The sequence below is a fragment of the Herbaspirillum rhizosphaerae genome, assembly GCF_001189965.1.
GTDB lineage: Bacteria > Pseudomonadota > Gammaproteobacteria > Burkholderiales > Burkholderiaceae_D > Herbaspirillum > Herbaspirillum rhizosphaerae.
In genome coordinates this window covers 115,344-172,729 of record NZ_LFLU01000010.1, presented here as the reverse complement: position 1 = coordinate 172,729, position 57,386 = coordinate 115,344, and the positions used below count along the sequence as shown (strand labels likewise).

Genomic DNA, 57,386 nt, shown 5'->3' with positions numbered 1-57,386 from the left:
CATCTTCATCCCGGCTTTCAAGGAGAACATCATGGCGACCATTCATCTGCACAACGACGCCGGCTATGCGCAGCGCATCCGCGCCCGCACCCATCAGCTGCAAGCGGATGAACCCGCCAGCAACAACGGCACCGATACCGGCCCTGCACCCTACGAATTGCTGCTGGCGGCGCTGGCAGCGTGCACTTCGCTGACCTTGCGCATGTACGCCGATCGCAAAGGCTGGGATCTCGGCACCATACATATCGATGCGCGTTTCTCGCGAGACGACTGCGGTCTGGAAAACATCGAGCGCACCGTCACCTTCGGCAACGCGCTGACGCCGGAACAGATCACCCGCCTCGGCGAAATCTGCGAAAAGACGCCGGTGACCAAGACGTTGCGCGAAGGCACGCCGATACGTACTGCTTTCGTCTGAAGCCCTCCGGCTCACAGATTTTCGATCCTTATCGAAAACGATGATAAAACACGTGCAAATACCACCTCATCAGCGCACAAAAATCATCTTAAAATTAAAATAAATCCTTATTTATCAAATAGTTAAATTAATCATCGAATAATTCGATGATAGCCCACAAATCTTTCCGTTTTTCTTTTCATTTTGCCCCGCGCATACTCCGTTCTGTCCACTTAATCATGCAAACAAGAAGGCAGTTTTCCAAGGTGGAAAACGCCCTTGCCAGCACTAACCGACGGAGAAAATCATGCTTCAAATTCGCAAAAGCAAGGAACGCGGTGTCGCCGATCACGGTTGGTTGAATTCGCACCATACATTTTCGTTCGGCCATTACTACGATCCGGAACATGTCGGCTTCGGTCCGCTGCAAGTCATCAACGAAGACCGCGTGACACCGGGCATGGGTTTCGGCACGCACGGCCACAGCGACATGGAAATCATCTCCTATGTCCTCGACGGCGCGCTGGAGCACAAGGACAGCATGGGCACAGGCTCGGTCCTGCACTACGGCGACGTCCAGCGCATGAGCGCCGGCAGCGGCGTGCGTCACAGCGAGTTCAACCACTCGAAGACAGAACCGGTGCATTTCCTGCAGATCTGGATCCAGCCGAACGTGAAAGGCATTCCGCCAAGCTACGAAGAGAAGAATTTCACTCCGGAGCAAAAGCAAGGCCAGCTGCGCCTGATCGCTTCGTCTGACGGTCGCGACAACTCGGTGCTGATCCATCAGGATGCCTCGATCTTTGCCTCAATCCTGAACGGCGACGCCAAACTGGAACACGCGCTGGGCGCCAAACGCCTCGGCTACGTGCACCTGATCCGCGGTCAGTTGACCGTCAACGGCAAGCAATTGTCCGGCGGCGATGCGATCAAGGTCAGCGCCGAGAGCCTGATCACCTTCGAAAAGGCGGAAGCGGCTGAATTCCTGCTCTTCGATCTGCCTTACTAAATCCAACTCCCTGTGCCGCTACAACGGCGGTGCAGGCAACAACCTCACAATCACGAACACAAGGAAAAATCATGGCAAACATTCTCTTCATCAACAGCAGCGCACGCAGCACCGGCTCCATCTCGCGCCAGGTCGCCGGCGAGTTCGTCGCTAAATTGCAAGCATCCCAACCAGGTAGCGTCGTCGTTGAACGCGATGTCGCCGCCAACCCGATCCCGCATCTGGACGAGCAAAAGCTGGGCGCATTCTTCACGCCTGCCGACAAGCGCAGCGCCGAACAACAAGCACTGGTGAAAGTTTCCGAAGAACTGATCGCCGAAGTCAACGCGGCCGATATCATCGTCATCGGCGCACCGATGTACAACTTCTCGATCACCTCGACGCTGAAGACCTGGATCGACCACGTGGCGCGTGCCGGTGTGACCTTCAAGTACACCGAAACCGGTCCGGTCGGCCTGATCCAGGGCAAGAAGGTGTATGTGTTCACTTCGCGCGGCGGCGTCTACAGCGAAGGTCCGGCCAAGGTCATGGACTTCCATGAAACCTACCTGCGCGGCGTACTGGGCTTCATCGGCATGACCGACATCACCTTCGTGCACAGCGAAGGCCTGGGCATGGGCGAAGCGGCTGTTGAAAAGGCCATCGCGCAAACCCGCCAAACCATCGGCACATTGGTTGCCGCCTGAGCAATTTGCGACCTGAATTTGCTGCCTGATCGATCCGGCAGGCATCCATGAAAAAAGCGCGACAGCCATAAGCTGTCGCGCTTTTTTTAACACTTGTTAAGTCTACAAACCGCCGTCCGCGATCTGCGACAGCATGCGTTTGAGGACATCGGTTTCGCGCATGCGCTTGAGCCACCAGCTCAAGGCCGCACCGTCTTCACCCACGCGCCAGGCCAGCGAGAAAGTTTCTTCCGCCCGCGGCTCTTCCACTTCCTTGACGATCAGCGTGCCGGAGGCAATCGACTTCTGCACGCACGGCTCCGGCAAGAAGCCAAAACCCACGCCGGCCAGTTGCAAAGCGTATTTGCTGCGCATGTCCGGCACCGTCAAGGTGTCCTGACCGAACAGCAGCCCGACCGTGCGCGGCGGCATCTTGCGCGCCGAATCCGCGACGCTGATGGCGCGATACGGATGCAGGTCGGCCTTGCTCAGCACCTTGTTCATTGTCGCCAGCGGATGATGCGGCGCCACCACGAAGACGAACTTCACCGTGCCGATTTGCTCGGCGACGTAACCGCCGCCGGCCGGCCCCTCTCCCGGCGCAGCAATCAACAGATCGACGCGGCGGTCCAGCAAGGCTTCCCAGGTGCCGGCCAGCGATTCGCGCGCAATGCGCAGACGCGTGCGATCGGCGACCTGATAGAAGGCCACGATGTCGGGTTCCAGCGATGCAGCCGAATACAGTGAGTCGAGACCGATCGTGAATTCGGTTTCCCAGCCCGAGGCGACGCGGCGTACGCGATGTTCCAGATCCTCGGCCGCCTTGAGCAGGTAGCGCCCCTCTTTCAGCAATTCCTCACCGGCCCGCGTGAGCACGACCTTGGGTCCTTGCCGCTCGAACACTTGCACACCGAGGTCTTGCTCCAGCTTCGACACGGTATAGGAAATCGTCGACGGCACGCGATGCAACTCCAGGCCGGCAGCGGAAAACGAACCGCGCCGGTCGATGGCATCAAGGATCAACAAAGCGTCGAGGCTGATTCTGAACATGGGAAGTAATGAAAAAAGGAAGTGGAAAGCTGCTCAGGCTTCGACGGAATAACCGGCCGCGACCCAGGCATCGATGCCGCCGGTCAGCGGCCGCACGCGTTTGTAGCCGCGCCGCATGAGCGCCTTGGCCACCAATGCGGCCGAGGCTTCGTTGGGGCAGGCGCAATAAACGATGACTTCATCTTCCATCGGCGCATCGAAAGCAAAGGTCTGGATCTCCTGATTGGAAATCGTCAGCGCGCCGGGAATGCGCCCGGCCTGCTGCGAAGCCGGTGAACGCACGTCGACGATGGTCGGACGGATGCCGCTCTTGAGCAGGCCGTCCAGTTCGCCGACGGAAATGCGCGCCATCTCCAGCGACTTGCGGAAGCGGCGGCGCTGCCACCACTTGCTGGCGACAAACACGGCGAATGCGATGACGATCAGCATCATGCCGTATTGACCGAGCTGGGCCAGCACGCTGAGCACGTCGTCGATGGCCGTATTGAACAGCGCGCCGAGAAAAATCGCCACGCCGGCCCACAAGGCGGCACCGACGCCGTCGTACAAAATGAACTTGCCGCGCGAGGTGCCGACGGTGCCGGCCAGTGCGCTGGCGATCGAGGCGAAGCCGGGGATGAACTTGGCCACCAGCAGCGAGCGGGCGCCCCAGCGCGAATAGATGGACTCGGTCTGGCGCACGCAGGAATCGGGAGAGAGAGAAATGCGGCACAACGTCGACATGATGCGGCGGCCGTAGCGCCGGCCGGCGAGATACCAGACATAGTCGGCGATCAGTGCAGCCACCACCGCCACCAGCAGGAGCAGCGCAACCGGATACTGACCGCGGTAGGCCAGCGCGCCGGTGATGACCAGCGTCGGGTAGGCAGGAATAGGCGCGCCGAGTTGTTCGGTCAGCACATTCAGAAATACGATGATCAGACCGTACTGTTCAATCAGGTGATACAAATAAGTCATCGCCGCACCGCTACCCTTGTCTGTCGATCTGCAGTATGGCTGCAGATCTCTATTTTTGACGCCCTAATTCAGCCCAGGCGCTCATTATAGGGTTGAAGGCGTTGCCGCTCCCGACTTTCGTCCCGGATATTCCACCCAGATCATTGCCACCAAAATCGCCACCGGCAACAGCAAGGCCAGGAACAAGGCGTAACGGTAGGCAAACGCGCCGCCGATCGCACCCGCGCCGAAGGCGACGATAGGCCAGAAGAACTTGGTGCAGCGCTGGCGCACGCTCTGATCTGCCGCGCCCCGCACGATATCCACGACGTCGATCACCAATTGGGTGACGTTGCCGGTCATGACTGTACTTGGCGCCGACTGCGGCAAAATCAAGCGCGCCGCGGCGTTCTGCACACCCATCGCCGCCGCGCCGAACATGCCCGCCAGCAAGGCTGCCGTCGCTCTCGCATCGGCCACGCCGACCGGCGCAATGCTTTGCCCCAGCCCCATGAACACCAGCAAGAACAGCAGTTGCAGCCCCAACACATATGGCAAGGCCGGTTTGCCGCTGCGCTCCAGCCAGATCACCGCCATCCGCGTCAAAATGACGGAACCGATGAAGGCGGGAAACGCCAGGAACTTGATCAGTACGCCGTGCGAGGGATTGGCCAGCTCGCTGCCGATCAGCACGAAGTTGCCGGTAACGTGCGCCGTGAACAATCCGAACAAGGCGACGAAACCCACGGTATCCACATAACCTGCCAGGAAACTCATGGCGACGCCCTGGCAGGCCGCACGAGGAATGTTGCCGATTGTGCTCATCTCAGTCCTCGGCTTTTTGGCTCAATGCGGCATCGATCGAAAAACGGCCTGCGCCCATCAGTGCAATGCTGCCGAACACGATCATCAGCAACCAGCCGAACTGGCCTTCAGCGATGCTCCAGTCGGCGTGCACCAGGAACATCGATACTCCCAGCAACACCAGCACGGCGACGCTGGCCAGACGCGTCAGGATGCCGGGCACGATCAGCACCGGACACAGGACTTCGGCGAAGATCGCAAAGCCCAGCGTGAAGGCGCGACCGACATGCAGCGGATCGTCGATATGCTGCAGCTCGCCGGCGAAGTTGATGATCTTCGGCAGGCCATGCACGTACAGCAACAGCAAGGCGCCGGAGAGACGCAGGAACAGCAGGCCGAGATGCTGTGCCGGCGCCCACAGCAGGCGCGGCAGCCAGGTTTGTTTGACAGCCTGTGCGGCGGGTACGGTTTGATACGTTTGCATGATGATTCTCCTCAGTGGGAAATCGAAAATCGAAAATTGAAATTACAGATGACCGACCAGGACAAAGCCGGCGACCACATAACCCAGCGTCATTGCCACCACCAGCGAAGCGCCGACCGGTGTCGGCGGCGTCGGCGACGGTACGCCGAACCAGCGACAGACTGCGCCGATCAGTGCGCCCAGTACGGCGCCGGTGAACAGCGCGCTCATGCTTTCACCTCTGCTGCCTTGATAGTGCGCGAGGCCAGGTAGCGATCCACCAGCCAATAACCGCTGCTCATGGTGAACACCAGAAGCGCGCCGCTCAGCACCGGCGGCGACGGCACGGGAATCTGCGCCAGATGGCAGCAGAAGCCGACCACGAAGGAGAGCGCGAGCCCCCAGATCACTTTGGAATAAGTCATTTTTAAACTCCGAATCAGAAAGCGAAGCAGCTGCAACCCAGCGCGCCCCAGAAGCCCGAAAAGTTCGAGGCAGGCACCGACGAGCGGCGGGCGACATCATGCGAGTGGGCGTGCACGTTGCAGGCGCCGGCGCATTGATGCGGCATCGCGGATTGCTTTTGTGGCGCGGCGGCCGACTTGGCCACCGGACGATAGTGACCCGGCACGGTCTTCACCGGCGACCAGTCAGGCAAGACCGGGATCGGCGGCGGCGCCAGCGGATCGAATTCGGCGGCGCCGTAGACGATCTTGCCGCCGACCACGGTCATCACCGATTCAATGGCCTTGATGTCTTCTTCCGGCACGCTGAAGAAATCCGTCGACAGCACCGCGAGGTCGGCCAGTTGGCCTTCCTTGATGCGGCCCTTCTTGCCTTGCTCGCTGGAGAACCAGGCGCTGCCGGCCGTCCACAGTTCGAGCGCGGTTTCACGCGGCAAGCCGGCTTCGGCCAGTTGCAGGCCGCCGACGGTCTTGCCGGACACCAGCCAGTACAACGCAGTCCACGGGTTATAGCTGGCGACGCGGGTGGCGTCGGTGCCGGCGCCGACCGGCACGCCCATGTCGAGCATGCGCTGCACCGGCGGCGTGGCCTTGGCGGCTTCCTTGCCATAACGATCGACGAAATATTCGCCCTGGAAGGCCATGCGATGCTGGATCGCCAGGCCGCCGCCGAGCTCACGCACGCGCTCGATATTGCGCGGCGAAATGGTTTCGGCGTGGTCGAACATCCAATGCAAGCCGTTGAACGGAATCTCGCGGTTCACTTTTTCGAACACGTCCAGCATGCGGCTGATCGATTCGTCATAGGTCGCATGCAGGCGGAACGGCCAGCGGTTCGACACCAGATGGCGCACGACTTTTTCCAGTTCGTCTTCCATGCCGGCGGCCAGTTCGGGACGCGGTTCGAGGAAGTCTTCAAAGTCGGCTGCCGAGAACACCAGCATTTCGCCGGCGCCGTTGTGACGGAAAAAGTCGTCGCCCTGCCCCGGCGTGATCATGTCGGTCCAGCGCTGGAAGTCTTCCAGCTCCTGGTTCTTGCGCTGGGTGAACAGGTTGTAGGCGATGCGGATCGTCAGTTGCTGCTCGCGCGCCAGCTGGTCGATGATGGCGTAGTCTTCCGGATAATTCTGGAAGCCGCCGCCGGCGTCGATGGCGCTGGTGACGCCGAGGCGATTGAGTTCGCGCATGAACTGGCGCGTCGAATTGACTTGCTGGTCCAGCGGCAGCGACGGGCCTTTGGCCAGCGTCGCGTACAGGATCATGGCGTTGGGACGGGCGATCAGCATGCCGGTCGGATTGCCGGCGGCATCGCGCTGGATTTCGCCGCCCGGCGGGTTCGGCGTGTCCTTGGTGTAACCGACGGCGCGCAAGGCGGCGCGGTTGAGCAAGGCGCGATCGTACAGATGCAGGATGAACACCGGGGTGTCAGGCGCTGCAGCGTTGATTTCGTCGAGCGTCGGCATGCGGCGCTCGGCAAATTGGAATTCAGTCCAGCCGCCGACCACGCGCACCCATTGCGGATGCGGCGTGCGCAGCGCTTGTTCGCGCAACATGCGCAGTGCGTCTGCCAGCGAGGGCACGCCTTCCCAGCGCAGTTCGAGGTTGTAGTTCAGGCCGCCGCGGATCAGGTGGATGTGCGAATCGTTCAGTCCCGGCACGACGCTGCGGCCGTTGAGGTCGACCACTTGGGTCTTGGCGCCGCGATGGCGCATGGCGGCTTCGGCATCGCCGACGGCGAGAAACTTGCCGTCCTTGATCGCTACGGCGGAAGCCAGCGCTTGCTCTTTGTCGATGGTGTGGAATTTTCCGTTCAGCAGAATCAGGTCGGCGCTCATGTTCACTCCTGGAGGTAGTCGTTATGTTTTGTCGGGGGATTTCTACACTGCGGGATCCTGTTTTCTCTTGAGACAGGATCCCGGATGAAAGCTCAGTAACGGGTTAATGGCCTTCGGATGCGTTGAACATGGTTTTAGCGTAAATCAAACCCAGACCGTATGCGCCGCCGTTGGCGATGGCGGTTGCCACGGTTTCGTTGTAAGTCTCGGTGCGCGCCCAGTCGCGTTGCAGTTCGAGCAGGTATTGCAGCGATGTCATCGGACGCGCACCCAGCTGGATCATGCGCTCGATGGCACGTTGATGCGCTTCATTCGAGACGTCGCCGCTGGCGTCGGTGATCACATAGACTTCAAAGCCTTGATCCAGCGCCGACAGCGCAGGACCGACGATGCACACCGATGTCCACAGGCCGGCCAGCACGATCTTGTCCTTGCCGATGGCGTTGACGCGGTCGGCGATGCGTGGGTCTTCCCAGGTGTTCATGCTGGTGCGGTCGATCACTTCTTCGTTCGGGAACACCGATTTGATTTCATCGAACATCGGGCCGGAGAAGGATTTTTCGGCGACTGTTGTCAAAATTGTCGATACCTTGAATTCCTTGGCGGCCTTGGCGACCAGGGCGACGTTGTTGCGCAGGGTGACCATGTCGATCGAATGAGTGGCGAAGGACATCTGCGACTGATGGTCAATCATGATCAGTGTGTGGTTGCTTGGGTTCAGCAGTGTCTTGCCTGGTTGTGCTTTTGCGATTGCCATGATGTTCTCCTGAGATATGGTCGATTAATTCGATAAGGGTGGGTGCTTTGTTTGGTGTCCGTCTTTCTCTTTGTCGTTCACCATGGAGCGAAGTATGGGCGAACAAGAAACGAAAGAAAAACGGAAAGATTGACGATCAATTATCGAAATATTCGAAAGTTGATTTCAGCATGCTCAACGTGAAGATCTTTGCTCTTGAGGCAATAAAGTTTTGCCTTCCACCCTATTTTTGCAACAACTATTTAGCTGCATACTTCAGTCCATGCAGGGGAACACAAAAACATTTCCCCTGTCTCCGCCATTGCGCCGGCCCGTGCCCGCGCCCCGTCTCTACAAAGGAAAACCATGAACAACATTCCCGCTTTCGGCCTCGGCACCTTCCGTCTGAAAGACCAGCAAGTCATCGACTCGGTCAGCAACGGCCTCGATCTGGGCTATCGCCACATCGATACCGCCCAGATCTACGGCAATGAAGCCGATGTCGGCAAGGCCATCGCCGCCGCCAAGGTGGCGCGCGACGAACTGTTCGTCACCACCAAGATCTGGACGGAGAATTTGTCCAAAGACAAGCTCATCCCCAGCCTGAAGGAAAGCCTGGCCAAACTGCAGATGGACCAGGTCGACCTGACGCTGATCCACTGGCCGGCGCCGAACGACAGCATCGCCGTCGCGACCTATATGGAAGCGCTGGCCGAAGCTAAGGCGCAAGGGCTGACGAAGCTGATCGGCGTGTCGAACTTCACCATCGCTCATCTGAAGCAAGCCATCGACGCCGTCGGCGCCAGTGAAATCGCGACCCAGCAGATCGAGATCCATCCTTTCCTGCAAAACCGCAAGGTAGTGGATTTCACCCGCAGCCAACACATCCACCTGACTGCCTATATGCCGCTGGCTTACGGCAAGGTGATGACCGATCCGGTGATTGTTGAGATCGCCAAGGCGCATCAGGCCAATCCGGCTCAGATCGCGCTGGCGTGGTCGCTGCAGCAGGGCTTTGCCACCATCCCGTCGTCGACGAAGCGCGCCAACCTGGAAAGCAATCTGGCGGCGAAGGACATCCGCCTGACGGATGCCGAGATGGATGCCATCTCCCGGCTCGATCGCAACGATCGTCTGGCCAATCCCGATTTTGCGCCGCAATGGGATTGAGCCGAAAACTCAGTTGAACCCGCCGCTCTCTCCTCATCGCATCGGGAGAGATGCACGCAAAACCCCACCTGTATCGCCGATGCAGATGGGGTTTTGTCACTGTTGCGCCCCTGCTTCTAGTTCGCCCCGCGTTCCGGAAAATGTCGCGTGTTGTATTTTTATCTTTAAATTGCTTGCAATTTAATTTCCATCAATTTAATATTCAGTCCATGCACTCACCCAACGAACCGGTCGCCAGCGATAGCGCGGCCTACGAAGAGGACAGCGCATGCAGCACGCATTTGAGATACAGAAGCATCAAATATATTGCACACAATTTAATTGCTTGATTCAAAACTACCCCGACCACCGAAAGGAAACATCATGAAATCGATCAAACAACTTCTCGCCCTCAGCACCGTTGCACTGGCTGCAGCCTCTGCCGTGCAAAACGCAACTGCCGCTTCGGTGGAACCGCAAACCCAGGGTTTCCTCGACGTGCTGTCCGCCGCCGGCGGCCCTCCGATCTACACACTGACACCGGAACAAGCCCGCAATCTGCTGGCTGGCGCGCAGTCCGGCAAGGTCGCCAAGCCGGCCGCCGACATCGAAGACCGTGTGATCCCGGTCGGCCCGACCGGCAGCACACGCATCCGCATCCTGCGTCCGCAAGGCAACAAGGAAACGCTGCCGGTGGTGATGTACTTCCACGGCGCGGGCTGGGTGATGGGCGACGTCAATACGCATGACCGCCTGGTGCGCCAGATCGTTGACGGCGCCAAGGTCGCCGTGGTGTTCGTCGATTACGACCGTTCGCCGGAAGCGCGTTATCCGATCGCCATCGAGCAAGACTATGCCGCGACCAAATACGTCGCCGAGCACGCCGCCGAGTTCAACGTCGATGCGAGCCGCCTGGCGATTGCCGGCGACAGCGTGGGCGGCAACATGACTGCCGTGGTGAGCCTGCTGGCGAAGGAGCGCAAAGGTCCGGCGATCAAGTACCAGGTGTTGTTTTACCCGGTAACCGACACCAATTTCGAGAACGGTTCGTACAACCAGTTCGCCAACGGCCCATGGCTGACCAAGGAAGCGATGAAGTGGTTCTGGAACGCCTACCTGCCGGCCGGCGCCAACCGCAAGGATCCGCATATCGCACCGCTGAACGCGACCCTGGAACAGTTGAAGGATCTGCCGCCGGCGCTGGTCATCACTGACGAAAACGATGTGCTGCGCGACGAAGGTGAAGCCTACGCCGCCAAGCTGGCCAAGGCAGGCGTGCCGGTGACACAGGTGCGCTACCTCGGCACCATCCATGACTTCGTGATGCTCAATGCGCTGGGCGATACACCAGCCGCGAAGAGCGCTGTCGATCTGGCGACTTCCAGCCTGCGCAAGGCGCTGGCGAAGTAATCAAGGCAAGGCAATAAAAACCGCCCGCTCCTTTTCGGGACGCGGGCGGCTTTTATCGGATGAAGCGAAATTATGCGGCAACCGCTACCGGCTTGTCATGCTGCTGGCCCTTGATGCGCAACACCATCACCGCGCCGATCAGACAGGCCACGCCCATCAGTATCGATGACGCCGTATAGTCGCCGAGATTGGCGCGCATGAAGCCCGATATCGTGGTGGCGGCAGCGGCGCCGAGTTGGTGACCGGCGACGATCCAGCCGAACACGATCGGCGCGGCCAGACGACCGAACACGTCATTGGCCAGACGCACGGTCGGCGGTACGGTAGCGATCCAGTCGAGTCCGTAGAAGACCGCAAACACGGTCAAGCCGAAATAGTCGAGGCCGAATGCATAAGGCAGGAAGATCAGCGCGATGCCGCGCAGGCCGTAGTACCAGAACAGCAGCACGCGTGGATTGAAGCGATCCGACAACCAGCCGGACAAGGTGGTGCCAACCAGATCAAGCATGCCCATCGCGGCCAGGATGCTGGCGCCGCCGACTTCGGAAATACCGTAGTCGTTGCACATGGCGATGAACTGCGTGCCTATGTAGCCGTTGGTGCTCATGCCACAGACGAAGAAGCTGAAAAACAGCAGCCAGAAGTCGCGCACCTTCATCGCCTGGCGCAGCGCATCGAAGGCGATCGCCAACGGATTGCGCTGTGCCACGGCGGCGTCAGCCGGCGCATCGGCCGCCTGGCCGTAACGGCGCAGACCGACGTCGGATGGACGCTCCGGCAGGAACAACGCCACCAGCGGCACCGCCACGGCAGCCACGATGGCGACCAGGAACGCCACCGAACGCCAGCCGTAATGTTCCACCATCGACGCCATCAGCGGCAGGAACACCATCTGGCCCGTTGCTGCGCTTGCCGTGAGCAAACCCATGGCAAGGCCGCGGCGCATTTCAAACCAACGGCTGACAATCGTCGCGCCCAGCGTGTTGGCGGCAACGCCGGTGCCCGAGCCAACCAGCAAGCCCCAAGTCATGACCATGTGCCACGGCATTTGCATCAGCGTGCTCAGGGCGGTGCCGACTGACAGCAGCACCAGCGCGCCCATTACCACCGGACGGATGCCGAAACGCTGCATGGCTGCCGCCGCGAACGGACCGATCAGGCCGTACAAGGCGATGTTGAAGGAAATCGCCAGCGAAATGGTGGAACGATTCCAGCCGAACTCATGCTCCAGCGGCAGGATCATGACCGACGGCGTGGCGCGGATGCCGGCCGAGGTCAGCAACACGAGGAAGATGACGGCGACCACCACCCAGGCGTAACTGAACCGGTGTGAGGTGCGCGTGGCGATGGCTTGCGTGACTTTATTCATGACGCTCAATCAGAGAAGGATAAAAAGAAGAATAAAAAACCATCAATGCCTGGCGTACTGATGTACTGATGACACTGATGGTGCTCATGATGCTGCTAACTGACTTGCTGACCGGGTTACCCGTTGCCGATACTGAAGATCCTGGCGCTGCCGGATCAGGCTTCCTGCAAGCGTTCGTAGGCGTCGTCGATCATGCCCGACAAGGCCGCATGCATGTCTTCGCCCAGCAAGCCGTCGATTTCCAGCTGCGCTTCCACCCAGTTGTGGCGCGCGGCATCCAGCTTGGCCTTGCCTGCCGTACTCAGGGTCAGCCCGAAGGAGCGCTTGTCGACGTGCTCATCCGGCGGCATGTCGACGGTGGCGATCCAGCCGGCGGTCATTAGCGGCTTGATGTTGCGGCTCAGCGTGCTACGATCCATGCCCATCTCCGCCGCCAGGCGAAGATTGGCGATGGAGCCGTGCTTGCCCACCCGGCTCAGCAGCGAATACTGGCTGATGGTCAGCTCGTCCGGCAATAAATGCCGGTCATAAATCGACGTGATGCGACGGGTAAGCCGACGCAAACGGGTGCAAGTACACTGGTTAAACATGCTCAATTACCTTCCGGATCGATCTGTCCAGTTATCTGCTGGATAAATCGATGCATATGCATTAATGTATATGCATACTAATGAATGTGAAGAAGCCTGTCAAGCGACCTTGAATGCGAGCCCCAAAAAAATGGCGCCGTAACAACGGCGCCATTTCCGGACAAAAAAGAATAGTGAATCGCTCAGGCGCTTTTCTTCGCGGCCTTCTTGCGCGGCGTCTTGGCCAGTGCCGCAGGCTCATCCATCTCCGGTTGCCCGACAGAATTGTCGCCGCCATCGTTGGCTGCAGCCGCACGTTCGCGCGCAAAGTTGATGCGACGGATCATGCTCTCATTGGCTTGCGGACCGGGGGTAAAGACAAACTCAGGAGAACTCAGCGGCTTGCCGGTCTTGCGGTCGACCATGATCGGATCGGCCACTTCGCCGGAAGTCGAATCGACCAGCAGCACGCTCGGACCTTCGGGCGCGAAATGCTTGTTGCCCCAGCTGTTGAGCGCGACCAGAATGGAGCGGAAATCGCGTCCCAGGTCGGTCAGGATATATTCATAACGCGGCGGACGCTCGCTGTACTGGCGGCGCTCCAGCAGGCCGGATTCGACCAGTGAATTGAGGCGGCGCGTCAGCATGTTGGGCGCAATGTCCAGGCTCTTCTGGAACTGGTCGAAACGCGTCAGCCCGTGCATCGCATCGCGCAGGATCAGAATGCTCCACCACTCGCCCACGCGTTCGAGCGTACGGGCGACCGGGCATTGCATGTTGCCAAAGCTTTTACGTTCCATAGACAAGTCCCATCAAGCTGATTATCATTCGATTGAACAACTTACTATCATTTTGATACTGACATTATAAAACAACTCGAGGGAGACTGCCATGCCTGATATTTCCAACGCGCCGATGTATCTGGAAGACTTCACCGCCGGCCAGAAATTCAGTGTCGCCGCCACCGAAACACTGAGCGCCGACGACATCAAAGCCTTCGCCGCGAGCTACGACCCGCAGCCCTTCCATCTGGATGAAGCCGCAGCGGCGCAGAGTTTTTTTGGCGGCCTGGCGGCCAGCGGCTGGCATACGGCGGCGCTGACCATGCGCCTGCTGGTGAAGACGCTGCCGATCAGGGGCGGCGTCATCGGCGCGGGTTTTGAAGAATTCCGCTGGCCGCGCCCTACCCGTCCGGGCGACGTGCTGCGCGTTGAAGTCGAGGTGCTGGAACTGAAATTCTCGCAGTCGAAACCGCAGCAGGGCTTCCTCAAGCACCGCGTCACCACCTTCAATCAGAATAACGAGCCGGTGCTGGTCATGACCGGTAACCTCCTGGTCCCGCGCCGGCCGCAAGCTTGATCTGTCGATCATTTAATTTTCAAAGATGAACTGCGTCGCCTTGTCGGCCGATAAGGGACGGCCGTAGAAATAGCCCTGGATCTCGTCGCAACCCCAGGCGCGCAGCAACTCGCGCTGGCTGGCGGTTTCGACGCCTTCGGCGATGACCGACAGGCCGAGATGGTGGCCGAGGTTGATGACCGCCTGCACGATCGCCGCGTCTTCGCTGTTGGGGCGCAGATGGCGGATGAAGGACTGGTCGATCTTGAGCTTGTCGATGGAAAAACGCTTGAGGTAGGCCAGCGACGAATACCCCGTCCCGAAGTCATCGATCGCCAGCGTCAGGCCGCGCTTGCGCAGGTCTTCCAGCAACTCGATGGTGCGTTCGACATCGCGCATGACGATGCCTTCGGTGATTTCCAGCTCGATGAAGGAGGGATCGATCTGGCTTTCGCTCAAGGTTTCGGTGACGCGGCGCAGGAAGGACGGATGGTGGAACTGGCGCGGCGAAATGTTGACCGCGATGACGAACTTGCGCGGCGTCTCCAGGCTCCAGATCTTGGCCTGGCGGCAGGCTTCCGCCAGCACCCAGTCGCCGATCGGCACGATCAGGCCGGACTCTTCGGCCAGCGGGATGAAGTCGGCCGGCGAGATCAGCTCGCCGTTGCGGCGCCAGCGCACCAGCGCCTCGAAGCCGACCAGCCGGTCGTCGGTCAAGCCTTGCTGCGGCTGAAAGTGCAATTCCAGTTCGTTGCGCTCGATGGCGTGACGCAGTTGCGCTTCCAGCGCCAGACGCTCCTGCGCGCGCGTGTTGAGCGCATTCGAATACTGCACGAAACAATCGCCGCCGGCGTCGCGCGCCGCCTGCAAGGCAGCATCGGCATTCTGCAGCAGATGCGCAGGCTCGGCGCCGTCGCGCGGATATTCGGCGCCGCCCATGCTCATGCTGGAAAAAATCTCATGCTGGCCGAATTCAAACGGCTGGCGCATGTATTCCTGCAGGCTAGACAGGGCTTCCTGAAAATTCACATGATCGCCCTTGGACTTATAGAGGATCGCGACATTGGCGCCGTTGAGACGGAACACCTCGCCGCCGTGGCGCTCCGCCGCGCGCTTGATGCGGCCCGCCATCTCTTGCATCAGGCGATCGCCGAAGGCATGGCCAAGGCCGCCGACAACGCGCTCAAAACGGTCGATCATGCCCAACACCACGGTGTGCGGCTGGTCTTCCATGGTCTTGAGACGGCGCTCGAACGAGCCGCGGTGCGCCAGCCCGGTCAGAGGATCGTGAGCCGCAGCAAAGGCCAGCGCATTCTCCGAGCGGAAGCGCGCCCACACGTGATACATCATGAACAAGGCCACCAGCAACATACCGACGCTGTACACATGCACCAGCCACGAAATGTGATCGACACCGGTGTTGGCCATCTCGCCAACGCGGTATACCGAACCCTCGACGTCCAGCTTGGCTTTGTCGAGCAGATTGCGGATCGTATTGGTTTTGACGTTGAGGTCGCCCAGCAACGCGCGCGCCTGATCGCGATTGGCGGTCTGCGTCTGCAACAGTTTTTCCAGGGCCGGGCCCATTGCCAGCACCGCATCGTAGTTACTGACCAGTGCCGACATCTGCGCCGTCTGCCGCAGGTCGCGACGAACAAAATCGAAATTGGCGCGCATCTGTTCGGCGGCGACGGATTCAATATGATCGAAGCGATCGCGGCCGACGGAAGCCACGTAGTATTTGTTCAGCGCCAACTGATAGCGCAGCAAGGCGCTTTCAAAATCCGAAAGATGACGCAGGGTTGGGATGTTTTCCTTCAACAGCGGGGTGGTTGACGAACGAATATCATTGGCCGTGCGCGCCATGGCAAAGAACAGCGCGATGCCGGCGGCAATCACGACCACCAGCAAACCGTAAATCGCCCAGCGATAACGTCGGCTGACTACTTGCATAAAAAGAACCCCAGCGAAGAGACCTACCCCCGGAAGCTGCGTCGCCGTCGACAGGACAAGGGCGCAAACCACCTCCGGATCGCGCCGCGCCAACATTGATTGCCGCCCGACGATACCTCAGCGGCGGCTCATTGTTCGGCGGGACGATGACGGCAGCGTTCCCTGCTCCCCGTTTACGGCGAAACTGTATTTCCCTGAGTCAGACTTGATCATTATAGGCAGGCGCCTCAGCAGCCCCTGCATCATTGCTTTTATCCACAGCGCTTGTCTGAGCGTCTTGTTATTTTGATTCGGTAGTTTAGCGAAGAAAATTATACCGGCAATACAGTTATCAACCGTATTTCCGGCGGACCGCTGTAGCAATAGAGAAAGATATTTGGCAAATTTCCAACAAGAATGCCTGGATTCTTTTCCGTCGCGCTGAAAGATGCCCGTTTTTGGGGCAAGCCGACCATGGGAATAGCGTACCGCTGGAAAGGTCTTACCGGCTGGATGGGCAGGAACCGGGAGCGGATGCCCGGCTTGCCTTGCCCTGCGCCATCCATGAATGAGGAAGGAGTGAAACGACGGGTGAACGGACCTCAGGCTGCGTCGGGCTGTGCCGACGGCTGCGCCAATTGGAACGCTTCGAGCTGACTACAGGCTTCATCAATGGCCGCCAGCGTCGGATAAGGCGTCATGTCGACCTCGAAGCGACGCGCATTGAAGATCTGCGGAATCAGGCAGCAATCGGCCATCGTCGGCGTGTCGCCGAAACAGAAACGCCCGCGCTGCGGACTTGCCGCCAGTTGCTGTTCCAGTGCGGCGAAGCCGAGCTTGACCCAATGCTGTATCCACTGCTGCTTGACCTCGTCGCTCACGCCCAGCTCCTGCTTGAGCATGCGCAGCACCCGCAGGTTATTCAGCGGATGGATATCGCAGGCGATCGCCAGCGATATCTCGCGCACATGGGCGCGATCGAGCAAACCCGGCGGCAGCAGCGCCGGCGTGGGAAAGCGTTCTTCCAGATACTCCAGCATCGCCAGCGATTGCGTGATGTGACGCCCCTCTTCTTCCATCACCGGCACCAGCGATTGCGGATTCAGGGCGCTGAATGCCGGCGCGAATTGTTCGCCGCCGTTGTTGACCAGATGCACCGGCACGGTATCGTAGGACTGGCCTTTCAGGTTCAGGGCGATGCGCACCCGATAGGACGCCGAACTGCGGAAGTAGCTGTAGAGATGAATCGTCATGCCGGGGTCTCCTTAAGGCTTGTTTTATCTGAATGATTACAGCGAACGCGCCGGCAGCACCGTGCCCGCCACCTCGCCGAAACCGATGCGCGGCAAGCCCTCGCGCCCGGCCCAGCCGCGCATGACGACGGTGTCGCCGTCTTCGATGAAGATGCGCGTCTCGCCGTTGGCCAGGCTGATCGACTGCTTGCCGCCGGCGGTCAGTTCCAGCAGAGAGCCGGCCGACTCCGGCGCCGGTCCCGACAAGGTACCTGAACCCAGCAAATCGCCGGCGCGCAGGTTGCAGCCGCCGACGGTGTGATGCGCCACCAGTTGCGATACGGTCCAGTAAGCATCCTTGAAATTTCCCAGCGACAGACGCTGCGGCGGCGTGCCCGCTTCGCGCATGGCTTTGGTCTGCAACAGCACTTCCAGCTGCACGTCGAAAGCGCCGTGCGCGCGCAGATCGGCGGAATCCAGATACGCCATCGGCTGCGGGTCATCGGCGTCGCGCGTCCATGCGGCGCGATACGGCGCCAGTGCTTCGATCGTGACGATCCACGGCGAAATGGTCGAGGCGAAATTCTTCGCCAGGAAAGGGCCGAGCGGCTGGTATTCCCACGCCTGCACATCGCGCGCCGACCAGTCGTTCAACAGGCACAGGCCGAACACATGCGACTCCGCCCGGCCGATGTCGATGGCGTCGCCGATGGCGTTGCCCTGTCCCATGAAGACGCCGACTTCCATTTCATAATCGAGGCGCTTGCACGGACCGAACACCGGCGTGTCCGACGTCGGCGGCTTGGTCTGCCCGACCGGGCGGTGGAATTGCTGGCCCGACACAGCGATCGACGAAGAGCGGCCGTGATAACCGATCGGCACCCATTTGTAATTGGGCAGCAGAGGATTGTCGGGACGGAATAATTTGCCGACGGCGGTCGCGTGATGGATGGAAGTGTAGAAATCGGTGTAATCGCCGATCTGCGCCGGCAAGGCGTGCTCCGCTTCAGCCTGCGGCACCAGCGTCGGCTCCAGCTGCGACTGGTGCACCGAGCCTTCGCGCAGCAAGGTCGACAGCGCCAGGCGCAGCGCCGACCAGCTTGCGGCGTCGAGTTCCATCAAGAGATTGAGATTGCTGCCGGTCGTCGCAGCAAGGATGGCCTGATGCGTGACTTCGCCAAAACCGCCGAACGCGCCGCTCTCAAATGCCGCGCGCAAATCGAGGATCCGGTCGCCGATGGCGACGCCGACGCGGAAGCTTTCTCCACTGCCCTTGCGGCGAAACACGCCATACGGCAGGTTCTGAATCGGAAAATCGTTACCGGCGCGATTGGCCGAGGCAACCCAGCTGCGCAGGGCGACGTCGTGTGTTTCGTTCAAATTCAAAGAGGGGCTCATTGTTGCTCCGGAGCTTGTTGCGGGTTGAAGTGCTTCCTGATGTCCATCCAGCACTGATAATAATTTTTCTGCAGCGTCGGCGACGTCAATGCGTGACGCGTCGGCTTGATGACGTTGCGCGTCTCGAACATGAAGGCCATCGTATCGGCCACCTTGTTCGGCTTGCTGGTATCGCTGCGGCTGGCTTTTTCGAAAGTCGCGCCGTCGGGGCCGTGGCCGGTCATGCAATTGTGCAGGCTGGCGCCGCCGGGACGGAAGCCCTCGGCCTTGGCGTCGTACTCGCCGTGGATCAGCCCCATGAACTCGCTCGCGACATTGCGATGGAACCAGGGCGGACGGAAGGTATGTTCGGCCGCCAGCCAGCGCGGCGGAAAGATCACGAAATCCAGCGTATCCACGCCCGGCGTATCGCTCTGCGCCTGCAGCACCAGGAAGATCGATGGATCGGGATGGTCGTAGCTGATCGAACCGATGGTGTTGAAATGGCGCAGGTCGTATTTGTACGGCGCGTAGTTGCCGTGCCAGGCCACCACGTCCAGCGGCGAATGGCCGATCTTCGCCTGCCACAGGTTGCCGCCGAATTTGGCGATCAGGCGAAAGTCGCCTTCGCGATCTTCATACCAGGCCTGCGGCGTGAGGAAGTCGCGCGGATTGGCGAGGCCGTTGGAACCGAGCGGACCCAGATCCGGCAGGCGCAGCAGCGCCCCGAAGTTTTCGCAGACATAACCTTGCGCCTGGCCGTCCGGCAGCTTCACCTGAAAGCGCACGCCGCGCGGAATCACTGCGATCTCCTGCGGCTCGATCTCGATCACGCCCAGTTCGGTCAGCAATTGCAGGCGCCCGGCTTGCGGCACGATCAGCAACTCGCCGTCGGCCGAGTAGAAGAAGCTGTCCGTCATCGACTGATTGGCCGCATACAAATGAATCGCGCAACCGGTCTGGGCATCGGGCGAACCGTTGCCGGCCATGGTGATCAAGCCGGCGACGAAGTCCGTCGGCGCGGCCGGCATGGCCTGCGGATCCCAACGGAACTGGTTCGGCGGCGTCTCGACATCGTCGAAGCGCGCGATCAGGCCGTTGTCGATGCGCACGAACGGCTCATGCATCGCCGCCGGACGAATCCGGTATAGCCAGGAGCGGCGATTATGGCTGCGCGGCGCCGTGAAGGCGGTGCCGGAAACCTGCTCGGCGTACAGACCGTAGGCGACTTGCTGCGGCGAATTCTGATTCGCCGGCAAGGCGCCCGGCAGCGCTTCCGTTGCGAACTCGTTGCCGAAGCCGGATTGATAACTGGCAGTCTGCATCGCCGCTTTGGCGAGAGAAGATTCTGCAAGCGTATTCATGATCGTCCTTCTTGAAATAGCAAAGTCTTATTGCGGCCGGTACCAATGCAGGCGCGCCACCATCAGCGCCGAGATGATCGCTGGCACGGCAGCTGCGACGAACAGCGAACTGTTGGCCCATTGCATGGCGATCAGCTGGCCGCCGATGACCGGCCCAAGCACGGAGCCGATACGGCCGATGCCGAGCGCCCAGCCGATACCGGTCGAGCGCAACTGCGTCGGATAGAAAGTCCCGGCCAGCGCATTCACCGCCGGCTGGCCACCCACCACGCAGAAACCCGCCACCACCACGCTGATGAACAGCAGCACCGGCATCGTCGCCACATGGCCGATCAGGGCGATGAACACGCAGGCGACCACAAAGCAGCTGCCCAGCACTTTGGTGAAACCGAAGCGATTGATGAACCAGCCCAGCGTCAGCGTGCCGACGATGCCGCCGACTTGCAGCGAAGTGCCGATCAGCACCGCCGTGCCGGTCGAATAGCCGGCATCCTTGATCAGCGTCGGCAGCCAGTTGGAGAGGAAATACAGATTGATCAGATTCATGAAACTGATCAGCCACAGCAGCAGCGTCACGCCGGCGCGACCTTCGCGGAACAGCTCGGCCACCGGCATGCCGTCGTTCTTGGCCTCCTTGACCACGACGGTGCTGCCCTCATGGACTTGCAAACCCGGCTGCACCTTGTTGAGCCAGCGCGCCACCTGTTTCATCGGGCGCTTGCGCAGCACCAGAAACTGTATCGATTCCGGCAGCCAGACCAGCATCGCGACACCCAGCGCCGCCGGGATCAGACCGCCGACCAGGAACACCGAGCGCCAGCCGAAAGCCGGAATCAGCGCTGCACTGACGAAGCCGCCCACCGCCGCACCGACCGTGAAGCCGCACGAGACCAGCATCATGCGCGTCACGCGCTTGCTGTTGGGGCTGAATTCGCCGACCAGCGCCATTGCGTTCGGCATGATGCTGCCGAGACCGAAGCCGGTGATGAAGCGCAGCACCAGCAACTCGTCGATGGTTTGCACGCGCGTGGTCAGCAGCATGCAGACGGCAAAGAAAAACGTGGAAACGATCAATACCGGACGACGCCCGTACTTGTCGCCCACCGGCGTGAGCACCAGCGAACCCAGCAGCATGCCGAACAGACCGGCGCCGAACACGGGACCGAGGCTGGCCTTGTTGACATGCCAGTCGCCGATGATGGCCGGCGCGACATAGCCCATGGCCTGGATATCGAAACCGTCGATGATCAGACACAGGCCGCACAGCAGCAACAGGCCGAATTGAAACGCGCCGAAACGGCTCTGCTCGACGACATGGTCGACATTGATCACATCAGATTGCATCTGTGCTCCTCCAGATTGGTTGTGGATGTGCGCCGCTTGTCTTATTGATAATTTTCTAGACAGTACAGCTATTTTTTATTGATATAAGACTGTAATGCAACGATGCGACTTTTACGATATAAATGGATCAATGTAGTTCATTGATATTATGAATAGTAATCAAAGCATCAATACCTAACGAATATTGCAAACATGATCGAACCCAAGGATATCGACCTTAATTTGCTGGTGGTGTTTCAGGAAGTCTTCCAGGACCGCCAGATCTCTTCCGTGGCGCGACGCCTGAACCTGTCGCAGCCGGCGGTCAGCAATGCGCTCGCGCGCCTGCGCCGCACCTTCGGCGATGCCCTCTTCGTGCGCACGGCGCAAGGCATGCAGCCGACGCCGTTCGCGCAGCAACTGGCCGAGCCGGTAGCGTCGGCGCTGCTCCATGTATCCAAGGCGCTGAACCGGCAAGAGGCTTTTTCCCCTGCCACCAGCGAGCGCCATTTCACCATCGCCATGACCGACGTCGGCGAGGTGTATTTCATGCCGGTGCTGATCGAGCAATGCAGCCGGCTGGCGCCGGGCATCCAGATCAGCACGGTGCGCGCCGGCACGATAGACCTGAAGACCGAGATGGAATCGGGTCGCGTCGACCTCGCCATCGGCGCTTTCGACAATGTGTCCGGTGCCCTGTATCAGCGCCGGCTGTTCCGCCAGAACTACGTCAGCATGTTTCGCCAGGGCCATCCGCTGGCAGACAAGAAGGTCACCATCAAGGACTTCCTGGCGGCGCGGCACCTGGTGGTGTCTTCGCTGGAAAGCCCTTACGACCGCATCAACCAGAATCTGGAAAAGGCCGGCATCCGGCCCAACGTGCATTTCCGCGTGCCGCACTTCACTGCCGTGCCCTACATCGTCAGCACCACCGACCTGATTGTGACGGTCCCGCAAAAACTGGCCGAGAGCGCGGCGCAGCCGTTCAACCTACAATACATTCGTCCGCCGCTGCGCCTGCCGTCTTTACAAACGAACATCTTCTGGCACCGCCGCTTCAATCAGGACGAAGGCAATGTGTGGCTGCGCGGATTCATCTCGGAGCACTTTGCCGAATAACAGGCTGAGGAGACAGCAATGCACTACCTGCACTACGACCGCGAACAGCTCGACCGTCAATACAACGTGCGCGCCGGCATCCCCCGTTTCCAGGATATCTTTGACCGCTGGAATCAGCAGGCGGCGGACTACCGCAATCAACCGAGCCTGCAGATGCGCAGCAATCTCCATTACGGCACGCATCGCCTGCAAACCCTGGACTACTTCCCGGTTGCCGACGCCGAAGCGCCGTTGCTGGTCTTCGTGCATGGCGGCTACTGGCGCTCGCTCGACAAGAACGACTTCAGCCATCTGGCCGAGCCTTACCGGCAGGCCGGCATCGCCGTGGCCATGATCAACTATCGCCTGGCGCCGGAAGTCGACATCCCCGAGATCGTCGCCGACGTGCGTGCGGCGTTCGCCTGGCTGTACCGGCAGGCATCGTCGTTCGGCTTCAATGCCGAACGCATTCATGTCATGGGGCATTCGGCCGGCGGTCATCTGGCGGCAATGCTGGCGAACAACGACTGGCGCAGCGCGGGTCTTCCGACCGATGCAATCAAGGGGCTATGCAGCGTCAGCGGCCTCTACGACCTGGAGCCGATACGGCTGTGCTATCTCAACGAGACCTTGCAGCTCGACACGATGCAGGTCGGGCAATACAGTCCGCTGCATCACCTGCCGGCAAGGCCGATGCCGGTGATCCTGACGGCGGGCGGCGCCGAGTCGGCAGAGTTCCACCGGCAGAAAAGCGCTTATGCGCTGGCCCTGCATACGGCAGGTTTTCCTGTGCAGCAAGTCAAACTGGCGGACGGCCATCATCTGGACGTCATCGACAAACTGGCCGACGGCAACGGTGAACTGGCGCACGCCATCATCGCCATGGCCGGCAAGTGACTGAGAAAACAAGTGCGGAAATGAGTGCGGAAGTGCACCAGGCCGAACTGCAAGAGTGAAAAACGGCGGGTGGTATCATCCTCGTTCTCCGTGCCGCGTCTCCGCCGGTCTTCGCCTGTCATGGCAAGCCCGTGCATGATCAGAGACTGCGCTCCGCCTTTTTCACATTGTTATGCGCTCTGCATGTCGCCATGCGCCAGAGCCTGATCGAGTTGCATTGATGTCCCGTCCTCCTCTGCTGCAAATCATCCCCCTGGCCGCACTGACCGGCGTCGGCATGCTGGCCACCGATCTTTACCTGCCCGCCTTGCCGCATCTCGCGCATGATCTCGGCACCGACGTGCCGACCGTGCAGGCGACGATTTCCTCTTTCATGATTGCGCTGGCGCTGTCGCAGCTGTTCTGGGGCGCGGTGGCCGACAAACTCGGCATGCGCAATACCCTGCTGGCGGGAATCGCGCTGCTGGCGGCGACCGGCGTCGCCTGCGCACTGGCTTCGGACGTCGACGCGCTGATCGTCTATCGCACCATCCAAGGCATCGGTGCGGGCGCCGCGACGGTGGTGGTGCCGGTGTTGCTGCGACGGCGCTTCACCGACGCCGATGCCGTGCGCGCCATCTCGTGGGTCAGCATCGCCGAATCGATCATCCCGGCGATTGCCCCTGTGATCGGCACCGGCATCCTGCTGGTGTCGGGCTGGCGCAGCAACTTCTGGCTGGTGGCGGTGCTGGCGCTGATCCTGTTGCCCTTCATCCTGGCGCTGGTGCCGGGACGACAGGTATTGCACTCGCCCGATGAAACCGTCAGCTATCCTGCACTGCTGCAAAACCGCGCCTTCCTGCGCGACGCCACGGTCTACGGCCTGACCTTCGGCGCACTGGTGACCTTCGTCGCCAGTGCGCCGCACCTGATCGAACAATGGAGCGCACGCGGCCCCGGCGCCTTTGCATTGATGCAAGTCTGCGGCGTCTCGTCCTTCATCGTCGCCGCCTCACGCGCGGGCGCCATGGCGCATCGCTGCGGGACCTACAAACTGATGAAGGCCGGCGCCATCGTCCAGCTGTTCTCCGTGGCCGGATTGATCGCGCTGGGCCTGCTGGACGTACACCACGTCGCGCCGCTGATCCTGTGCTGGATGCTGTTCTGCGGCGGCCTCGGCCTGCGCGGCCCGTCTACCGTGACGCGCGCATTGTCGGTGCCGAAGTCGCTGACCAGCCTGGCCTCGGGCTTCCTGATGTTCCTGGCATTGACGCTGTCGGGCATCGGCACCCAGATTGCCGGCTTCCTGTTGCACTACGGACTGTTGCCGGTAGCTTTGCTGGTCGCCGCCATGATTCTGGCCAGCATGGTGTTGCAAAAAGACACGGAGAACGCCTGAAACGGCCATTTGCAACATACCGGATACATTCAGGAATAATTCTCATTCTCTTGATCATCTATAATAGAGCGCTTTAGCAAAACGCCTTCCGCTCGCTGGCTACCTCCTTGTCGGCCGGCCAATAAGAGAAAAAAATGTTCAAGAAAATCTGGTTCCAGATCCACTGGTTCATCGGCATTACCGCCGGTACGGTGCTGATGTTCATCGGCGTGACCGGCGCCATCCTGTCTTTCCGCGAAGAAATTACCGACTGGCTCAATCCCGGCATCGTGCATGTCGCCGTGCGCCAGCAAGCCCCACTGACGCCGCCGCAAATCCTGGAACGCCTGCGCGCAGAAGTGCCGCATGAACGCGTTGCCGTACTCATCGCATCAATCGAACCGGGTGCTTCCGTACGCATCAATTTCGCGCCGCCGCCGGGTGTGCGCCGCGGTGAAATGCGCTACGCCGATCCTTATACCGGTGCGCTGCTGCCGCCGCTGGCAGGCAACGAATTCTTCGAGTTCACCGAACGCTTCCACCGCTGGCTGCTGCTGCCGATCGACGCCGGCAAGATCGTCGCCGGCAGCCTGTCGATGTGCCTGCTGGTCCTCGCATTATCGGGTCTGTACATGCGCTGGCCGCGCCGCGCGCTGAACTGGCGCGCCTGGTTCAAACTGGACTTCGGCCTGTCCGGCCGCTCTTTCCTGTGGAACCTGCACTCGGTGATCGGCACCTGGGCGCTGGTGATGTATGTGATCTTCACCACCACCGGCATGTTCTGGGCCTTCGACTGGTTCAGGGCTGGCGTCAATACGCTGGCAGGTCAGGAAACGCCGGTGCGCGCGCCGCAAGCCAAGGACGCCAAACGCGACAAGCCCAAAGGCATGGGCATGAACATGGAGAAGGACAAGGAAAAAGACAAGTCCGACAAGACCGAAGCAGCGCCGCTTGATCTCACCCTGGCCTGGAACACCTTCGTGCGCGAAGCCGGTCCGTACACGCTGGTCAACATCCGCATTGCCGAAAAAACCTCGCAGCCGGTCCAGTTCAATTACCTCTTGCCTGACGCCTCGCATGAACGCGCTCGCAACCGCCTGAACGTGCTGCCGCAAACCGGCGAGATCAAGCTCAACGAACGCTTCGCCGACAAGAACACCGGCGGCCTCTTCATCGGCGCGATCTATCCGCTGCACATGGGCACCTACTGGGGTCTGCCGGGCCGCATCATCATGACGATTGCCGCGCTGATCATGCCGCTGTTCGGCATCACCGGCTGGATGCTGTATCTGGATCGCCGCCGCAAAAAACGCGCCGTCCGCACCGAGCGCGCACTGCTCGATCAGAACAAGACTGCGGCTGCCACCGCTGCGCCGACCGACAGCAAGGAAGCCGTCCTGCTGGCCTACGCCACGCAAGCCGGCCAGGCCGAACGCGTCGCCCTGCATACGGCGGCGGCATTGCAAAAGGCCGGCGTCGCCGTCAGCGTGCAATCGCTGGCGGCGCTGGATCCGGAACGCCTGCGCCATTTCCACCGCGTGCTGTTCGTGGTGAGCACCTTCGGCGAAGGCGAACCGCCCGACAGCGCGCGCCGTTTTGCCAAACAACTGGCGCGTCAGCAAGGCAGCACGCTGGGCCATGTGAAGTACGGCATGCTGGCGCTGGGCGACCGCCATTACGAAAAATTCTGCGGCTTCGGCCATACGCTCGATCACTGGCTGCGCAGCCAGGGCGCGGAAGCTTTCTTCCCGATGATCGAAGTCGACAACAACGCCCCGGCAAGCCTGGCCAAATGGCAGCACGAACTGAGCGTGCTGACCGGCGGCGCACCGCTGGAAGCGGAAGTTTCCGCACCTGTCGCGCAGGAAGCCGCCTACGGCGCCTGGACGCTGCGCACACGCACGCTGCTCAACGCCGGCAGCTGCGGCTCGGGCATCTATCATCTAGAATTCGACGCCCCCTCGGCCAACGCACTGAACTGGCAGTCGGGCGCGCTCGCAGAAATCCTGCCGCGCCATGCCGACGACCGCGTCGCGCTGTTCCTCTCGCGCACGTCGCTCGACGGCAAGACGCCGATACAGCATCAAGGAGCGACCCGCACCCTGGCGGACGCACTGGCGCGCAGCGTCTTGCCTGCGACCGGCAGCCTCCCTTCCGGCATCACCGCGCAAGCATTAGCGGACGGCTTGCAGGCGCTGGCTTCGCGCAAGTACTCCGTCGCCTCAATCCCGCTGGACGGCCGCGTGCACTTGCTGGTGCGCCAGGCGGTGCATGAAGACGGCCTCGGCATCGCCTCCGGCTGGCTGACCGAATACGCATCGCCGGGCAGCGCCATCGAGATGCGCCTGCTGGAAAACAGCAGCTTCTCGCTGGCGCCGGAACCGGTCCCGACCATCTTCATCGGCAACGGCTCCGGCCTCGCCGGCCTGCGCAGCCATCTGCGCGCACGCGTGCAACTCGGCCTGCGCCGCAACTGGCTGCTGTTCGGCGAACGCAAGCGCGAACACGATTTCCTCTATCGCGCCGAGATTGAACAATGGATGCAGACCGACATGCTCAGCCGCGTCGACCTCGCCTTCTCGCGCGACCAGGCCGAGCGCGTCTACGTGCAGGACAAGCTGCGCCAGGCTGCCGACATGCTGAAGGCATGGATAGAAGAAGGCGCCGTGCTGTATGTTTGCGGCAGCCTGGACGGCATGGCGGCCGGCGTTGACGCTGCGCTGGCCGACATCCTCGGCGAAGCGGCGCTGGACGATCTGATCGCGCAAGGCCGCTATCGCCGCGACGTGTATTAAACGTCAGAGCTTCTTTAGTGCGCCTTCCCCTGCCGCAGGCTGAACTCCGCCTGCGGCAGCGCCCACATCACGGCATCCATCACCATGGGCACAGCCTCCGCCTGTACGCACAGGCAGAGCTCCATACGCGTCGCATGATCCAGCGGCGACATGCGCATGAAGCACACGCAATGGCCGCAGCTCTGCATCACCACCTGGCGCAGGTGCGTGACTTCCGCTCTTTCCACGGTGATATGCATCATGCGTTCACGCTGTTTCGGCAGCGTCGGCCGGCTACCAGACTGGTACACTGCGGACGGAATCTCCCGCCCCAGACCGGCGCTGGCAGACCCCGCCGCCAACGACGGCAAGACTTCCGGAAACAACAGCTTGCTCACGAGAGAAGAACGCTTGCGCCATACCATCGGATTCATATCGGCCCCATTCCTTATTGTGTCGGGATTGTGTGCGGACTGTGATCGGATTGCGATCACAGTGACCATGCAGCAAGCTTAGCCACGGCAGCGTAAAGACGATCTAAAAAGAATGCCTGCCCAGGTAAACAGGCCGTAAAAATACGCTGCGCCGCCGCAAGCCGCCCCGGACTTGTCAGCACTCGCCGCCTTTTGCTGTAGGACTCCGCCGATTCATGGCCGTAACGTCGTCCGGCGGCCTCAGGCACGCAAAAACTGGGCATATACTCGACCTGTCATTGTTTTCCTGCACGCTTTCCACCCCGACCAGGCCGGTCACCATGTACTGCCGGATAGTGAAGATGAAACAAAAAAACCTCAGAGACCTCATCGAACGTTGCGCCATCCCCCTGCGCCGGCTGCTGTTCGCCGCGCCCCTGCTGCTGGCCGGCTGCGGCTCGCTGCCGCACATCGTGCCCGACATGGACAGCCAGTCGGCCAAGGTGATCCAGATCAAGGGCGGACGCGGCATCCTCACGCCGGAGCAAAGCCAGGCCGCGCTCGACAAACTCAAGAACGGCAAGCAAGACAATCAGGACAACCTGATCCTGGAAAAACACCTGGCAGTCGAAGAAGCCATCACCGGCTCGCCGCTGGTGGCCGGCAACAAGGTGACTTTGCTGATCGATGGCCCCGCCACCTATGCCTCCATGTTTGCCGCGATCCGCGAGGCGCGCGATCACATCAACATGGAAACCTACATCTTTGAAAGCGACGATACCGGCAAGCAATTCGCCGACCTGTTGATCGACCGGCAAAAGCATGGCGTCCAGGTCAATCTGATGTATGACAGCGTCGGCACCCTGAGCACGCCGCGCGAATTCTTTCAACCGCTGATCGATGCCGGCATCCAGGTGCTGGAGTTCAATCCGGTCAATCCGGCGCAGGCGCGCAAAGGCTGGGAAGTCAATCAGCGCGATCACCGCAAGCTGCTGATCGTCGACGGCAAGACCGCCTTCGTCGGCGGCATCAACATCAGCAGCGTGTACTCCAGCGGCTCCTTCCGCAAACGCAAGCCCAAGGAAGACGACGACGCCAGCAAGGTACCGTGGCGCGATACCCAGGTACGCATGGACGGGCCGGTGGTTGCCGAATTCCAGAAGCTGTTCATCGACACCTGGGAAAAACAGCACGGTCCGCAGCTCGCTGCAAAAAATTATTACCCCAGGATCGCCAACCAGGGCAACGACATCGTGCGCGGCATCGGCAGCTCGCCGGACGATCCCTACAGCGTGATTTATGCGACCTTCATCTCGGCCATCCAGCATGCCGAGTCCAGGGTTTACCTGACCAACGCCTACTTCATTCCCGATCCGCAACTGCGTGAGGCACTGAAAGACGCCGTCAAGCGCGGCGTCGATGTCCGTCTCGTATTGCCAAGCAAGAGCGACTCGTCGCTGGTGCTGTATGCCTCGCGCTCGTTCTACACCGAACTGCTGGAAGGCGGCATCAAGATCTATGAACGGCAGGACGCGCTGCTGCATTCCAAGACCGCGATGATCGATGGCGTCTGGTCGACCATCGGCTCCACCAACCTCGACTGGCGCAGCTTCATCTACAATCAGGAAATCAACGCCGTCATTCTCGGTCCGCAATTCAGCGCACAGATGCAGGCCATGTTCGACCGCGACATCGCGGCCTCCAAAGAGATCACCCTCGACGCCTGGAAAGACCGCCCCATCAGCGACCGCATGAAAGAATTCGGCGCCGGACTATGGGCGCGCTGGCTGTAACTCACCCGCAGGTGCACCTGAACATGCACCTGCGGATGCAACAAGGATTTCGTATGCACCACGCTCAATACCCCTCATCGCCGACATTGGTCTCACGTATTTTCACCGCGCTGATTGCAGTATGGCTGGCCTTGTCCGGCGCACACGCAATGGCTGCGGACACGCCGTCCGGCGCGACTGCCCTGCAAGAAAAATATCAGTCGCTGCAAGCGCAACTCACGCACAATCAGTTCGCCCGCCCGGTGTATCTGAATTCCTCCGAGAGTTCGTCCGCCATCAAAGGCGACATCTACGCGGTGGTCGACTATCCGTTCGCGCAGGTGCACGGCGCATTGACCGCACCCGGCAACTGGTGCGACGTACTGATCCTGCATCTCAACACCAAGTATTGCCGTGCCAGCGCCGGCAAGGCCCCGGCGACGCTCAGCATGCGCGTCGGCAAGAAGTACGATCAGGCGCTGGATGATGCCTACCGACTGGACTTCGCCTACCGCGTGAATGCCGACAGCGACGACTATTTCGACATCCGTCTCAATGCCGACAAAGGCCCGCTGGACACCCGAGATTATCGTATCCAGCTGGAAGCCGTCCCGGTCGCCGACGGCCGCAGCTTTCTGCATCTGACGTACTCCTACAGCTACGGCTTCGCCAGCCGCATGGCCATCGGCGCCTACCTGGCGACGGCGGGCAGCAGCAAGGTCGGCTTCACACAACTGGAGAAATCGGACGGCGGCAAGCCGGCCTATGTCGGCGGCATGCGCGGCACCGTGGAGCGCAACACCATGCGCTACTACCTTGCCATCGACGCCTATCTGAGCGGCCTGGCGACGCCGCCGGCGCAACAGCTGGAGCAACGCCTGCAAACCTGGTACAACGCCACCGAGCGTTATCCGCGCCAGTTGCATGAAGTCGACAAGGCTGAATATCTGGCGATGAAGCGCAAGGAGTACGCGCGTCAGAATACGGATTAGCGGCGAGGATCAGGGCGACCGTATTGAGCTGCGCGTTCCTCGGCGTAAAAAAAACCGGCCTCCAGGGGCCGGTTTTTTATGTCCTTGCATCGAAGCCGCAAATTCAGTCGAAGTACAAATCGGCAAAACTCCCGCGCAGGCCTTCCGCCGTCGGCGCGTAGTTCTTCACCTTCTTCGCGGCAATCGTGATGCTGGGATTGGCGCCGAATTCGATCGACGGAATATCGTCATGCACGACCTTCTGGAAATCCAGGAACAGTTGGCGACGCTTGCTTTCATCCACCTCCACCGAGGCGGCTTCCAGCAAGCGATCGGCTTCCGGATTCACATAGTGGGCCGCGTTCGAAAATGGCAAACCGACCTTGAAGTTCTTGGACCAGAACACGCGCTGCACTCCGACGGTCGGATCGAAGACATTGGCCAGCGCTTCCAGCGTCAGGTCGAAGGCGCGCTCCGTGTAGGCTTTGGTGACATAGGTGCCGAAGTCATAGTTCTCGATATTCGCATCGATGCCGATGCGGCTGAGCGACTGCCGCACGAAATCGGCGGCGCGACGTTCCTGGAACGGGTTGTACAGCAGACGCAGGCGAAAGCGTACGCCGTCCGCGCCGCGCTTCAGGCCGGCTGCATCCAATGCAGCTTCCGCCTCTTTCGGGTTGTACGGGAAGTATCTGATATCCGCATTGTGGTACTTGCTGTTGAGCGTCCCGATCACGGCGGCCGAGACCTTGCCGTAGCCGTACCAGACCACTTTGTTCAGCGCATTGACGTCGATCGCCTGCGAAATCGCGCGGCGCACTTCCAGCTTTTGCAAAACCGGCGTATCGAGATTGAAGTACAACTGCTGCTGCAAACCGATGTAAGCCCAGTTGGTGGTGTCGACATTGATCTTCGGCAGTTTGCTGAAACGGGCGACATCCGACAGCGGGATCGCCTGTCCGGCCAGATCGGCAGCGCCCGACTCCAGCGCTGCAGCACGCGCCAGCGCATCGGGGATGAAGCGCACGATCACCTTGTCGAGATAAGGCTTGGGCTTGTCCCAGTAGTTGGGATTGCGCTCGAGCACGATGTGGCTGCCCTTGACGAATTCCTTGAAGATGAACGGACCGGTGCCGACCGGCGCGCTGTTGTACTTGCTGTTGAGGATGTCGGTCTTGTCGTAGAGATGCTTGGGCACGATGGGCGACTCTGCGCCTGCCAGCGCAGTCAACAAGGTCGGCGACGGTTTCGACAACACGATGATGGCGGTAAACAGATCCGGCGTCTGCACTTCCGTTACATTGGCAAAGGTGGCGCGGCCGCGCGGATGCACCGTTTTCAGCGTGAGGATGGAAAAGGCCACGTCGGCCGAAGTAAAGTCTTTGCCGTCATGCCATTTGACGCCGCGCCGCAGGTTGAAGCGATATTGCAAGCCATCCTTGCTGATGCTCCATGACGTCGCCAGCAGCGGCTTGGGATTGAGATTGAAATCATAGGTCAGCAAACCCTCGACGATCTTGGGACCGAGTTCGGTATTGCCGCCTGCGGTGGTCGTCAGCGGCAGGATCGACGACGGTTCCGGCGTAACGATCCAGGTCAGCGTGCCGCCCGGCTTTGGCTCTGCCGCATTGGCGAGCTGGCCGAGTCCCGACAGCGCCGCCATAGCGCCCGCCGTAACTACGGCTGCAGCAGCGATCACGCGGCGTGCAAATATTCTTCTTCCCCACTTCTTCATGCTATCCCCGAGACGTTGAAAACACGCCATCTTAGTAAGCAGGGAAAAGCATGGTCAACGAACAAGAACGTATTTGCTTAGTCGCTTTATTTGTTCTTCGCGCCGATGCAAACGCATGCAGGCACAAGCCCGGCCTCAGGTCTCGGCTTGCGCACCGCCCAGATACCAGCGCGCTTCAATCTCGCCGGCCGACAAGGGTGTCGAATGCAGATAACCTTGCACGATGTCGCAGCCGGCGGCCCGCAAAAAGTCGTGCTGCTCTTGCGACTCCACGCCCTCCGCGACCACTTGCAGATGCAGCTTGTGGGCAATCGCGATGATCGCTTCGGTGATGGCGACATCGTCGGCGTCGCCGGGGATGCCCTTGACGAAACTGCGGTCGATCTTGAGCGTGTCCAGCGGATATTGCTTGAGACTGGCCAGCGACGAATAACCGGTGCCGAAATCGTCCACTGAAATCGTCACGCCCAGCTGACGCATGCGCTTGAGCAGCACCACTGCTTCCTGCGGATTCTGCATGATCGCGCCTTCGGTGATTTCCAGCTCCAGCATGGCCGACGGCAGGCCGCTGTGCGCCAGCGCATTGTCGATGGTCATCAGCAGGTCGTCGGACGAAAACTGGCGCGGCGACAGGTTCACCGCAATGCGGCCGAACTGGTAGCCGCGATCGAGCCAGGCCTTGCCCTGGCGGCAGGCTTCGCGCAGCACCCAGGCGCCCAGCGGCACGATCAGGCCGGTCTGTTCCGCCAGCGTGATGAAGCTGCCCGGCGCCACCAGTCCGCGGGTCGGATGACGCCAGCGGATCAGCGCCTCTGCACCGCAGATGGCGCCATCGACCGCCGAGAATTGCGGCTGGTAATAGAGTTCGAATTCCTTGCGCTCGATCGCGTGACGCAGGCTGTTTTCCAGCAGCATCTGCTCCAGCGCATGATTGCTCATTTCCTTGTTGAACAGCTGGAAGGCATTCTTGCCGCGTTCCTTGGCGTGGTACATGGCGATGTCGGCGTTCTTCAGAATCGCAATCGCATCTTCGCCGTGTTCCGGATAGGCGGCGCTGCCGATGCTGGCGCTGATGAACATCTCGTGGCCGTTGATCACGAACGGCCGCAGGATGCTGTTGATCAGGCGCTGCGCAATTGCCGCAATCATCTCCTGCGGCGGTGAACCGCCGAGGATCACCACGAATTCGTCGCCGCCGAAACGCGCCAGCACGTCGTCCGGGCGCAGTTGCTCGCGCAGCCGTTCCGCCGCGGCCACCAGCAACTGATCGCCGGCGTGATGGCCGAGCGTGTCATTGACGGTCTTGAAGCGGTCGAGGTCGATGAAGAACAGCACCAGCGTTTCGCCCGAGCTCTGTGCGGCATCGATCTGCTGCGAAAAAATGCGCATCAGGCTGTTGCGATTGAGCAGGCCGGTCAGGCTGTCGTGGTCGGCGAGGAAGGCCAGCTTGTTCTCCGCTTCCTTGCGGATGGTGTTGTCGGTGAATACGCCGACGTAATTGGTGATGCCGCCCTGGTTGTCGCGGATCGCCGAAATCGACAGCCAAGCCGGATACCAGCTGCCGTCCTTGCGACGGTCTTTCATTTCGCCTTGCCAGTGGCCGTCGGAAGCTAGGCGCTGCAGCATGCCGCGATTGATTTCAGCCTGCGCGCCGGGACCGGTCATCATGCGCGAGCGCTTGTCCATCGCCTCTTCCGGGTGATAGCCCGTGATGCGCGTGAACGCCGGATTGACGGCCAGGATGCGAAACTCGGCGTCGGTGATCAGGATGCCTTCGCTGGTCGATTCGAACACGCGGTCAGCCAGACGCGACTGCCATTCGGACTGCACCTTCTGGTTGACGTCGAGCGCCATCTCCACCAGTGCGATGCCTCCTTCGTACTGGCAGACGCTGCCGTGCACCTCGACCCAGCGGTGCGTGCCGTCGCGGCTGAGGATGCGATGCGTATAGCGCACATGCTCTGCCGCGCCGCTCAGGCGCGCCTGCAGGTTTTCTTCCAGCAAGGCGAGATCTTCGGGTGCGGTCAGCTCGCCGATGTGCAGGCCGATCAGATCGACGGCGCACTCGTAGCCGAGCATATTGGCCATCTTGTCGTTGGCGTGCAGGATGCAGCCGTCGCTGCGCAGCATGTACACGCCCACCAGCGACTGATCGGCGAAATAGCGGAAGCTGCGCGCCAGGTCGGCCGACGGCGAACGCACCTGCTGATGAAGGTGGCAGGCATAGGCGTGCGCGCGTGCATGCGCGCCGCGGGCGCGCGCCGAACGGCCGTAGCGTGCCTGAATGGCGACGAACGCATTCGATAATCGTCTCTGCAATGCTCTCAAGCTTTTTCCTGTAGCAGGCCCGGCCGCGAACCTGTTGCCGGTTGCGTGCCATCGCCTGTGTCTCCGATGATTTTTTTATGCGTCTTCCGTTTTGGAAGACGGCCGGCCTGTCTTCAGTGCCGGTGCGGCGCCGCTGCACGGTATCGCCATGATAAGGCTTGCCGTGCACCATGCTTTATCGTGCATTTTGCGCGCAGGCGCTAGAGTAGCACGCCCGCTGCGCCTGTCTCACGATTCCACGCCAAAATACCAGCGCCAGCTTACGCCGGGCTTGCGGAGTTTCCCTGCATCACTATTCGTACTATCGGAGGCGGCTTACTGGAGATCTTCCAGGCTGAGAGAAATGTACTGGCGCAGCACCGGTTCGGCCAGCTTCTTCTTGACTGCGTCGGCGATGCGCGCGCGGTGTTCGGTATACAGCGCAACGATATTGTTGCTGGTGAGGCCGCCGATGGAAATCAGCGTGGCGCGTGCCACGAAACCCGGCAGCACCGTGCCGTTGTTGCGGATGATGAAGGTCACGCGGTCGTCGCCGGTGTCCTTGGGGCTTTCAAGCAAAAACTGTTGTTTCGACATGCAACGGCATCAACTGAATCATGAACGGGCCGCATCGTAACATACCGCCGACAAGATCGCACTAAGGAAAATATACCGCCAGCCAACACCCGCTCAGCGTTTTCATATCGGCAAAAATATAGCCGGTAATCGGTCGGTAACACCCCGCCATGGCGCAATGTGGTTATGATCTGTACGGCCAAATCTGCGCTATATATTCTCGCCCTCATCAAGACAAAGGACATCCCATGCTCACCAGCGCCCGCAATGAATTCTCCGGAAAAGTCACCGCCATCCACGACGGCGCGGTGAATGACGAAATCGAAATCACCCTCGGCGGCGGCGACCGTCTGGTGGCCGTCATCACGCGCACCAGCACCAAATCGCTGGGCCTGCAGGTCGGCAGCGACGCCATCGCATTGATCAAGGCGCCATGGATCATCCTGTCGGTGCCGGACAACGGCATCCGACTGTCGACCCGCAATCGCCTCGAAGGCACCGTCAAGTCGGTCAAGCCCGGCGCGGTCAACACCGAAGTCGAAGTCAGCCTCAAGGGCGGCCAGACGCTAGCGGCGATCATCACCCAGGAAAGCGCCGAGTCGCTGGGCCTGGCGACCGGCAAGCCTGTCGTCGCCTTCTTCAAGGCTTCGCATGTGATCGTCGGCGTGAAGGCCTGATTCCGATAGCAAACTGACAATCTCACTGCGCGAGCAGGGCCGCAACCGAACGGTTGCAGCACGCTCCGCATTTCAGCCAGGCCTGCGCCTGGCTTTTTTATTGCCGGCCTACCTGCTTGCTTGCCATGACCCATCGTTGTATACGTTAAAATATAGCGAAACATTTCCCCGCGCTGCGGCCCGGAAGATCGTCACTGCAACAGGAAGAAGATATGAAGAAAGCGCTGGCGCTACGCCATGTCTCGTTTGAGAACCTTGGACAACTGGAACCCCTGCTGAAGAAGCGCGGCTTCGAGGTCGGCTATTTCGAAGTGGGCGTGGATTCCTTCTCCGCCATCTCGCCGCTGGACGCCGATCTGGTGGTGGTGCTGGGCGGCCCGATTGCGGTCTACGACATGGACGCCTATCCTTATCTGCGCGCAGAGATCGCCTGGCTGCGCGCACGCCTGCTGGACGACCTGCCGACGCTGGGCATCTGCCTCGGCGCTCAGCTGATGGCAGCGGCGCTGCATGCGCGCGTCTATCCGGGAACATCGGGCAAGGAGATCGGCTGGGGCACATTGCAAGCGGGCGAGCACGCCGCTGACATCCCCTGCATGGAAGAACTGATCGGCAACGATACCCACGTGCTGCACTGGCACGGCGACACCTTCGATCTGCCGGCGGGCGCGAAACATCTGGCCTCGACCGACCGCTATCGCAACCAGGCCTTCTCGTGGGGACGCAATTGCCTGGCGCTGCAATTCCATCCGGAATTCGACGTGCGCATGGTGGAGCAATGGCTGATCGGCCACGCCCATGAAATCGCCCATACCGCGGAAGTCAGCCTGGCCGGCCTGCGTTCGGGAGCGCTGCAATACGGTCGCAGCTTCCAGAACGCTTCGCACGCTTTCTGGAACGGCTGGCTGGCCAGCATCGGCACTCCGATTGCGGCAAAAAGAAAGACCGCCGAACAGGCCGGCTAAGCGCCCGCAACGGCCTCAGTCCGCAGCGCCGGCCTGCTGCTGCAAAACCTGCTTCACCAGATCCGCCAGTTCATCAAGATAGTCCTGCGTCTTCGGCAGCACATGCGCAATGCCGCAGCGCAGCGCTTCGCTGACATGCGCATCGTCGGAAAATCCGCTGCACATCACCGCGGGAATATCCACGCCTTGATCGCGCAACTCGTTGTAAAAATCCAGACCGCTCATGTTGTCGTCAAGCTGGTAATCGATCACCAGCAAATCGAATCCGCCATCGCGCAACAGACTGCGCGCCTGCGCGATGCTGCCGGCGCTGCCGACCGTATAGCCGCGCTTTTCCAGGCGACGCCGGGCCAGCATGCGCAGGCCTTCGTCATCTTCAATAATCAAAATGGCAGGGTCGGATACAGTCATGTGCCACCACGTCCTGTCGCCGGCACCTTGATGATTTGCAGGAAGAAGCCGAGGCGGCGCACCGCTTCGATGAAGGCCTCGTACTCCACCGGTTTGGTGATGTACAGGTTGCAGCCGTAGTCGTAGCAACGCTCGATCTCGCGCGGATCGTCGGTGGTGGTCAGCATGATGATGGGAATCGTCGCGGTGGTTTCGTTTTCCTTCAGGCGCTTGAGCACGTCGACGCCGCTCACGCGCGGCATGTTGACGTCCAGCAGCACCACGATGGAATCAAAGCCAGGTTTGTTGGGCGCACCGTCGCTGTTGAAGAAATAATCGAGCGCTTCCTGCCCGTCCTTCAAGCGCAGAAAGCCGTTGGACAAGCCGGCGCGGCGCAGGTTTTTTTCCACCAGCAAGGCATGGCCGTCGTCGTCTTCGACCAGCAGGATGCCTACTTCTTCGCTATCAGCCATGAGTCTGTTCTCCTTGAGCAAGTTGGCTTGCAGGATTGTCTGCCGGCGAAACCGGCAGCGAGGTATAAAAGGTGGTGCCGACGCCTTCGGTGGATTCGACCCAGATCTTGCCGCCGTGACGCATCACGATACGCTTGATCAGCGCCAGACCGACGCCCTCCCCTTGAGCCACGTCTGCATGCAGGCGGTTAAAAGCGGAAAACATTTTGCCGAGATAATCGGCCGGAATGCCGAGGCCGTTGTCCTTGACGTAATAGGTGCGGAAATCCGGCTGACCTGGATCCGAAGGCAGCACGCCGATCTCTACCGTACCCGGTCGCGCGGGATCGAGATAATTGACGGCGTTGCCGATAAGATTGCCGAAGATCTGTTCCACTGCAGTCGGGTCGCCGTAACACGGCGGCAGCGGCTGCGACAGCACCACCGCCTCGCGCTGGCGGATGGTAGAGCTCATGGCGTCGATCACCCGGCCGACCACTTCGTTGACGTCGGTCAGTTGCGACTGATATTCGACCCGCCCCACGCGCGACAGGCGCAGCATGGAATCGATGATCGATGCCGAGCGCGACACCGCCGTGCGGATGAACTTGAGCGACACTTCCACGTCGTCTTCAATCAGATCATGGATGTGCTGCTTGTCCTTGTCGTTGAGGTTGCTGCCGGAAATGGTGTCGTGCATTTCCTTGATGGAGTGATGCAGTTCCTTGCTGAAACCCTGCAGGTTCACCAGCGGCGAACGCAAGTCATGCGACACGCTGTAGATGAACATTTCGTTGTCCTGCGTCTGCCGTTGCAGGTCGTCGTTGACCAGCGCCAGTTCGCGCGCGTGGCGCTCCAGCTGTTCCCGATACGCGCGGGCGTCCTCTTCCGCCTGTTTGAGCCGTCCATGGGTTTCATGCAAAACCTTGTCCAGCTCCGTGATCTCGTCGTTGCCGCCCACTGCCGTCGCCAGCGCGCCGCCTTCGCTAAGCTGCCTGGCGTTGCCGGTCAGTACCTCAAGCCGGCCGCCGACGTCCTTGCTGAAGACTTTCGCGGCAACCGCCGCCGCCAGAACGGAACCGATCAAGGCAATCCACAACGCAATATTTTGTAATTTCCGCGCTTCGATGACGCGCTGTTGACGGACATCGTCGAGCGCTTCTTCTACCTTGATGAACTCCACCAGCTGACGCTGGATGACCTGTATCAGGCGCAAGGCATTGGGATCGCGCAGAGCCGCCACCAGTTCGTCGCGACGGCCGCTCTTGAGCAGCTCGGTTTGCAGGTCGGTCCAGGCGTGATATTCCCTGATCGATTCCCGGATCTGCTCGGTTGCGCGCAACTGCGAGGGATTGTCAACGACAAAATCGCGCAACTCATTGACTTCTCTGTCGATACTTTCCCACAGATCGTTTTTTTCGAGACCGCTGGGGTCATTGAGAATGATGGCCGCACGCAAACGCGCCGACTGCAGCAGCACCGGCTCGCGCACCTCCGCCGCCTGGATGATGACGTCCTTGGTATGCAAGGCCCACACCTCGGCTTGCGTGGCGTTCTCCTGGCTCTTGTACAACACCCCCAGCAAACCCAATTCAAACAGGCCAGGAATTGCGACGAGCAACAGACCTTTTTTGAACAGTTTCATAAACGGCTTCTCTCTTCGGAAAAACACGTCAATAAATGAATCGGAGCATCCCCCGGTGCACACCTGCTGTCCCGGACAATTTGTAATTTATTATTTTAAGGAGACATCCGGATTCGTTCGAATTAATCCCTACGTCTTGCATTTACGTTACTGAAAGTTACGCTGATGCCAACAAAGTTATTTAATGGCATCGTCTCACAAACGATTTCAAACCGCTATTGATTTTTGTGTCGGAGAGGAGACAAAAAGACAATGCGCGACGCCGCTGCAAACGACTTGCACGAACGACAATAATTATTGATTTAACAATGAATGGATGGCGATCGGCACCTCCGCGCGGCCACCTTCTCCGTCGTATGAATACACAGGAAAGAGAGATGGCGTCAGCCTGTTTCATGGCTGCTGCATGGTCTTGCGTTCGGCGTAGTTCACATGCCAGGACAAGGCCTCCGCCAGCACATGCGGCGTCTGGCCGCCGGCGACGGCACAGGCGCGTGAAAAATATTCACGCAAGGCCGGGCGATAGTCGGGATGCACGCAATGCTCGATGATCAGCGGTGCGCGTTCGCGCGGCGCCAGCCCGCGCAGATCGGCCAGACCGTATTCGGTGACCAGCACGTCGACATCGTGTTCGGTGTGATCGACATGCGACACCATCGGCACCACGCTGGAAATGTCGCCGCCGCGGGCAATCGATTTGGTGACGAAGATCGACACCTGCGCATTGCGCGCGAAATCGCCCGAACCGCCGATGCCGTTCATCATGTGGGTGCCGCCGACATGGGTCGAATTGACGTTACCGTAAATGTCGAACTCCAGCGCCGTATTGAGCGCGATGAGACCGAGGCGGCGCACCAGCTCCGGATGATTGCTGATCTCTTGCGGACGCAGCACGATGCGCGAGCGATAGCGATCCAGCTCGCGCATGAATTTGGCATTCATCGCCGACGACAAGGTGATCGACGACGCCGATGCGAACGCCAGCTGGCCGGAATCGAGCAATTCAATCGCGCTGTCTTGCAGCACTTCCGAAAACATGGTCAGGTTGCGGAACGACGATTGCGTCAGCCCATGCAGCACGGCATTGGCGATGGTGCCGATACCGGCCTGCAACGGCGCCAGCTCGGGGCCCATGCGACCGGCGGCCACTTCGCCTTCGAGGAAGCTGATGACGTGGCGCGCGATGGCGTTGGTTTCGGCGTCGGGCGGCAACACGCTGGACGGACTGTCGGGCGTCTCGGTGATGACGATGGCGGCGATGCGCGAGGGGTCGACCGGAATGGCGCGCGTGCCGATGCGCTGCGCCGGATCAGTCAGCGGAATCGGCTGGCGCGACGGACGCGCGGCCGGCAGATAGATATCGTGCAAGCCTGCCAGCGCCAGCGGCACGCTTTTGTTGAGTTCGATGATGACCAGGGGCGCCTGCTCGACGAAGCTGGCCGAGTTGCCGACCGACATGGTCGGGACGATGCCCTCGGCCGTGATGGCGACGGCTTCGATGACGGCGATGTCAATCTTGCCCGGCATGCCGGCGCGCAACTGCTCGACGGTTTCGGACAGATGCTGGTCGATGAACATCACCTCGCCGGCGTTGATTTTCTTGCGCAAGACTGTATCGACCTGGAACGGCAGTCGGCGCGCCAGCAGCCCCGCTTGCGCCATCAGGCCATCGCTGTCGTTGCCCAGCGAAGCGCCGGTGACCACGGTAAAGCGCAGCTCTTCGGTTTCGGCGCGCGCGGCCAGGGCGCGTGGAATGGCCTTGGCGTCGCCGGCTCGGGTGAAGCCGCTCATGCCGATGGTCATGCCGGTGTGGAACAGGCTGGCTGCCTCGGCGGCGGACATGACTTTGTCGACCAGCGATGGCGGAATACGCTCGCAATGCATGTGGTTCTCCAACTCGATTTAGACAGGATAAAGATGGTTCTCCGCCATCCTTTCAAACGAGTATAGAATCGGGAATACATGCACGGCATGATTTAAATTCCGCGCATTCAGTCGTTTTTTGAATACTTTATTTTTCCAACGTCATGGACATTCGCGCACTGCGTTACTTTTCGGAAACCGTCAGGCTCAACAGTTTCAGCCGCGCCGCCGATGCGCTGCATGTGACGCAGTCGACCGTCAGCAAGATGGTGCGCCAGCTGGAAGATGAAATGGATGCCCCGCTGCTGATCCGCTCGGGGCGCAGCCTGCAACTCACCGATACCGGCCGCATCGTCTATGAACAGGCGCAGCAGATCCTCGCCAACGTGCAGCGCCTCCATACGGAAGTCCACAACACCCGCAACCTGCGCCAGGGACATCTGGAAATCGGCATCCCGCCGATGGTCAATATCCTGTGCACGCCGGTGCTCAAGGCGTTTCGCGATCGCCATCCGGACATCGCCATCACCTTGGTGGAAGACACCGGTCCGCGCATTGAACAGCGCGTCGCCGCCGGCACGCTGGAAATCGGCATGACCGTGCTGCCCATCGACCCCGAACTGGAACTGAGTCTCACGCCGGTCGCACGCTACCCGATCTGGGCGGTGGCGCAAGCCGGGCGTTTCCAGAAACAGCGCAGCACGCTGACCTGCAAATCGCTCAGGGACATGCCCCTGCTGCTGCTGAACAACGAGTTCGGCCTCACCCGCACCTTGCGCAGCATGTTCCGCGACACCGGCATCGAACCCGGCATCGCCGCCCAGAGCGGCCAGTGGGACTGGCTGGTCGGCATGGCGCTGGCCGGCATGGGCGTGGCGCTGTTGCCGGAACCCTTCGTACACCGCATCGCCACCGATCAGTTGCAATCGGTGCGGCTGACCGAGCCCGAGGTGCAATGGCAAGTTGCCTATGTCACCCGCGGCGGCTATCTGTCGCATGCCGCGCGCGCCTGGCTGGCGCTGAGCGAAGAACTGTTTGCCGGCGGCAAGACGGCCTGAACACGCCGCCATGCAAACATGAAAATTCCGACTGGATCATGCGAATTTAAGTCATACCGGCAATAGCTGCCGTTTCTATACTGCGAAGACAGCCATCTCCCTTTGGCTCCTTTACGGCTACCGCCCTTCGCCAGCATGCCGCGTCTTCTTCGCCATTTCGCTTCCCACGCCAGCTTCCTGCCCCTGCGCCGCTGGGCCGCCGCTTTTCCTTTGCGCAACGCCAGCCTGCCTGAGGGACTGCGCGCCGCGTTCGGCGCCGGCACCATGCTGATGCTGGGCGAATGGCTGCACAACCCATTGTTTTCCTGGGCCGCCATCGGCGCCTTCCTGACCTGCCTGGCCGACAGCGCCGGATCGAATCGCGCCCGCCTGGCCTCCATGGGCGGCTTTGCCGTCGCCTCCACAGTGGGCGGCGTGTTTGCCGCGACCTTGTCCGGCATGGGCATGCCGGTCGGCTTGCTGGCCATCATGTGTTGCGCGGGCATCGCAGGTTTCGCCCGCATCTACGGCGCGGCGACCGGCCTTGTGCTGATGCTGGCGGCCGGCGTATCGGCCATCCTTGCGGATTTCCCTATCGTGCTGTGGCCGATGCAACACAGCCACATCCTGATCTATTTTGCCGGCTGCGCCTGGGCCGCCTGCCTGGGTCTGACGGTCTGGCGCATCCATCCGTTTGCACCGGCGCGCCACGCGGTCGGCCGCGTCTACGGTTCGCTGGCCGAGCTGGCCCGCGTCGCCGGCCGTCACGCCGCCGATCCGGGATTTCAGGAAGAAAACGCTGCCCAGACACGCCGCCATACGCGCGCCGACATCGCAGCGGCAAAGACGAGCTTGATGGCGATTGCCGCCGAGCGCGCCGACGTCCGACCGCTCTATGAAAACCTGCTGATCAAACTGGCGCGCGCCGATGCGCTGCTCGACTGCATCACGATGCTCGGCGACCTGCACCTGTCGGCTTATGCGACGCCGGCCTCACGCTTGCGCCTGGGCCGCGTGCTGCAGGCAATGGCCTTGCTGCTGGCAGAAATCCAGCGCAGCCTTGTCGTATCCCGCCACGCCATCGGCAGCGCCGACGATGCGCGCGCCGTGCTGCGGCTGCGCCAGCTGATCGGACGCATGCCCTCGAAGGCGGCGCGGATGCTGCAGCTGCCGGATCTGCACGACGCCGCCGGCCTGGCCGCGCTGGCCGACTGGAAACGCGCGGCACGCGAAGCGCCTGCGACGCCGGCCTGGCGCGACAACGCCGTAGACATGCTGCGCGTCGCCACTTCGCATCTGCAGACCGGTTCGGCCGAAGTACGACACGCGCTGCGCTGCGCCGTGGCGGCCGGGGCCACCTACCTGATCGTGCATCTGCTGGCGCTGCCGTTCGGCTACTGGGCGACGATGGCGACCATGCTGGTCATGCAGCCGTCCATCGCCGACAGTTGGTCGCGCAGCATGGAACGCGCAGTCGGCAGCATTGTCGGCGGGGTATTGGCGGTGCTGTTGTGCCTCGTGATCCATTCGCCGCTGGCGCTGGCCTTGCTGGTGTTTCCGCTGTCGCTGCTGGCGATGGGATTGCGCCCTGTCAGTTACGGCCTGTATGCGACCTTCCTGACGCCGGTTTTCGTGCTGGTGGCCGATGTCGCCGGCGACCCGCAACAGCAGCTGAGCAACGCGCTGCTGCGCGCCGGCAACAACGTCATCGGCGCTGTCGTGGCGATTGTCGCGACCTACCTGCTGTGGCCGCGCCGGCAGGAAGCCAACCTGCATCGCAGCCTGTCGCAGATGATAGGCATCAACCTCGCCTATCTGCGCAGCGCACTGGATGCGTCCCACCATGCGACCCACGATACGGCGCAGATGCACGCACATCGCCGCGCCGCCTGCGTCGTCAACATCGAAAACGGATTGCTGTTGCAGCGTCTGCTGCGCGAACAGGACATGGATAGCAAGAAGACCCATCAGGCACGCATCAGCGTGGCCTTGTCGCGCCGCCTGGCGAGCGCCGCGACGCACATCTGGCTGCATGGAGGAAAAGAGGAGGAAAAGAACCTGCCGCACGGCGGACTCGATCGATGGCTGGACAACATGGCCGGCCTGTTCGCGCGCGAGCTGACCGTCAATGCGTCCTGCGCGCGGCTCCTGCATCAGCGCCCGGTGATACACGACATGGCGCAAGCCGATGCGGTGGAAACCTTATGCCTGCTGGCGCTGGCCATGTATCCGGAACTGCAGCGCACAGGCGAGCAATAAAGGCATAGTGCCGCGCTTACTCCGGCGGCTGTTCCAGCAACTGCTGCATGACGTCGCGCGTGGGCGGCATCGGATGCGTGGCGATCTTGACCATCGAGCCCCACTCGATCCAGTCGCGGACGGTGCGGTCGCAGATCGCGATGACGTGATCGACCTCGCCGGCCAGGGGCAATCCCGCATCCAGCAAAGCCTGCAGCGCGGCCAGACGATTCGGCTCGGCGGCCACGCAGTAGTCGGCCACCGCGCCCGCCACGTGCAGCATCTGGGCCAGCCGCAGTTGGCGCGACTCGTCGTGCAAGCCTGACTGCTCCGGCACTTCGTGATGCAACACCGCCTCGCAAAACAGGCGCGGGATATCCCAATCCTGCATCATTGCCGCAGCCAGTTCCAGATGGTCGTAGCCGAAGCGTGCTTTTTCCGCAGCCCGGAATTGTTCAGGGCCGACATCTTCGCCCAGCAGCGCCGAATAGGCATCCGGACGCGCCGATGCCAGGCCGAGCCGGCCGATGTTGGCCAACAGCCCGCTGGCGAACATTTCGCTCGGCGGCGCATCGCCGTAGTAATCGGCCAGCGCCTGCGAGGCACAGGCCATCGCCACCGTACGCGCCCAGAATGCGGCGTAATCGAAGCCGGGACAACCGTCATCGCGCCGCTCGGTGGTCAGAGAAATTGCCAGCGCCAGCTGGCGCACGGCATGCAAGCCGATCATCAGCAAGACATCCTTGCTGATCGCCACAATCGGCCGCCCCTTGTTGATGGAGGCGCCGTTGCCGATCTTGATGATGCGCCCGGCCAGCACCGGATCCGTCTGGATCTGGGTCACCAGTTCCGGCAGGGAGACATCCTCCTGGCGGCACATGCGCATGATGTTGAGGCGCACGCCGCTGGGCGACGGCAGCGTGTCGTCTTGTTTCAGAGCTTCGAAATCGATGGGATCAATGAAGTTAGCCATAGGGGTCCGTTTTCAATCGGCGCCGGACATTTATGGGCGCAATCCACCGATGTTATCAGTTACCGCAGGCGCAAGGGAGTCCAAAAAAACGCACGATGCGTCCGCGCCTCACCACTATTGCAAAAAAGAAAACATCTGCGCGCTATGCCTGTGCCGCTGTCGCCGCCGGCTCCCGGTGCAGCGACGCGCACCACAGCACCCCGCCGACCAGGCAGACGATCGCCAGCAGTTCCAGCCGGGTCGGCAGGCGCTGTTCCCACAGAAACCCGTAGAGCAAGGCGAACAGCGTTTCAAAGATGATCATCTGGCCGCTCAGCGTCAGCGGCAGCAGGCGGCTGGCGCGGTTCCAGAAGGCGTTGCCGACCACCGACGCGAAGATCGCCACGGTCGCCGCCACACCCCAGAAGCGCAGCCAGTCGGCGCCGTCATGCCCTTCCATGCCGTGCGAAAACGCCGGGATCACCAGCATCAGCGCCAGCGCGCCGGTGACGATGCCGGTCAGCAGCGACCAGTCGTGCGAGGAAATATCAGGGCGGCGCGCCAGCCAGCGGCTGTTGCGCACCGAATAGGCCGACCACGACGCCAGCGCGCCGAAACCGCACAGCAAACCCGCAGCGCGCGTGGCGACATCGCCTCCGGCGCTTTCCGCCGACAGGGCTTCGATACCGACCAGGCCGACGCCGAACAGGCAGAGCGCCATCGGCGGCAGCAAGGCGCTCAGTTTCAGCGCGCCCTCATCGCGCGCGCCGATCACGCTCACCACCACCGGCAGCAGGCCGATGATCAGCGAGGTCGAGGCGCCGCCCGCCCATTGCACGGCGCTGGCGAGGAAGAGGTAATACAGAATGTTGCCGAGCAAGCTCAGGTAGACCAGTGCGATCCATTCGTCGCGACCGAGACGCGCCGTCAGCGTGCGCCAACGCGGCAGCAGCAGCAAGACCGCGACCAGGCCGTAAGCCAGATAGCGCGCCGCCGACAATTGCAGTGCGCTGAAATTGCCCAGCACCTGCGGCGCCAGGAACACCAGCCCCCAGAACGCACCGGCGGCGACGCCGTTGCCGACGCCAAGAAAAATCCTGCCCTGCGTTTTGATCTTGTTTTGCATGCTGCACCTCGTTTCACTATTGCCATGCAGGATAGTGAAACGGCGCGACGATGTATTGACCGCCCCTCGCCAAAAATAGGCCGAGGCTACTGGCGATGCTGTTTTCGATATGCAGCGGGCGTCAGGCCGGTGGTGCGGCGCATGGCGCGCGTCAGGGCGCTCTGATCGGAATAGCCGGCGCGCAAGGCCAGCTCGGCCAGCGGCACGTCGGATTCGACCAGCGCTTCCTGCACCAGACGCAGGCGCAGATCGGACAACCACTCTTGCGGCGTCTGTTGCAGCTCGGCCTTGAACAAGGCATGCAGGCGGCTGACGCTGAGATTGGCGACACGCGCCATCGCCGCCGCCGTCCAGAGGCGTCCCGGCGCCGCTTCGATCCGGCGCAACAAGGCTTGCAGACGCGACGCGCGTTGCGGCATGGCGGTCAATGCAGCGAGCAGCAGCGGCGTGCAATGACGCGCCACCGTATCCGGCAATTGACCGACGGGCCGATCCGCGCCGATGCTGAGATCAATGAAATCGAGCAGGCGCCGCACCGCTGCCGGGATCGGCAAGAAAGTCTGCCGTCGCAAGCGCTCGGCATCGTCGTCGCCGATGTCAGCGAGATCGCAATCGAGAATCAGGAAACGATTCTTGCCGCTGGCCGATTGCACATGGCTGGTATCAGGCGCCACGAAAGCAGCGCGTGCAACGTCGAGCCTGTCGCCGCGGCCGTCGACTTCGATTTCCATCTCCCCTTGCATGGGCAAGACGATCTGGACGTGCTCGTGCCGATGCAGGACGCCGTCGCCGCCATAGGTGCGAAAAGTCAGGGGATGAGAGATTGCCATGCGGGTATTGTAGAACGCATTTTTTAAACAGGCGGGGGATGCGTTCCGGCAACGCGCCGACCGGGGGAGGTTTTTGCCGGCGCGCAGTTAAGGAAATTCCTGATACCGTTGTCAATTCGATCACCCTACACTTCAGTCCATCCCCCAACGACATCCTCAACGGAGCCAACGATGAACGCCACCAGCAACGAGACCAGCAACGATATTTCGCTCAGCTATTGCATCGCCAACTATGCAGTAACGCTCGACATCCTGGCATTGCTGGTAAGGAAGAATTACCTGACGCGCGAAGATGCGCTGGAATCGGTACGCCGCGCCCGCAAACTGGCAAGCCTGTCCAACGGCACACCCGGCGAATACGACTACCTTGCCGCCGCGAAAGAATGCATGGAAGTGATCGATCAGGTCTTCAAGGCCGACACCTCACAGCTGTCGCCGGCGATAGCAACCACAGCAACAACGGAAACAAGCGTCCGCGACATGGAAGCTCAGGCCTCCTGAGCCTTTTCCGCGCGGGTCTGCCGCTTCGCCCGCGAACCGAAATTGTTGGCGTAGATCCAGGTAAATTCTGCGCCCAGCAAGAATATCTGCGACGAGTAATAAATCCAGGCCAGCAGCAAGGCAAATGAGCCGACGGCGCCGAAGCCGGAACTCATGCCGGTGCGCCCCAGGTACAAACCGATCAGCGACTTGCCGATCAGGAACAGGACGGTGGTGGCTACCGCACCGATCCGCACGTCGTGCCACGACAAATTGGCGCGCGGCATGAATTTGTAGATTGCCGAAAACAGCGCGGTAAACACCCCGAAGGAAATCAGCAGATTCAGCACCTGCATGAAGATTTCCCAGCCCTCGATCCACCCGCCCCACCACTTGCTCAGCGCCGCCAGCGCAGCGCTGACCACCAGCGATACCATCAGCATGAAACCGAGGCCGAGTATCAGGCCGAACGACAACAGCCGCGTGCGGATCAACAGCCAGACGCCGTTGCTCCGCACGACCGCCGGCGTACGCCAGATGCGGTCGAGCGCATTTTGCAGCTCGGCAAACACCGCCGTGGAGCCGATCACCAATGTAATGACGCTCAGCGTGGTGGCGATGACGCTGTCGGACGACACGCTGACCGAGCGCAGCAAACCCTGCACGGCAATGGCGCCCTCTTCTCCCACGATGCTGCGAATCTGCCAGACGATTTCTCCCTGCGCTGCATCCTTGCCGAAAATCATACCGGCAATGGCGATCGCGATGATCAGCACCGGCGCGATCGAAAACGCCGTGTAGTAGGCAATCGCCGCGCCCATGCTCGGCGCGAAATCGTCCAGCCACGCATTGACGGCGGCGCGGCACAATTGCCATGCCACCTGCACGCGGTTGCCGGGCATGATCCTGACCACGTCGGCGTCCAGCAGCTTGTCTTGCTTTGCGGGCAGCTGTGCGGCCTTGGCTTCGATCTCGGTCGCCAGCGTCACTGCTTTTCTGGCATGCTCCTGCGCGTCTTGCTGCTGACGTTTGGCGCGCCATGATGCGAGCATCGACAAGGCGCTGGTCAGCACCGGCAGCAAATCGTGCATGAGCCTGGCGTCGGGCTGCAAGAAGGAATGCCGGGGCGGCGGAGCTTGCACTGCCGGCGGCACGACTGCTGCCGCGGTTCCGGTCTTGCTCCTGTCGCGATTCCTGCTCCGGCGACGACGCCCCAGCAACACGCCCAGCACCGTGACGGCAGCGGCGCCGATCAGGATATGTTTTTCCGTCGCCGACATCGGCATCGCCGCTTGCCGGGAGGATGCTTGTTGCGGATGATCGCGGCCTTCCATCGCTACTCCTGTTTTTTCTCTTGCTGCGACTTTTGCACTTCGCCTTGCGTGACCGGTTTGGCGGGTGCGGCGGTCGGTTCCGATTTGGGATCGGCGCGCGTCTGCGTTGCCCTGGCCAGCGCGCCGGCGCAGTCGGCGTCCTTGACATTACCCATGTTGACCAGCGGCAGCAACGCCGCCAGCGGGGAAGCGACAGCCAGGGCAGCAGCGGCGCCGGCCTTCAGCGCCAGCGGACCTTTATAGGGACCGACGTCGGGATGCTTGAAGCTGCCCCTGGCGTACAGCGGCGTACGCAGCGAGAAGATGCGCACGCCCTTGGTCTTGGGCCGCACGTCGAGGTTGAGCAATTCCCTGGCGAGGTCAATATCGCCGGTCACGTCGACCCGCGCATCGTCGGTGTCCACCAGGAACTGGCGAATGCCGGCGCGGCCGTCTTTCACCTCGAAATCGCTGGCCATGCAGTTGAGATGCACCTGCTTGTCGCCGAACACTTTGGCGAACACGGCATTGGCGACGTTCAGCCCCGCCGCTTCGAGTATGAATTTGCTGACCGAGCCTTCGCTGACCACCGCGCCCAGCTCGCCGTTGGACGAGCCCAGCATCGCCGAGACGGAATTGCCGTGGCCGGTGAGCGCAGCGTCGGCGTTGACTTCACCGAAGCTCGCGCTCATGGATTGCAGCGCAGGAAACAGTTCCCGCACCTGCAGCCGGCGCGCCGCCAGCTTGACTTGCGCGCTGATGTTTTTTTCGCGGCCGTCGAGCGAGATGTTGGAAGTGACGTTGCCGCCGGCCATACCGAAGTTGAGCGGCGTCAGGCTCAACACTTTGTCCTTCATGTGGATCTCGGCGACGATGTCGTGCAAGGGAATGTTTTCACTGCGCACCAGCTTCTTGCCTTTGAAGGTGACGTCAGCGTCGAGCGCGCCCCATTTTTCGGTATTGAATTGTTCGACCGGCAGCGCCTTGTCGTCCGGCTGCACCGCGGCTTTTCCGCGCGCCTGTTTTTGCGCGTTGCTGTCGGCGCCCACGGCGGGGCCGAGATCCTGCAGACGCAATTGCTGCGACGTCACTTCGCCGCGCAGCAAAGGCCGCGGCTGACGCGGCAGGTATTGCACCGTTCCGGCCAGATCGCTGCTGCCGACGGTGCCGGTGAAGTTCTGATAGGTCCAGTTCCAGATGTCGCCGTCCTTCTTGCCGAGCAGGCGGCCGCGGGTGGCGTAAGGAGGGGTCTCCGGCAACAGCACGCCGGTCAGCGGATACAGGTTGGCCATGCTGGAGCCGCCCAGCGTCAATTGCAGATCGATGCCCGACAAGGACCGCGGATCGGTGAGCGTTCCTTCGACGCCGATCTCGTTTTCACCGAGCTGTGCCTGGACCTGGATCGGATAGACAGTGTGATCCCGCTCCAGCGTCATGACGGCGCCGGCCTTGCCGGATCCGCTGACTTTGGCCTTGCGATAGGTGCCGCCCAACTCGAACTGCAGGCCGAATTTTTGCACTGCCCCGGAGGGCGCAGCGGCCTGTACTTCGGCTTTTACTGCGGCAGCGGCTTGCCGCGCCTGCGCATCGTCGACCTTGTCGGCAATCGACGATATCTTCGCCTGCAAATCGAGCGCGATCACGCCGTCGACGTAGCGCACGGTGCCGCCGGAAAACGCCAGGCGCTGCACTTCGACACTCCAGGCCGACGGTCCTGACGAATCCTGCCTGAAGGTCCAGCTATTGCTGCCGTCGGCGCGGCGTTCCAGCGCGACGGCGGGCGCGTCCAGCACGACATCGGTCAGCACCACGGTCTTGCGCAACAGGTCGAGCGGATGCAGTGCGATATCGACGCGGTGCGCGACAAACATCTGCGGCCCGGCGCTGCTCCATGATGGATTGGAAAGATGCACGTCGCCGGCGCTGATCAGCGGCCGCGGCACGTAGCGCCGCCAGCCGTGTTCGGTGCGCAGGCCCTGGCGAAAGCGGACCTTGAGGTCGCCCTGGATAGCAAAGTCGCGGCCGGTGAGCGACGACACCTCGCGATTGATGAAGGGCCGCGCCAGGTTCCAGTCGAAGACCGCAACAAAGAGGAGGAGGGCCGCGGCGAGTATCAGTATCGCCAGCAAGCCGGTCAGGATGTACCGTGCTATCGGGTGTCTCATTCGCGAGCCTATGAAGAATGTTTTTTGACTTCTCGCTACTGGGTGGAAATGCAAAGCATGCAAAGCGGCGCAAAACCCGCGCCTCGACCATAGCGTACGGACAACCTGCGGCCGGCGGCATAAGAAGACGCCTTGTTTGCTTGTAAGACTTGGGGAAGAGTGCCTGCGGAAACGCAGACTGCAGACGAAAAAATGGCCGGCCCTGATCAGGGCCGGCCACGCAGGTTTGCTATTGCAGCGGCTTGCGATCAGCCGCGCGCGGGAATCGCCAGTCCCTTGATCACGGCCGGACGCGCCACAAACGCCGCCAGTGCGCGCGCCACATGAGGGAAATCCTTGAAGCCGACCAGCTCGCCCGCTTCATAGAAACCCACCAGATTGCGCACCCACGGGAAGATTGCGATGTCGGCGATGCTGTAGTCGCCCATCACCCATTCGCGATCGGCCAGACGCTGATCGAGCACGCCGACCAGACGGCGGGATTCGGCGACGTAACGGTCGCGCGGACGCTTGTCTTCGAATTCCTTGCCGGCGAAACGGTGGAAGAAACCGAGCTGGCCGAACATCGGGCCGATGCCGCCCATCTGGAACATCAGCCACTGGATTGTCTGATAACGCTCAGCCGGATCCTGCGACAGGAACTTGCCGCTCTTCTCCGCCAGGTACAGCAGGATCGCGCCCGATTCGAACAGGCTCAGCGGCTTGCCGCCGGGGCCGTCCGGATCGATGATCGCGGGGATTTTGTTGTTGGGGTTGAGCGAGAGGAATTCCGGCGAGAACTGGTCGTTGGTTTCAAAGCTGACCAGATGCGGCTCGTAAGCGAGACCGGTTTCTTCCAGCATGATGGAGACCTTGACGCCGTTGGGCGTCGGCAGCGAATACAGCTGGATGCGCTCAGGATGCTGCGCCGGCCATTTGGCGTCAATAGGGAATGCAGACAATGCGGACATAAAAAATTACTCCAGTATGGGATCGACTTCCTGGACGAATTTTTCAAAATCTTCCAGGGGCAACGGCCGGCAGAAGAAGTAGCCTTGATAGGCGTGGCACCCTGCATCGGCCAGGAAACTGCGTTGCGCATCGGTCTCGACGCCCTCGGCGATGACTCCCAGTCCCAGACTTTGCGCGAGTGCAACAATGGTCTTGGCGATGGAGGCATCGTTAGGGTCGACGAGAACATCGCGCACAAACGACTGGTCGATTTTAAGCTGGTTCAGCGGCAAGCGCTTGAGGTAGGACAAAGACGAGTAACCGATACCGAAGTCGTCCAGCGAGAACTCGACGCCCTTGGCCTTGAGCGCGTACATCTTCTGGATGATGTCTTCAACGTTGTCGACCAGCAGGCTCTCGGTCAGCTCCAGCTTGAGGCGCTTGGGATTGGCGCCGGTCCTGGCGATGATGCCGGAAACCGTCTCGACGAAATCGCTTTCGCGGAACTGCTGCGCGCTGACGTTGACCGCGATCGTCAGATGCGCGGTCTCGACCCGTTTAGCCCACAGCGCCAGCTGGACGCAGGCGGTTTCCATGACCCAGTTGCCGAGCGAGAGGATGAGCCCGGTCTCTTCGGCCAGCGGGATGAAATCGCCCGGCGGCACCGTGCCGCGTTGCGGATGCTGCCAGCGCACCAGCACTTCGGCGCCGGTCACGCGGCCGCCTTCGACCACCTGCGCCTGGTAGTGCAGCACCAGTTGCCCGCCTTCGATGGCCTTGCGCAAACCGGCTTCCAGCGCGGCGCGTTCCAGCACCACGGTCTGCATGGCGGGATCGAAGAAACTCATGGCGTTGCGGCCGGTTTCCTTGGACTTGTACATGGCCAGGTCGGCCTGCTTGAGCAGTTCGTCGATGGATGCCTGGCGACCGCTGAAGATGGTCGCACCGACGCTGGCGGTGGCGCGGTATTCAACGTCTTCCAATTGATACGGCTCATCCAGCACGCTGAGGATTTTTTCACCGATGGCCTTGGTCTGGCTGGCGGCTTCCTGCGGACTCTTGTGCAGGCTTTCCAGCACCACCACGAATTCGTCGCCGCCCACGCGCGCCACGGTATCGTTGGTGCGCACGCTCAATGCCAGGCGCTGCGCCACCTGCTTGAGCAGCAGGTCGCCCTTGTCGTGGCCGAGGGTGTCGTTGAGGGTCTTGAAGTGATCGAGGTCAATGAACAGCAAGGCGCTGCAGGTCTTGTTGCGTGCACTCACGGCGATGGCCTGCTTGAGGCGGTCCAGCAGCAGCGTGCGGTTCGGCAGGCGCGTCAGCGCGTCGAAGAAGGCCAGCTCCTTGATGCGCTCTTCGGCGATCTTGCGCTCGGTGATGTCGTGATGCGTGCCGACGTAATGCGTGGTGCTGCCATGGTCGCTCTTGACTGCCGAGATGGTCAGCCATTCCGGATAGACCTTGCCGTTCTTGCGACGGGTCCAGACTTCGCCCTGCCAACCGCCGAAGCGTTGCACGGTTTCCCAGATCTCGTCGTAGAACTGCGGACTGTGGCGATCCGAACGCAGCACGTCGGGCGTCTGGCCGATGATCTCTGCGGCGGAATAACCGGTCATCTTGGCGAAGGCGTTGTTGACGCGCAGGATGCGGCTTTCGGCATCCGTGACCATGATGCCTTCGAGGGAATCGAAAGCCACGGCGGCGATGCGCAACTCGGCTTCGACCTGCTTGCGCTCGGTAATGTCGCGGCCGCTGGTGCGACAGCCTGCCAGCGCGCCATTGGCATCGGTGATGGGAATCCAGGAGGCCGACACCCAGAACAGCGTGCCGTCCTTGCGCACGCAGCGGAATTCAAGATCGTCGCCGCGTTCGCCGCGCAAGCCCTTGTCCAGCTCGGGTGCCACGCGCGGCAGATCTTCGGCGTAGATGATCTGCGAGCGGAAATCGTCCATCGCCATGCACTCGTCGACCGTGTAACCGGTGTATTCCTTGACCGAGGGATTGACCCAGCGCGGCTTGCCGTCCATGCCCCACCAGACTTCCCAGTTGACGGTGCAGTCGGCGATGGCGCGGAACTGTTCTTCGCTGATGCGCAATTCCTGCGTCATCTTGCCCGCCAGGCGAATCGCACGGCGGCGGCTGGACATCAGCGCCCACGCCAGCAACGCCAGCAGCAAGGTCAGCCCGATGCCGGTGACGGCCGTCTGCGCCTCGGCATTGCGGCCGAAACGGGCATTGAAGTCGTCCAGCGTATTCATGGTGAGGGTCCAGTTGTGACCGGCCACGACCAGGTACTCGGTGGCAGAAATCATGTCCTTGCCGCTCGCCGCCGCGTCGGAACCGACGGAGCGATACAGCAACGCCTCCGGCGCCGGCTCCACGCCGTCGTAAATGGAAAACGCCACGGCCATCGGCTGCTCGCCGTACAGGCTGGCGATCACGTCGCTCATGCGGAACGAGGCGTGCACCCAGCCGATCAGATTGGCGCGGCGCTCGGCAATGGTCGATTGCGGCATGCCGCGCGCAAAGAGCGGCAGGTACATGAGGAAACTCGGTTGCGCCCTGGCGCCATTGTCGATATCCAGATTGACCTTGCCGGAAATGGCGGCCATACCCGAGTCGCGCGCTTTCTCCATCGCACGCCGCCGTTTGCTCTCGGACCAGGGGTCGAAGCCGAACGGCGCGCGGTTGTAGCCGACATAGGGCTCGCGCATGATGATGGGCGCGTAGTCCGAGCGCTCGCCTTCCGGACGGATGGCATAGTCGGCATAGCCGAGTTGATGCATGCGCGCGATGTGAGCGGTCTTGTCGCTGCCCGGCAACCACTCTTCGGCGCCGATGGCCTGGATGCCGGAAAAGTTGGCGTCCAGATTCAAGGAATTGACGTAGTCGTGAAAAGCCGTGCGATCGAAATTGCCGGAGGCGACGATCAGCCCTTGCACGCCATGCAGCATCTGCTCGTAACTGGCGATGCGCTGCTCGACGCGGCTGACGGCATCGCGCAGGGAAAAATCAAACTGCGCGCGCAGCTCTTTCTGCGACGCCTGGCGCTCGTGATCCCAGGCCAGCCACGTCACACTGAAGCCGGCGATCATGATCGCCAGCGGCAGCAAGATTTGCCGGATCCAGTTCACGGCTCCGCCTGGAATTCGACCATCGTCGCGGCCAGCGACGGCGAGAAATATTTTTCAAAAATGCGACGGATGGTGCCGTCGGCGCGCATCTCGTTGACCAGCGCGCGCCACTTGTCGCGCTCCGGCTCCGACAAGGCTTTTTTGGACATGATGAGACCGTGCGGCACCGAGGGATCGTTGAATTCAATGATCGACGTCACGTCGCGGATATGTTTCTCTTCCACCACCGGATAGTCGAAGGGTTCCATGATCATGCCCTGGATGCGATTGGCCAGCAGCGCCTTGTACAGCGGATCGAGACCGCCGGCCTGCGTGACGCGATTGGCCGCCGTCAGCGTGTCGACCAGGCGATTGGCCGAGTCGCTGTAGCGGAAACTGCGGATCACGCCGAGGCGGAATTTTTCGCTGCGTTCGAATTCCGCCAGTTGGCGCATGTTGGCATCCTTGCGCACCAGCAGGTAGTACTTGTTGCTGAAGTACCAGGCGAATGAGGCAAAGCGGCGGCGCTCCGGATTGGCGATGCCCGACAGGCTGAAGTCGAGCGCGCCCGATTCGATCAGTTGCCAGATGCGCGCACGCGACATCAGGCTCACGCCGACCTTGCAGCCGCTGCGGCGAATCAGTTCGTCGGCGAAGTCCTTGTCGATGCCGGTATCGGTATCGGCGGAGTACAACAGGCCGTGATCATGCAGGGCGAGGGTATAAGGACGGGAACAATCGGGACCGCCGGCGCTGGCCGCACCCGGCATCAACGCCGCAAGCAACAGACTGCAGGCGCAAGCAATACGGACAAAGCGGCGGCGGATCACCGCCCCCCCGGCGATAACAATGACAGAAATACGGCCCCCTTCGCGTGCATCAGTGTGCATCCGTGTACATCCGTTTTATGGCTTGCTGATGACTTGCTGGCTATCGGCATTCGTTGTTCGTTGATTCGTTTGCCTGAGGATTATTTTTTATTGCCTCAGACCAACCTCGTGTCATCATGAAAATGACGCATCGCGGCGGATCATTCTATTGAAATCACCAGCGCGCTAGTCGGCTGATGTTACCCGACGACCCATTAAACTGCAACCGAGGAAATAGGCCGGTAAACAGGCTGTTTACGCCGGATACGGAGCCGATGGGCAGGAGCAGAAAGTTCAGCGAAATGTCAGCCTCGCGATGAGGCGGAATGCGACAATGCGCCTCTTGCCCCACTGCCACAAACTTGCGCGTAGCGAGGAGAAAGGAAAATGCATGCTGCTCATCCGCAGGCTTCATATGCTGATACCAAGGATGATGTTCTGCGTATCGCTCCTGCACGCCGCCGACGCGGCGGAAATCGACGTCGTCAACAGCCCGGTGCCGATGGTGCTGCAAGATCGCTTTCATGTACAAACGATAAGGGGCGCAGGCGACATACCGATACGCGTCTCGCGCGACTGGCAATTTGCGCAAACAGATATCACGCGCGCCGTCATCATCATTCACGGCTGGCCGCGCCGCGACGTCGACGCCGACAAGGACCTGCAGCGACGTGCCGGCGCCCTCGCCGCCCATACGCTCCTGATCACGCCGCAATTTCTTACCGCAACCGACGCTGCCGCTCATCACCTCTCCGCCGCCACCTTGCTGTGGCAGGAAAGCGGATGGCAGCAAGGCTACGATGCCAGATCGCCCGCGCCGATCAGCACCTTCGCCGTGATGGACGCGCTCTTTGCGCGCTTGGCCGATCGCCGGCTGTTTCCCAATCTGAAAGACGTCGTGCTGGCCGGCCACTCGGCCGGCGGCCAGTTCGTGCAGCGCTACGCAGTCGCCGGACGCGCCATGCAGAATCTCGCCGGCGCCGACATCCACGTGCGCTATGTGGTCGCCAACCCGGCGT

At 61.2% G+C, this 57,386-nt stretch carries 50 protein-coding genes (1 of these 50 only partly in view); 18 read left to right on the top strand and 32 right to left on the bottom strand.

Annotated elements, in window-relative coordinates:
* Positions 1–31 precede the first annotated feature (31 nt).
* From AKL25_RS15175 to AKL25_RS15165, 3 genes are all read left to right on the top strand, one after another.
* Positions 32–418, top strand: coding sequence for an OsmC family protein (locus tag AKL25_RS15175; protein WP_050478561.1), 387 nt, complete (start codon positions 32–34; stop codon positions 416–418).
* A 286-nt stretch (positions 419–704) separates the two neighbouring features.
* Positions 705–1,406: a pirin family protein gene (locus AKL25_RS15170; RefSeq protein ID WP_050478525.1), complete on the top strand. Its 702-nt coding sequence runs from the start codon at positions 705–707 to the stop codon at positions 1,404–1,406.
* A gap of 71 nt (positions 1,407–1,477) precedes the next feature.
* Positions 1,478–2,092 (top strand): FMN-dependent NADH-azoreductase, encoded by a 615-nt coding sequence (locus tag AKL25_RS15165; protein ID WP_050478524.1) that lies wholly within the window; start codon positions 1,478–1,480, stop codon positions 2,090–2,092.
* 102 nt (positions 2,093–2,194) lie between these two features.
* Here the strand turns inward: AKL25_RS15165 and AKL25_RS15160 are convergent, their stop codons facing one another.
* The 8 genes from AKL25_RS15160 to AKL25_RS15125 form a co-directional block, all read right to left on the bottom strand.
* Entirely contained in the window at positions 2,195–3,121 is a 927-nt protein-coding gene (locus AKL25_RS15160) for a LysR substrate-binding domain-containing protein (RefSeq protein ID WP_050478523.1), read from the bottom strand.
* A gap of 33 nt (positions 3,122–3,154) precedes the next feature.
* Entirely contained in the window at positions 3,155–4,078 is a 924-nt protein-coding gene (locus tag AKL25_RS15155) for a DedA family protein/thiosulfate sulfurtransferase GlpE (RefSeq protein ID WP_050478522.1), read from the bottom strand.
* Positions 4,079–4,162: 84 nt separating this feature from the next.
* Entirely contained in the window at positions 4,163–4,882 is a 720-nt protein-coding gene (locus AKL25_RS15150) for a YoaK family protein (protein WP_050478521.1), read from the bottom strand.
* A gap of 1 nt (position 4,883) precedes the next feature.
* On the bottom strand, positions 4,884–5,345 hold the full coding sequence (locus AKL25_RS15145; RefSeq protein ID WP_083444730.1) for a DoxX family protein: 462 nt from the start codon (positions 5,343–5,345) through the stop codon (positions 4,884–4,886).
* 42 nt (positions 5,346–5,387) lie between these two features.
* Entirely contained in the window at positions 5,388–5,555 is a 168-nt protein-coding gene (locus tag AKL25_RS15140) for a XapX domain-containing protein (protein ID WP_050478520.1), read from the bottom strand.
* Positions 5,552–5,749: a DUF1427 family protein gene (locus AKL25_RS15135; protein WP_050478519.1), complete on the bottom strand. Its 198-nt coding sequence runs from the start codon at positions 5,747–5,749 to the stop codon at positions 5,552–5,554. The genes AKL25_RS15140 and AKL25_RS15135 overlap by 4 nt, the downstream gene beginning before the upstream one ends.
* A 14-nt stretch (positions 5,750–5,763) precedes the next feature.
* On the bottom strand, positions 5,764–7,623 hold the full coding sequence (locus AKL25_RS15130) for an amidohydrolase (RefSeq protein ID WP_050478518.1): 1,860 nt from the start codon (positions 7,621–7,623) through the stop codon (positions 5,764–5,766).
* Positions 7,624–7,726: 103 nt separating this feature from the next.
* Positions 7,727–8,380, bottom strand: coding sequence for a hydrolase (locus tag AKL25_RS15125; protein WP_050478517.1), 654 nt, complete (start codon positions 8,378–8,380; stop codon positions 7,727–7,729).
* Between the two features lie 345 nt (positions 8,381–8,725).
* Between AKL25_RS15125 and dkgB the strand changes: the two genes are divergently transcribed.
* A complete protein-coding gene (dkgB, locus tag AKL25_RS15120) occupies positions 8,726–9,529 on the top strand; it encodes a 2,5-didehydrogluconate reductase DkgB (RefSeq protein ID WP_050478516.1) in 804 nt (267 codons plus the stop codon).
* Positions 9,530–9,892: 363 nt separating this feature from the next.
* Positions 9,893–10,918 carry an alpha/beta hydrolase gene (locus tag AKL25_RS15115; RefSeq protein ID WP_050478515.1) on the top strand — a complete coding sequence of 342 codons (1,026 nt, stop codon included), beginning with the start codon at positions 9,893–9,895 and terminating at the stop codon, positions 10,916–10,918.
* A gap of 70 nt (positions 10,919–10,988) precedes the next feature.
* Here the strand turns inward: AKL25_RS15115 and AKL25_RS15110 are convergent, their stop codons facing one another.
* The 3 genes from AKL25_RS15110 to AKL25_RS15100 all read right to left on the bottom strand — a co-directional run bounded on the left by AKL25_RS15110 (position 10,989) and on the right by AKL25_RS15100 (position 13,656).
* Positions 10,989–12,287 carry an MFS transporter gene (locus AKL25_RS15110; RefSeq protein WP_050478514.1) on the bottom strand — a complete coding sequence of 433 codons (1,299 nt, stop codon included), beginning with the start codon at positions 12,285–12,287 and terminating at the stop codon, positions 10,989–10,991.
* Between the two features lie 155 nt (positions 12,288–12,442).
* Entirely contained in the window at positions 12,443–12,877 is a 435-nt protein-coding gene (locus AKL25_RS15105) for a MarR family winged helix-turn-helix transcriptional regulator (RefSeq protein WP_050478513.1), read from the bottom strand.
* Positions 12,878–13,059: 182 nt separating this feature from the next.
* Positions 13,060–13,656 carry a winged helix-turn-helix transcriptional regulator gene (locus AKL25_RS15100; RefSeq protein ID WP_050478512.1) on the bottom strand — a complete coding sequence of 199 codons (597 nt, stop codon included), beginning with the start codon at positions 13,654–13,656 and terminating at the stop codon, positions 13,060–13,062.
* A gap of 91 nt (positions 13,657–13,747) precedes the next feature.
* On the opposite strand from AKL25_RS15100, the gene AKL25_RS15095 reads away from it, so the two are divergent.
* Positions 13,748–14,215: a MaoC family dehydratase gene (locus AKL25_RS15095; protein WP_050478511.1), complete on the top strand. Its 468-nt coding sequence runs from the start codon at positions 13,748–13,750 to the stop codon at positions 14,213–14,215.
* A gap of 12 nt (positions 14,216–14,227) precedes the next feature.
* Here AKL25_RS15095 and AKL25_RS15090 read toward each other — a convergent pair whose 3' ends face one another.
* The 5 genes from AKL25_RS15090 to AKL25_RS15070 form a co-directional block, all read right to left on the bottom strand.
* Positions 14,228–16,147 (bottom strand): putative bifunctional diguanylate cyclase/phosphodiesterase, encoded by a 1,920-nt coding sequence (locus tag AKL25_RS15090; protein ID WP_050478510.1) that lies wholly within the window; start codon positions 16,145–16,147, stop codon positions 14,228–14,230.
* Positions 16,148–16,728: 581 nt separating this feature from the next.
* A complete protein-coding gene (gene maiA, locus AKL25_RS15085) occupies positions 16,729–17,379 on the bottom strand; it encodes a maleylacetoacetate isomerase (protein WP_050478509.1) in 651 nt (216 codons plus the stop codon).
* A 36-nt stretch (positions 17,380–17,415) separates the two neighbouring features.
* On the bottom strand, positions 17,416–18,756 hold the full coding sequence (gene fahA, locus AKL25_RS15080; RefSeq protein ID WP_050478508.1) for a fumarylacetoacetase: 1,341 nt from the start codon (positions 18,754–18,756) through the stop codon (positions 17,416–17,418).
* Positions 18,753–20,099, bottom strand: coding sequence for a homogentisate 1,2-dioxygenase (gene hmgA, locus AKL25_RS15075; RefSeq protein WP_050478507.1), 1,347 nt, complete (start codon positions 20,097–20,099; stop codon positions 18,753–18,755). The genes fahA and hmgA overlap by 4 nt, the downstream gene beginning before the upstream one ends.
* Before the next feature lie 27 nt (positions 20,100–20,126).
* Positions 20,127–21,443 (bottom strand): MFS transporter, encoded by a 1,317-nt coding sequence (locus AKL25_RS15070; protein ID WP_050478506.1) that lies wholly within the window; start codon positions 21,441–21,443, stop codon positions 20,127–20,129.
* A gap of 192 nt (positions 21,444–21,635) precedes the next feature.
* Between AKL25_RS15070 and AKL25_RS15065 the strand changes: the two genes are divergently transcribed.
* The 4 genes from AKL25_RS15065 to AKL25_RS15050 all read left to right on the top strand — a co-directional run bounded on the left by AKL25_RS15065 (position 21,636) and on the right by AKL25_RS15050 (position 27,569).
* Positions 21,636–22,541, top strand: a complete 906-nt coding sequence (locus tag AKL25_RS15065; protein WP_050478505.1) for a LysR family transcriptional regulator — start codon at positions 21,636–21,638, stop codon at positions 22,539–22,541.
* 18 nt (positions 22,542–22,559) lie between these two features.
* Positions 22,560–23,417: an alpha/beta hydrolase gene (locus tag AKL25_RS15060; RefSeq protein WP_050478504.1), complete on the top strand. Its 858-nt coding sequence runs from the start codon at positions 22,560–22,562 to the stop codon at positions 23,415–23,417.
* 220 nt (positions 23,418–23,637) lie between these two features.
* A complete protein-coding gene (locus tag AKL25_RS15055; RefSeq protein ID WP_050478503.1) occupies positions 23,638–24,795 on the top strand; it encodes an MFS transporter in 1,158 nt (385 codons plus the stop codon).
* Between the two features lie 134 nt (positions 24,796–24,929).
* A complete protein-coding gene (locus AKL25_RS15050; protein ID WP_050478502.1) occupies positions 24,930–27,569 on the top strand; it encodes a sulfite reductase flavoprotein subunit alpha in 2,640 nt (879 codons plus the stop codon).
* A gap of 14 nt (positions 27,570–27,583) precedes the next feature.
* On the opposite strand, the gene AKL25_RS23780 is transcribed toward AKL25_RS15050, so the two are convergent.
* Complete coding sequence (locus AKL25_RS23780; protein WP_083444728.1) at positions 27,584–27,982, bottom strand: hypothetical protein; 399 nt, start codon at positions 27,980–27,982, stop codon at positions 27,584–27,586.
* A gap of 341 nt (positions 27,983–28,323) precedes the next feature.
* Between AKL25_RS23780 and cls the strand changes: the two genes are divergently transcribed.
* Both cls and AKL25_RS15035 read left to right on the top strand, forming a co-directional pair.
* Entirely contained in the window at positions 28,324–29,754 is a 1,431-nt protein-coding gene (gene cls, locus AKL25_RS15040; RefSeq protein WP_205627259.1) for a cardiolipin synthase, read from the top strand.
* A 53-nt stretch (positions 29,755–29,807) separates the two neighbouring features.
* Complete coding sequence (locus tag AKL25_RS15035) at positions 29,808–30,725, top strand: hypothetical protein (RefSeq protein WP_157050656.1); 918 nt, start codon at positions 29,808–29,810, stop codon at positions 30,723–30,725.
* A gap of 103 nt (positions 30,726–30,828) precedes the next feature.
* Here the strand turns inward: AKL25_RS15035 and AKL25_RS15030 are convergent, their stop codons facing one another.
* From AKL25_RS15030 to AKL25_RS15020, 3 genes are all read right to left on the bottom strand, one after another.
* Entirely contained in the window at positions 30,829–32,367 is a 1,539-nt protein-coding gene (locus AKL25_RS15030) for an ABC transporter substrate-binding protein (RefSeq protein ID WP_050478501.1), read from the bottom strand.
* A 207-nt stretch (positions 32,368–32,574) separates the two neighbouring features.
* Positions 32,575–34,767 carry a putative bifunctional diguanylate cyclase/phosphodiesterase gene (locus AKL25_RS15025; RefSeq protein ID WP_240475757.1) on the bottom strand — a complete coding sequence of 731 codons (2,193 nt, stop codon included), beginning with the start codon at positions 34,765–34,767 and terminating at the stop codon, positions 32,575–32,577.
* Positions 34,768–35,082: 315 nt separating this feature from the next.
* Entirely contained in the window at positions 35,083–35,343 is a 261-nt protein-coding gene (locus tag AKL25_RS15020) for a hypothetical protein (protein ID WP_050478500.1), read from the bottom strand.
* A gap of 227 nt (positions 35,344–35,570) precedes the next feature.
* Here AKL25_RS15020 and AKL25_RS15015 point away from each other — a divergent pair, with 227 nt between their 5' ends.
* A complete protein-coding gene (locus AKL25_RS15015) occupies positions 35,571–35,999 on the top strand; it encodes a TOBE domain-containing protein (protein WP_050478499.1) in 429 nt (142 codons plus the stop codon).
* Between the two features lie 212 nt (positions 36,000–36,211).
* The gene (locus tag AKL25_RS15010) at positions 36,212–36,964 is read left to right on the top strand and encodes a glutamine amidotransferase (RefSeq protein WP_050478498.1); all 753 of its coding nucleotides are present in this window, start codon (positions 36,212–36,214) and stop codon (positions 36,962–36,964) included.
* 15 nt (positions 36,965–36,979) lie between these two features.
* On the opposite strand, the gene AKL25_RS15005 is transcribed toward AKL25_RS15010, so the two are convergent.
* The 4 genes from AKL25_RS15005 to AKL25_RS14990 form a co-directional block, all read right to left on the bottom strand.
* Positions 36,980–37,375, bottom strand: coding sequence for a response regulator (locus tag AKL25_RS15005; protein WP_050478497.1), 396 nt, complete (start codon positions 37,373–37,375; stop codon positions 36,980–36,982).
* Positions 37,372–37,827 (bottom strand): response regulator, encoded by a 456-nt coding sequence (locus AKL25_RS15000; protein ID WP_050478496.1) that lies wholly within the window; start codon positions 37,825–37,827, stop codon positions 37,372–37,374. The genes AKL25_RS15005 and AKL25_RS15000 overlap by 4 nt, the downstream gene beginning before the upstream one ends.
* On the bottom strand, positions 37,820–39,451 hold the full coding sequence (locus tag AKL25_RS14995) for a sensor histidine kinase (RefSeq protein ID WP_050478495.1): 1,632 nt from the start codon (positions 39,449–39,451) through the stop codon (positions 37,820–37,822). Before AKL25_RS14995 ends, AKL25_RS15000 begins: the two co-directional genes overlap by 8 nt.
* Positions 39,452–39,844: 393 nt before the next feature.
* The gene (locus AKL25_RS14990) at positions 39,845–41,335 is read right to left on the bottom strand and encodes an acetyl-CoA hydrolase/transferase family protein (RefSeq protein ID WP_050478494.1); all 1,491 of its coding nucleotides are present in this window, start codon (positions 41,333–41,335) and stop codon (positions 39,845–39,847) included.
* A gap of 143 nt (positions 41,336–41,478) precedes the next feature.
* Between AKL25_RS14990 and AKL25_RS14985 the strand changes: the two genes are divergently transcribed.
* Positions 41,479–42,372 carry a LysR family transcriptional regulator gene (locus AKL25_RS14985; RefSeq protein ID WP_050478493.1) on the top strand — a complete coding sequence of 298 codons (894 nt, stop codon included), beginning with the start codon at positions 41,479–41,481 and terminating at the stop codon, positions 42,370–42,372.
* 135 nt (positions 42,373–42,507) lie between these two features.
* The gene (locus AKL25_RS14980; RefSeq protein WP_083444726.1) at positions 42,508–44,610 is read left to right on the top strand and encodes an FUSC family protein; all 2,103 of its coding nucleotides are present in this window, start codon (positions 42,508–42,510) and stop codon (positions 44,608–44,610) included.
* Between the two features lie 16 nt (positions 44,611–44,626).
* Here the strand turns inward: AKL25_RS14980 and AKL25_RS14975 are convergent, their stop codons facing one another.
* The 3 genes from AKL25_RS14975 to AKL25_RS14965 all read right to left on the bottom strand — a co-directional run bounded on the left by AKL25_RS14975 (position 44,627) and on the right by AKL25_RS14965 (position 47,497).
* Positions 44,627–45,562 (bottom strand): HDOD domain-containing protein, encoded by a 936-nt coding sequence (locus AKL25_RS14975; RefSeq protein WP_050478491.1) that lies wholly within the window; start codon positions 45,560–45,562, stop codon positions 44,627–44,629.
* 142 nt (positions 45,563–45,704) lie between these two features.
* The gene (locus AKL25_RS14970; protein ID WP_050478490.1) at positions 45,705–46,667 is read right to left on the bottom strand and encodes a DMT family transporter; all 963 of its coding nucleotides are present in this window, start codon (positions 46,665–46,667) and stop codon (positions 45,705–45,707) included.
* A gap of 86 nt (positions 46,668–46,753) precedes the next feature.
* Entirely contained in the window at positions 46,754–47,497 is a 744-nt protein-coding gene (locus AKL25_RS14965; RefSeq protein WP_050478489.1) for a helix-turn-helix domain-containing protein, read from the bottom strand.
* 171 nt (positions 47,498–47,668) lie between these two features.
* On the opposite strand from AKL25_RS14965, the gene AKL25_RS14960 reads away from it, so the two are divergent.
* Positions 47,669–47,998, top strand: a complete 330-nt coding sequence (locus tag AKL25_RS14960) for a hypothetical protein (RefSeq protein ID WP_050478488.1) — start codon at positions 47,669–47,671, stop codon at positions 47,996–47,998.
* Here AKL25_RS14960 and AKL25_RS14955 read toward each other — a convergent pair.
* The 5 genes from AKL25_RS14955 to AKL25_RS14935 form a co-directional block, all read right to left on the bottom strand.
* Positions 47,986–49,311, bottom strand: a complete 1,326-nt coding sequence (locus AKL25_RS14955; RefSeq protein WP_240475756.1) for a YihY/virulence factor BrkB family protein — start codon at positions 49,309–49,311, stop codon at positions 47,986–47,988. The genes AKL25_RS14960 and AKL25_RS14955 overlap by 13 nt on opposite strands.
* Before the next feature lie 2 nt (positions 49,312–49,313).
* The gene (locus tag AKL25_RS14950; protein WP_083444725.1) at positions 49,314–51,455 is read right to left on the bottom strand and encodes an AsmA family protein; all 2,142 of its coding nucleotides are present in this window, start codon (positions 51,453–51,455) and stop codon (positions 49,314–49,316) included.
* 248 nt (positions 51,456–51,703) lie between these two features.
* Positions 51,704–52,405 carry a glutathione S-transferase N-terminal domain-containing protein gene (locus AKL25_RS14945; RefSeq protein WP_050478487.1) on the bottom strand — a complete coding sequence of 234 codons (702 nt, stop codon included), beginning with the start codon at positions 52,403–52,405 and terminating at the stop codon, positions 51,704–51,706.
* A gap of 6 nt (positions 52,406–52,411) precedes the next feature.
* A complete protein-coding gene (locus AKL25_RS14940; RefSeq protein ID WP_050478486.1) occupies positions 52,412–55,519 on the bottom strand; it encodes a bifunctional diguanylate cyclase/phosphodiesterase in 3,108 nt (1,035 codons plus the stop codon).
* A complete protein-coding gene (locus AKL25_RS14935; RefSeq protein WP_240475759.1) occupies positions 55,516–56,268 on the bottom strand; it encodes a substrate-binding periplasmic protein in 753 nt (250 codons plus the stop codon). The genes AKL25_RS14940 and AKL25_RS14935 overlap by 4 nt, the downstream gene beginning before the upstream one ends.
* A gap of 514 nt (positions 56,269–56,782) precedes the next feature.
* Here AKL25_RS14935 and AKL25_RS14925 point away from each other — a divergent pair.
* Positions 56,783–57,386: the 5' portion of a hypothetical protein gene (locus AKL25_RS14925; RefSeq protein WP_050478483.1), read on the top strand. It continues 443 nt past the right edge of the window; only the first 604 of its 1,047 coding nucleotides appear in the window; it begins with the start codon at positions 56,783–56,785; its stop codon lies off the right edge, out of view.

What these genes read in the sequence shown, in the direction of transcription:
- AKL25_RS15175 (WP_050478561.1), top strand. Translation starts at nt 32, where the DNA reads ATGGCGACCATTCATCTGCACAACGACGCCGGCTATGCGCAGCGCATC.
- AKL25_RS15170 (WP_050478525.1), top strand. Translation starts at nt 705, where the DNA reads ATGCTTCAAATTCGCAAAAGCAAGGAACGCGGTGTCGCCGATCACGGT.
- AKL25_RS15165 (WP_050478524.1), top strand. Translation starts at nt 1,478, where the DNA reads ATGGCAAACATTCTCTTCATCAACAGCAGCGCACGCAGCACCGGCTCC.
- AKL25_RS15160 (WP_050478523.1), bottom strand. Translation starts at nt 3,121, where the DNA reads ATGTTCAGAATCAGCCTCGACGCTTTGTTGATCCTTGATGCCATCGAC.
- AKL25_RS15155 (WP_050478522.1), bottom strand. Translation starts at nt 4,078, where the DNA reads ATGACTTATTTGTATCACCTGATTGAACAGTACGGTCTGATCATCGTA.
- AKL25_RS15150 (WP_050478521.1), bottom strand. Translation starts at nt 4,882, where the DNA reads ATGAGCACAATCGGCAACATTCCTCGTGCGGCCTGCCAGGGCGTCGCC.
- AKL25_RS15145 (WP_083444730.1), bottom strand. Translation starts at nt 5,345, where the DNA reads ATGCAAACGTATCAAACCGTACCCGCCGCACAGGCTGTCAAACAAACC.
- AKL25_RS15140 (WP_050478520.1), bottom strand. Translation starts at nt 5,555, where the DNA reads ATGAGCGCGCTGTTCACCGGCGCCGTACTGGGCGCACTGATCGGCGCA.
- AKL25_RS15135 (WP_050478519.1), bottom strand. Translation starts at nt 5,749, where the DNA reads ATGACTTATTCCAAAGTGATCTGGGGGCTCGCGCTCTCCTTCGTGGTC.
- AKL25_RS15130 (WP_050478518.1), bottom strand. Translation starts at nt 7,623, where the DNA reads ATGAGCGCCGACCTGATTCTGCTGAACGGAAAATTCCACACCATCGAC.
- AKL25_RS15125 (WP_050478517.1), bottom strand. Translation starts at nt 8,380, where the DNA reads ATGGCAATCGCAAAAGCACAACCAGGCAAGACACTGCTGAACCCAAGC.
- dkgB (WP_050478516.1), top strand. Translation starts at nt 8,726, where the DNA reads ATGAACAACATTCCCGCTTTCGGCCTCGGCACCTTCCGTCTGAAAGAC.
- AKL25_RS15115 (WP_050478515.1), top strand. Translation starts at nt 9,893, where the DNA reads ATGAAATCGATCAAACAACTTCTCGCCCTCAGCACCGTTGCACTGGCT.
- AKL25_RS15110 (WP_050478514.1), bottom strand. Translation starts at nt 12,287, where the DNA reads ATGAATAAAGTCACGCAAGCCATCGCCACGCGCACCTCACACCGGTTC.
- AKL25_RS15105 (WP_050478513.1), bottom strand. Translation starts at nt 12,877, where the DNA reads ATGTTTAACCAGTGTACTTGCACCCGTTTGCGTCGGCTTACCCGTCGC.
- AKL25_RS15100 (WP_050478512.1), bottom strand. Translation starts at nt 13,656, where the DNA reads ATGGAACGTAAAAGCTTTGGCAACATGCAATGCCCGGTCGCCCGTACG.
- AKL25_RS15095 (WP_050478511.1), top strand. Translation starts at nt 13,748, where the DNA reads ATGCCTGATATTTCCAACGCGCCGATGTATCTGGAAGACTTCACCGCC.
- AKL25_RS15090 (WP_050478510.1), bottom strand. Translation starts at nt 16,147, where the DNA reads ATGCAAGTAGTCAGCCGACGTTATCGCTGGGCGATTTACGGTTTGCTG.
- maiA (WP_050478509.1), bottom strand. Translation starts at nt 17,379, where the DNA reads ATGACGATTCATCTCTACAGCTACTTCCGCAGTTCGGCGTCCTATCGG.
- fahA (WP_050478508.1), bottom strand. Translation starts at nt 18,756, where the DNA reads ATGAGCCCCTCTTTGAATTTGAACGAAACACACGACGTCGCCCTGCGC.
- hmgA (WP_050478507.1), bottom strand. Translation starts at nt 20,099, where the DNA reads ATGAATACGCTTGCAGAATCTTCTCTCGCCAAAGCGGCGATGCAGACT.
- AKL25_RS15070 (WP_050478506.1), bottom strand. Translation starts at nt 21,443, where the DNA reads ATGCAATCTGATGTGATCAATGTCGACCATGTCGTCGAGCAGAGCCGT.
- AKL25_RS15065 (WP_050478505.1), top strand. Translation starts at nt 21,636, where the DNA reads ATGATCGAACCCAAGGATATCGACCTTAATTTGCTGGTGGTGTTTCAG.
- AKL25_RS15060 (WP_050478504.1), top strand. Translation starts at nt 22,560, where the DNA reads ATGCACTACCTGCACTACGACCGCGAACAGCTCGACCGTCAATACAAC.
- AKL25_RS15055 (WP_050478503.1), top strand. Translation starts at nt 23,638, where the DNA reads ATGTCCCGTCCTCCTCTGCTGCAAATCATCCCCCTGGCCGCACTGACC.
- AKL25_RS15050 (WP_050478502.1), top strand. Translation starts at nt 24,930, where the DNA reads ATGTTCAAGAAAATCTGGTTCCAGATCCACTGGTTCATCGGCATTACC.
- AKL25_RS23780 (WP_083444728.1), bottom strand. Translation starts at nt 27,982, where the DNA reads ATGAATCCGATGGTATGGCGCAAGCGTTCTTCTCTCGTGAGCAAGCTG.
- cls (WP_205627259.1), top strand. Translation starts at nt 28,324, where the DNA reads ATGAAACAAAAAAACCTCAGAGACCTCATCGAACGTTGCGCCATCCCC.
- AKL25_RS15035 (WP_157050656.1), top strand. Translation starts at nt 29,808, where the DNA reads ATGCACCACGCTCAATACCCCTCATCGCCGACATTGGTCTCACGTATT.
- AKL25_RS15030 (WP_050478501.1), bottom strand. Translation starts at nt 32,367, where the DNA reads ATGGCGGCGCTGTCGGGACTCGGCCAGCTCGCCAATGCGGCAGAGCCA.
- AKL25_RS15020 (WP_050478500.1), bottom strand. Translation starts at nt 35,343, where the DNA reads ATGTCGAAACAACAGTTTTTGCTTGAAAGCCCCAAGGACACCGGCGAC.
- AKL25_RS15015 (WP_050478499.1), top strand. Translation starts at nt 35,571, where the DNA reads ATGCTCACCAGCGCCCGCAATGAATTCTCCGGAAAAGTCACCGCCATC.
- AKL25_RS15010 (WP_050478498.1), top strand. Translation starts at nt 36,212, where the DNA reads ATGAAGAAAGCGCTGGCGCTACGCCATGTCTCGTTTGAGAACCTTGGA.
- AKL25_RS15005 (WP_050478497.1), bottom strand. Translation starts at nt 37,375, where the DNA reads ATGACTGTATCCGACCCTGCCATTTTGATTATTGAAGATGACGAAGGC.
- AKL25_RS15000 (WP_050478496.1), bottom strand. Translation starts at nt 37,827, where the DNA reads ATGGCTGATAGCGAAGAAGTAGGCATCCTGCTGGTCGAAGACGACGAC.
- AKL25_RS14995 (WP_050478495.1), bottom strand. Translation starts at nt 39,451, where the DNA reads ATGAAACTGTTCAAAAAAGGTCTGTTGCTCGTCGCAATTCCTGGCCTG.
- AKL25_RS14990 (WP_050478494.1), bottom strand. Translation starts at nt 41,335, where the DNA reads ATGCATTGCGAGCGTATTCCGCCATCGCTGGTCGACAAAGTCATGTCC.
- AKL25_RS14985 (WP_050478493.1), top strand. Translation starts at nt 41,479, where the DNA reads ATGGACATTCGCGCACTGCGTTACTTTTCGGAAACCGTCAGGCTCAAC.
- AKL25_RS14980 (WP_083444726.1), top strand. Translation starts at nt 42,508, where the DNA reads ATGCCGCGTCTTCTTCGCCATTTCGCTTCCCACGCCAGCTTCCTGCCC.
- AKL25_RS14975 (WP_050478491.1), bottom strand. Translation starts at nt 45,562, where the DNA reads ATGGCTAACTTCATTGATCCCATCGATTTCGAAGCTCTGAAACAAGAC.
- AKL25_RS14970 (WP_050478490.1), bottom strand. Translation starts at nt 46,667, where the DNA reads ATGCAAAACAAGATCAAAACGCAGGGCAGGATTTTTCTTGGCGTCGGC.
- AKL25_RS14965 (WP_050478489.1), bottom strand. Translation starts at nt 47,497, where the DNA reads ATGGCAATCTCTCATCCCCTGACTTTTCGCACCTATGGCGGCGACGGC.
- AKL25_RS14960 (WP_050478488.1), top strand. Translation starts at nt 47,669, where the DNA reads ATGAACGCCACCAGCAACGAGACCAGCAACGATATTTCGCTCAGCTAT.
- AKL25_RS14955 (WP_240475756.1), bottom strand. Translation starts at nt 49,311, where the DNA reads ATGGAAGGCCGCGATCATCCGCAACAAGCATCCTCCCGGCAAGCGGCG.
- AKL25_RS14950 (WP_083444725.1), bottom strand. Translation starts at nt 51,455, where the DNA reads ATGAGACACCCGATAGCACGGTACATCCTGACCGGCTTGCTGGCGATA.
- AKL25_RS14945 (WP_050478487.1), bottom strand. Translation starts at nt 52,405, where the DNA reads ATGTCCGCATTGTCTGCATTCCCTATTGACGCCAAATGGCCGGCGCAG.
- AKL25_RS14935 (WP_240475759.1), bottom strand. Translation starts at nt 56,268, where the DNA reads ATGCCGGGTGCGGCCAGCGCCGGCGGTCCCGATTGTTCCCGTCCTTAT.